Annotated in this window: 40 protein-coding genes and 2 tRNA genes; 21 read left to right on the top strand and 21 right to left on the bottom strand. The window is 64.0% G+C overall.

From position 1 onward, the window contains the following. From N7333_RS15385 to rfbB, 6 genes are all read right to left on the bottom strand, one after another. Nucleotides 1–1,083, bottom strand: a 1,083-nt coding sequence (locus tag N7333_RS15385) for a sigma-54 dependent transcriptional regulator (protein WP_279859055.1), incomplete at its 3' end; no start/stop codon positions are given. Then, nucleotides 1,080–2,894: an ATP-binding protein gene (locus N7333_RS15380; RefSeq protein ID WP_096825303.1), complete on the bottom strand. Its 1,815-nt coding sequence runs from the start codon at nt 2,892–2,894 to the stop codon at nt 1,080–1,082. The genes N7333_RS15380 and N7333_RS15385, both read right to left, overlap by 4 nt. Nucleotides 2,895–2,946: 52 nt before the next feature. Beyond that, complete coding sequence (rfbD, locus tag N7333_RS15375; RefSeq protein WP_129482443.1) at nt 2,947–3,810, bottom strand: dTDP-4-dehydrorhamnose reductase; 864 nt, start codon at nt 3,808–3,810, stop codon at nt 2,947–2,949. After that, nucleotides 3,807–4,355 (bottom strand): dTDP-4-dehydrorhamnose 3,5-epimerase, encoded by a 549-nt coding sequence (gene rfbC, locus N7333_RS15370; RefSeq protein ID WP_004374071.1) that lies wholly within the window; start codon nt 4,353–4,355, stop codon nt 3,807–3,809. Before rfbC ends, rfbD begins: the two co-directional genes overlap by 4 nt. After that, on the bottom strand, nt 4,352–5,224 hold the full coding sequence (gene rfbA / locus N7333_RS15365; RefSeq protein ID WP_129482444.1) for a glucose-1-phosphate thymidylyltransferase RfbA: 873 nt from the start codon (nt 5,222–5,224) through the stop codon (nt 4,352–4,354). Before rfbA ends, rfbC begins: the two co-directional genes overlap by 4 nt. A gap of 156 nt (nt 5,225–5,380) precedes the next feature. Then, on the bottom strand, nt 5,381–6,442 hold the full coding sequence (rfbB, locus tag N7333_RS15360) for a dTDP-glucose 4,6-dehydratase (RefSeq protein ID WP_129482445.1): 1,062 nt from the start codon (nt 6,440–6,442) through the stop codon (nt 5,381–5,383). Between the two features lie 415 nt (nt 6,443–6,857). Here rfbB and N7333_RS15355 point away from each other — a divergent pair, with 415 nt between their 5' ends. From N7333_RS15355 to N7333_RS15300, 12 genes are read left to right on the top strand one after another with little or no spacing between them, the layout of a single operon-like run. Beyond that, the gene (locus tag N7333_RS15355; RefSeq protein WP_096825307.1) at nt 6,858–8,291 is read left to right on the top strand and encodes an undecaprenyl-phosphate glucose phosphotransferase; all 1,434 of its coding nucleotides are present in this window, start codon (nt 6,858–6,860) and stop codon (nt 8,289–8,291) included. Continuing rightward, the gene (locus N7333_RS15350; protein WP_129482446.1) at nt 8,291–9,748 is read left to right on the top strand and encodes a mannose-1-phosphate guanylyltransferase/mannose-6-phosphate isomerase; all 1,458 of its coding nucleotides are present in this window, start codon (nt 8,291–8,293) and stop codon (nt 9,746–9,748) included. The genes N7333_RS15355 and N7333_RS15350 overlap by 1 nt, the downstream gene beginning before the upstream one ends. Continuing rightward, nucleotides 9,748–10,659 (top strand): glycosyltransferase family 2 protein, encoded by a 912-nt coding sequence (locus tag N7333_RS15345; RefSeq protein ID WP_129482447.1) that lies wholly within the window; start codon nt 9,748–9,750, stop codon nt 10,657–10,659. The genes N7333_RS15350 and N7333_RS15345 overlap by 1 nt, the downstream gene beginning before the upstream one ends. A gap of 29 nt (nt 10,660–10,688) precedes the next feature. Further along, on the top strand, nt 10,689–11,456 hold the full coding sequence (locus N7333_RS15340; protein WP_004374045.1) for a polysaccharide biosynthesis/export family protein: 768 nt from the start codon (nt 10,689–10,691) through the stop codon (nt 11,454–11,456). Between the two features lie 20 nt (nt 11,457–11,476). Continuing rightward, nucleotides 11,477–13,471 carry an exopolysaccharide transport family protein gene (locus tag N7333_RS15335; RefSeq protein ID WP_129482448.1) on the top strand — a complete coding sequence of 665 codons (1,995 nt, stop codon included), beginning with the start codon at nt 11,477–11,479 and terminating at the stop codon, nt 13,469–13,471. Further along, nucleotides 13,471–14,661, top strand: coding sequence for a glycosyltransferase (locus N7333_RS15330; protein ID WP_129482449.1), 1,191 nt, complete (start codon nt 13,471–13,473; stop codon nt 14,659–14,661). The genes N7333_RS15335 and N7333_RS15330 overlap by 1 nt, the downstream gene beginning before the upstream one ends. Next, nucleotides 14,651–15,985, top strand: coding sequence for a cellulase family glycosylhydrolase (locus N7333_RS15325; RefSeq protein ID WP_129482450.1), 1,335 nt, complete (start codon nt 14,651–14,653; stop codon nt 15,983–15,985). The genes N7333_RS15330 and N7333_RS15325 overlap by 11 nt, the downstream gene beginning before the upstream one ends. Nucleotides 15,986–15,993: 8 nt before the next feature. Next, on the top strand, nt 15,994–17,211 hold the full coding sequence (locus tag N7333_RS15320) for a glycosyltransferase family 4 protein (protein WP_279859054.1): 1,218 nt from the start codon (nt 15,994–15,996) through the stop codon (nt 17,209–17,211). Beyond that, nucleotides 17,202–18,305, top strand: coding sequence for a glycosyltransferase family 1 protein (locus N7333_RS15315; protein ID WP_129482452.1), 1,104 nt, complete (start codon nt 17,202–17,204; stop codon nt 18,303–18,305). The genes N7333_RS15320 and N7333_RS15315 overlap by 10 nt, the downstream gene beginning before the upstream one ends. Next, nucleotides 18,302–19,744 (top strand): O-antigen ligase family protein, encoded by a 1,443-nt coding sequence (locus N7333_RS15310; RefSeq protein WP_129482453.1) that lies wholly within the window; start codon nt 18,302–18,304, stop codon nt 19,742–19,744. Before N7333_RS15315 ends, N7333_RS15310 begins: the two co-directional genes overlap by 4 nt. Further along, nucleotides 19,741–20,562, top strand: a complete 822-nt coding sequence (locus N7333_RS15305) for an acyltransferase (protein WP_004374030.1) — start codon at nt 19,741–19,743, stop codon at nt 20,560–20,562. The genes N7333_RS15310 and N7333_RS15305 overlap by 4 nt, the downstream gene beginning before the upstream one ends. A gap of 6 nt (nt 20,563–20,568) precedes the next feature. Further along, entirely contained in the window at nt 20,569–21,975 is a 1,407-nt protein-coding gene (locus N7333_RS15300; protein WP_129482454.1) for a lipid II flippase MurJ, read from the top strand. A 2-nt stretch (nt 21,976–21,977) separates the two neighbouring features. On the opposite strand, the gene N7333_RS15295 is transcribed toward N7333_RS15300, so the two are convergent. Together N7333_RS15295 and N7333_RS15290 are read right to left on the bottom strand one after the other, a co-directional pair. Then, a complete protein-coding gene (locus N7333_RS15295) occupies nt 21,978–22,958 on the bottom strand; it encodes an acyltransferase (protein ID WP_129482455.1) in 981 nt (326 codons plus the stop codon). Between the two features lie 12 nt (nt 22,959–22,970). Further along, nucleotides 22,971–24,065 carry an acyltransferase gene (locus N7333_RS15290; RefSeq protein ID WP_129482456.1) on the bottom strand — a complete coding sequence of 365 codons (1,095 nt, stop codon included), beginning with the start codon at nt 24,063–24,065 and terminating at the stop codon, nt 22,971–22,973. A 255-nt stretch (nt 24,066–24,320) separates the two neighbouring features. Here N7333_RS15290 and N7333_RS15285 point away from each other — a divergent pair, with 255 nt between their 5' ends. Beyond that, the gene (locus N7333_RS15285; protein WP_252576698.1) at nt 24,321–24,611 is read left to right on the top strand and encodes a hypothetical protein; all 291 of its coding nucleotides are present in this window, start codon (nt 24,321–24,323) and stop codon (nt 24,609–24,611) included. A 42-nt stretch (nt 24,612–24,653) separates the two neighbouring features. Here the strand turns inward: N7333_RS15285 and N7333_RS15280 are convergent. The 11 genes from N7333_RS15280 to N7333_RS15230 form a co-directional block, all read right to left on the bottom strand. Beyond that, nucleotides 24,654–24,729: transfer RNA gene (locus N7333_RS15280), tRNA-Thr, on the bottom strand. Nucleotides 24,730–24,999: 270 nt separating this feature from the next. Then, entirely contained in the window at nt 25,000–26,238 is a 1,239-nt protein-coding gene (locus tag N7333_RS15275) for a methyltransferase (RefSeq protein WP_129482458.1), read from the bottom strand. 51 nt (nt 26,239–26,289) lie between these two features. Beyond that, the gene (locus N7333_RS15270; protein ID WP_129482602.1) at nt 26,290–26,979 is read right to left on the bottom strand and encodes an ABC transporter permease; all 690 of its coding nucleotides are present in this window, start codon (nt 26,977–26,979) and stop codon (nt 26,290–26,292) included. A gap of 77 nt (nt 26,980–27,056) precedes the next feature. Continuing rightward, the gene (locus N7333_RS15265) at nt 27,057–27,752 is read right to left on the bottom strand and encodes an ABC transporter permease (protein ID WP_012020052.1); all 696 of its coding nucleotides are present in this window, start codon (nt 27,750–27,752) and stop codon (nt 27,057–27,059) included. A gap of 54 nt (nt 27,753–27,806) precedes the next feature. After that, on the bottom strand, nt 27,807–28,559 hold the full coding sequence (locus N7333_RS15260; protein ID WP_004374017.1) for an ABC transporter substrate-binding protein: 753 nt from the start codon (nt 28,557–28,559) through the stop codon (nt 27,807–27,809). A gap of 15 nt (nt 28,560–28,574) precedes the next feature. Then, entirely contained in the window at nt 28,575–29,348 is a 774-nt protein-coding gene (locus N7333_RS15255; protein ID WP_004374016.1) for an ABC transporter ATP-binding protein, read from the bottom strand. Between the two features lie 247 nt (nt 29,349–29,595). Continuing rightward, nucleotides 29,596–29,671 (bottom strand) — tRNA-Phe (locus N7333_RS15250). 176 nt (nt 29,672–29,847) lie between these two features. Further along, nucleotides 29,848–30,120 (bottom strand): oxidative damage protection protein, encoded by a 273-nt coding sequence (locus N7333_RS15245; protein WP_092378458.1) that lies wholly within the window; start codon nt 30,118–30,120, stop codon nt 29,848–29,850. Beyond that, entirely contained in the window at nt 30,117–31,184 is a 1,068-nt protein-coding gene (mutY, locus tag N7333_RS15240) for an A/G-specific adenine glycosylase (protein WP_092378456.1), read from the bottom strand. Before mutY ends, N7333_RS15245 begins: the two co-directional genes overlap by 4 nt. Beyond that, nucleotides 31,181–33,406 carry an AsmA family protein gene (locus N7333_RS15235; RefSeq protein WP_129482459.1) on the bottom strand — a complete coding sequence of 742 codons (2,226 nt, stop codon included), beginning with the start codon at nt 33,404–33,406 and terminating at the stop codon, nt 31,181–31,183. Before N7333_RS15235 ends, mutY begins: the two co-directional genes overlap by 4 nt. Nucleotides 33,407–33,487: 81 nt before the next feature. Beyond that, nucleotides 33,488–34,579 (bottom strand): NAD(P)/FAD-dependent oxidoreductase, encoded by a 1,092-nt coding sequence (locus N7333_RS15230; protein WP_129482460.1) that lies wholly within the window; start codon nt 34,577–34,579, stop codon nt 33,488–33,490. A 171-nt stretch (nt 34,580–34,750) separates the two neighbouring features. Here N7333_RS15230 and hisB point away from each other — a divergent pair, with 171 nt between their 5' ends. The 8 genes from hisB to N7333_RS15190 all read left to right on the top strand — a co-directional run bounded on the left by hisB (nt 34,751) and on the right by N7333_RS15190 (nt 40,534). Further along, the gene (hisB, locus tag N7333_RS15225) at nt 34,751–35,344 is read left to right on the top strand and encodes an imidazoleglycerol-phosphate dehydratase HisB (RefSeq protein ID WP_004374009.1); all 594 of its coding nucleotides are present in this window, start codon (nt 34,751–34,753) and stop codon (nt 35,342–35,344) included. Beyond that, complete coding sequence (gene hisH, locus N7333_RS15220) at nt 35,345–35,983, top strand: imidazole glycerol phosphate synthase subunit HisH (protein WP_100547363.1); 639 nt, start codon at nt 35,345–35,347, stop codon at nt 35,981–35,983. Further along, nucleotides 35,983–36,237 (top strand): DUF2164 domain-containing protein, encoded by a 255-nt coding sequence (locus N7333_RS15215; protein WP_279859053.1) that lies wholly within the window; start codon nt 35,983–35,985, stop codon nt 36,235–36,237. The genes hisH and N7333_RS15215 overlap by 1 nt, the downstream gene beginning before the upstream one ends. A 37-nt stretch (nt 36,238–36,274) precedes the next feature. Then, on the top strand, nt 36,275–37,012 hold the full coding sequence (gene hisA, locus N7333_RS15210; RefSeq protein WP_012020037.1) for a 1-(5-phosphoribosyl)-5-[(5-phosphoribosylamino)methylideneamino]imidazole-4-carboxamide isomerase: 738 nt from the start codon (nt 36,275–36,277) through the stop codon (nt 37,010–37,012). 72 nt (nt 37,013–37,084) lie between these two features. Beyond that, entirely contained in the window at nt 37,085–37,855 is a 771-nt protein-coding gene (gene hisF, locus N7333_RS15205; RefSeq protein WP_004374000.1) for an imidazole glycerol phosphate synthase subunit HisF, read from the top strand. A gap of 212 nt (nt 37,856–38,067) precedes the next feature. After that, complete coding sequence (locus tag N7333_RS15200) at nt 38,068–38,802, top strand: ABC transporter substrate-binding protein (protein ID WP_004373998.1); 735 nt, start codon at nt 38,068–38,070, stop codon at nt 38,800–38,802. Between the two features lie 84 nt (nt 38,803–38,886). Continuing rightward, entirely contained in the window at nt 38,887–39,642 is a 756-nt protein-coding gene (locus N7333_RS15195; RefSeq protein WP_129482462.1) for an ABC transporter substrate-binding protein, read from the top strand. 136 nt (nt 39,643–39,778) lie between these two features. Further along, on the top strand, nt 39,779–40,534 hold the full coding sequence (locus N7333_RS15190) for an ABC transporter substrate-binding protein (protein WP_004373994.1): 756 nt from the start codon (nt 39,779–39,781) through the stop codon (nt 40,532–40,534). A gap of 155 nt (nt 40,535–40,689) precedes the next feature. Here the strand turns inward: N7333_RS15190 and N7333_RS15185 are convergent, their stop codons facing one another. Further along, complete coding sequence (locus N7333_RS15185; RefSeq protein WP_129482463.1) at nt 40,690–42,006, bottom strand: S41 family peptidase; 1,317 nt, start codon at nt 42,004–42,006, stop codon at nt 40,690–40,692. A 46-nt stretch (nt 42,007–42,052) separates the two neighbouring features. Continuing rightward, nucleotides 42,053–42,450, bottom strand: a 398-nt coding sequence (locus tag N7333_RS15180) for a peptidoglycan DD-metalloendopeptidase family protein (RefSeq protein WP_279859052.1), incomplete at its 5' end; no start/stop codon positions are given.

Here is a 42,450-nt window from a genome sequence, read left to right as displayed (position 1 = left end):
CAGCAGCAGGGCACGCTGACCCGGCTGCAGCTCTCGCGGCGGCAGCGCATGGCGGGCGGCGGCGCTTTCGGCGAAGTGCTGGAACAGCAACAGGGCGTCCTCGCCGCGCTCGCGCAGTGGTGGAATGGACAGCGGCGCGACGTTGAGGCGGTAGTAGAGGTCGGCGCGGAAACGCCCGGCATCGGCGGCCTGGCGCAGGTCTTCCTTGGTCGCGGCGATCACGCGGATATCCAGCGGGATCAACTGGTTGCCGCCGAGGCGTTCGACCACGCGCTCCTGCAGCAGGCGCAACAGCTTGACCTGCACGTCCAGGCTCATGCTCTCGATCTCGTCGAGGAACAGGGTGCCGCCATTGGCGAACTCGAACTTGCCGATTCTGCGTTTCTGCGCGCCGGTGAAGGCGCCTGCCTCGTGGCCGAACAGCTCGCTCTCCACCACCGATTCGGCCAGCGCACCGGCGTTGATGGCGACGAAGGGGCCGTCGCGGCGGCTGGACAGATCGTGCAGGGCGCGCGCCACCACCTCCTTGCCGGCACCGGTTTCGCCGAGGATCAGCACATCGGTGGCGATGCCGGCCAGGGCGGCGATCTGCTCGCGCAGGCGCTGCATCGCCGGCGACTGGCCGACCAGACGCCCGGCCAGTTGCTGGCGGTCGTTGAGCGCCATGCGCAGGCTGCGGTTGTCCAGTACCAGGCGGCGCAGTTCCAGGGCGCGGCGCACGCTGTCGAGCAGCGCCTCGTTGGCGAAGGGCTTTTCCAGAAAGTCATAGGCACCGGCGCGCATCGCCTGCACCGCCAGCGGCACATCACCGTGGCCGGTGATCAGCAGCACCGGCAGCTCGGTGTCACGCTCGCGCAGTTGCTGCAGCAGTTGCAGGCCGTCGATGCCGGGCATGCGGATATCGCTGACCACCACGCCCGGCCAGTCAGCCGGAATACGCTGGGCCAGGCCCTGGGCATCGCCCAGGCTGAGCACCTTGAGTCCGGCCAGGTCGAGGGTCTGGCTGAGCGCCTGGCGCAGGTGGGCATCGTCGTCGATCAGCAGAACCTGAATGCGGCTGTCGATGGCGCTGTCGCTGGTCATGGCGAAGGGTCCTCAGAAGGTTGCAGGTTGACGCCGGGGCTGGCCAGGCGCAGGCGCAGGGTGATCAGCGCGCCGCCCGCCGGATGATTGGCCAGCAGCAGCTCGCCGTCCAGGGCGCGGATCAGGCTGTCGCAGATGGCCAGGCCGAGCCCCAGGCCCTGAGCGCTGGTCTTGGTGGTGAAGAAGGGTTCGCGGGCGCGCGCCAGGGATTCGGCCGAGAAGCCCGCGCCATTGTCGCGCAGCAGCAGCTCGAGGTGCTGGTCCTGTTGCTGCACGCTGATCCAGATGCGCCGCGGTGGCGCCCTGTCGCTCAGCGCGTCCAGGGCATTGCCGAGCAGGTTGCCGAGCACCTGGCGCAGGCGCGTTTCGCCGGCCTGGACCCAGAGCGTGGCGTCCGGCAGGTCGCGGATCAGCTCCACATCCATGGCCCGGCGGCGTTTGGCGAGCAGGGCGAGGGCGTCGTCCAGCGCCGGCTGCAGGGCGACTCGCTCCGGGGCGTGCTGGTCACGGCGGGCGAAGGCGCGCAGGTGAGCGATGATCGAGGCCATGCGCTCGGTTAGCTCGCTGATCAGCTTGAGATTGGCGCGGGCGTCGTCGTTGCGCTGGTGGTCGAGCAGGGTGCTGGCATTCTCGGCGTAGCTGCGAATGGCGGCCAGCGGCTGGTTTAGCTCATGACTGATGCTCGCACTCATGGTGCCGAGGGCCGACAGCTTGCCGGCCTGGACCAGTTCGTCCTGGGCGCGCACCAGTTCCTGCTGGGCCTGCTCGCGCTCCAGCACTTCCTGTTTCAGTCGGCTGTTGAGGAGTTCCAAGTCGTGCGTGCGTTCGGCCACGCGCTGCTCCAGTTCGGCCTTGGCGCGGGCATCGAGGGCGATGCGTTCGAGGTAGTGGCGGCGGCGCAGGATCAGCAGGCCGAGCAACAGCAGCAGGGCCAGCAGGGCCGCGGCGCCTACCGCTACGGCGCTGCGTACCGGGCGGTCGAGCAGCACGCGCGGGGCAAGGATGCTCACCGTCCAGCCGGTCTCTTCCAGTGCGCGGCTTTGCGTCAGCCAGGCGTCCGGATCGAGATTCAGGGCTGGCGGGGCCTGGGTCGGGTAAGGCTGGTTGGCGGCGATGGCGGCCTGCTCGACACGATCGAGCGGGCGGCTGGCGTGGAAGCGCCAGTCCGGGCGCGAGGTGAGAATCACCACGCCATTGGTATCGGTGACCAGCAGCTGCTCGGGCGTATTGCCCCAGAGGGTCTCGGTGTGGTCGAGGTCGACCTTGACCACCAGTGCGCCGATGTTCTGTTCCCCTTCGCGCACCGGGTAGGCAAAGTAGTAGCCGCGCTTGCCGGAGGTGGTGCCGAGGCCGAAGAAGCGTCCCAGGCGTCCGGCCAGGGCTTCGCGGAAATAGGGGCGGAAGGCGAAGTTGCCGGCGACGAAGCTGTCGGGTTTGTCCCAGTTGGAGGCGGCCAGGGTCAGGCCACGCGGGTTCATCAGGTAGATCACGTCGGCGCCGGTCTGGCTCTTCACCCGGGCCAGCAGGCGGTTGGCGTTGTCCAGCACGGCGGGGTCTTCCGGAGCCTGCAGGGCGGCGCGCAGACCGGGCAGGTCGCCGAGGATCTGCGGCAGCACCTCGTAGCGGCGCAGCGTGCCGAGCAGGTTGGCGACATACAGGTCCAGCGTCTGCCGATTCTGCTCGATCAGCACCTCACGGTAATAACGCTCGGCCAGGTAATGCACCGGCCACAGCAGCGGAGCGAGCAGCAGCGCCAGCAGCACAAGGCTGCGCCAGCGGAGGCGTCGGGGCGTGGCGGGGATCGAGCTCATGGAAAACTGCGCCGGGATGATCGGCGCATTATGCACGTTCCGCCGGGAGCCTTCAGTTCATGCGTTGCAGGCAGGCGTCCAGTGCCGCGCGCCAGTCCGGCAGGCGAACCTGCCATTCCTGTTCCAGGCGCTCGCCATCCAGGCGCGAATTGAGCGGGCGCTGCGCCGGCGTCGGGTACTCGCTGCTGGGGATGGGGCGCAGCCTGGCGCAGGGCTTGCCGGCCGCACGCAGGCGCTCGGCGATGGCGCTGGCGAAACCGAACCAGCTGGTTTCGCCCTGGCAGGTCAGGTGGTAGGTGCCCCAGTGATGGCGACCCTGCTGCCACTTGTCGATCAGCTCGGCGGTGGCGCTGGCGATACTGCCGGCCCAGGTCGGCGCGCCGATCTGATCGTCCACCACGCTGAGCTCCTCGCGTTCCTGCAGCAGGCGCTGCATGGTCAGCAGGAAGTTGCGCCCGTGCTGCGAGTAGACCCAGCTGGTGCGCAGGATCAGGTGGTCGCAACCGCTGATGCGCAGCGCCTGTTCGCCAGCCGCCTTGCTGGCGCCATAGACACCCAGCGGGTGTGGCGTATCGGCCTCGCGGTAGGGTGTGGCCTTGCTGCCGTCGAAGACGTAGTCGGTGGAGTAGTGGATCAGCGGGATGTCCAGCTCGAAGCAGGCATCGGCCATGACGCCCGGTGCCTCGGCATTGACGGTGAAGGCCAGCTCGCGCTCCTGTTCGGCCTGGTCGACGGCGGTATAGGCCGCTGCATTGATGACCAGTGCCGGGCGCTCGCGCAGGATGGTTTCACGCAGACTGTCCGGGCGCGACAGGTCGAATGCCTGACGGCCAAGGCTGACCAGTTCGTGCTCGCGCAGGGCCAGTTGCAGTTCGCGGGCGACCTGGCCGGTGTGGCCGCTGATTAGGATCTTCATGCGAATGTCTCGGCGTCCTGCAGGCTCAGGCCCTGCTGGTCCTTGGCCGACAGTTGCGGCGTCAGCCCGTCCAGCGGCCAGTCGATGGCCAGGCGCGCATCATCCCAGCGGATGCAGCGCTCATGGGCGGGGGCGTAGTAGTCGGTGGTCTTGTAGAGGAACTCGGCGTACTCGCTGAGCACCAGAAAACCATGGGCGAAACCCTCCGGCACCCATAGTTGGCGCTTGTTCTCGGCCGACAGATGCACGCCGACCCATTTGCCGAAGTTCGGTGAGCTGCGCCGCACATCCACCGCCACGTCATAGACCTCGCCAGCGCTGACCCGCACCAGCTTGCCCTGGGCCTGCTGCAACTGATAGTGCAGGCCGCGCAGCACCCCACGCGCCGAGCGCGAGTGGTTGTCCTGGACGAATTCGCGGTTCACCCCGGTGGCTTCAGCAAAGCGCCGCGCGTTGAAGCTTTCGTAGAAGAAGCCGCGCTCGTCGCCGAATACCTGGGGTTCGAGAATCAGCACTTCCGGTAGTGCAGTTGCGATGACTTTCACAACGACTCCTCCGCCAGTTTGTACAGGTACTGACCGTAGCCGGTCTTGCCCAGTGCCTTGGCGCAGGACAGCAGCTTTTCGCGATCGATCCAGCCCTGTTGATAGGCGATTTCCTCCAGGCAGGCGACCTTTAGCCCCTGACGCTTTTCCACCGTTTGCACGTAGTGCGAGGCTTCGAGCAGGCTGTCGTGGGTACCGGTGTCGAGCCAGGCGAAGCCGCGGCCGAAGCGCTCCACACGCAGGCTCCCGCGCGCCAGGTAGGCATTGTTGACGTCGGTGATTTCCAGTTCGCCGCGGGCGGACGGTTTTACGTCCTTGGCGATCTGCACCACGTCGTTGTCATAGAAGTACAGGCCGGTCACGGCAAAGCTGGATTTGGGATCGGCCGGCTTCTCCTCGATCGACAATGCATTACCGGCGGCATCGAACTCCACTACCCCGAAGCGCTCGGGATCGCTCACCCAGTAACCGAATACCGTGGCGCCGCTCGGCTGGCTGGCGGCGCGTAGCAGCATTTCCGTGAAGTGCTGGCCGTGGAAGATGTTGTCACCGAGGATCAGGCATACCGAGTCGTCGCCGATGAACGACTCGCCGATCAGGAAGGCCTGAGCCAGGCCATCGGGAGAGGGTTGCTCGGCATATTGCAGGTCGATGCCGAACTGGCTGCCATCGCCGAGCATCTTCTGGAAGTTGGGCAGGTCTTGCGGAGTGGAGATGATCAGGATCTCGCGAATGCCGGTCAGCATCAGGACCGACAGCGGGTAATAGATCATCGGTTTGTCGTAGATCGGCAGCAGTTGCTTGGACACGCCGAGGGTGATGGGGTGCAGCCGGGTGCCGGAGCCGCCGGCGAGGATGATGCCTTTCATTATTCCTGCTCCTTGGAGCCTGTTTAGGATCTCGCGAGCTAGAGCCATGCAAGGCAAAAACAGGCGAGGAAGCGGAGTTTACGAGTTGTAAATGAGCATTCTGAGCCTGTTTTTAACGCAGCAGGGCCGACGCGCAGCAGATCATCAACAGGCTCCTTAAAGTGCGCCGAGTCGCTCGCCCTGATAACTGCCATCCTGCACGCGGCGGCACCAGTCGAGATTGTCCAGATACCACTGCACCGTCTTGCGCAGCCCGCTCTCGAAGGTTTCCTGTGGCACCCAGCCCAACTCGCGTTCGATCTTGCCGGCGTCGATGGCATAGCGCAGGTCATGACCTGGGCGGTCCTGCACGTAGGTGATCAGGTCTTCATAGCGCGCCACGCCGGACGGCTTGTGCGGTGCCAGCTCTTCCAGCAGTGCGCAGATGGCGCGCACCACATTGAGATTCTTCTGCTCGTTATGCCCGCCGATATTGTAGGTCTCGCCCACCTCGCCTTCGCAGACCACCTTGAGCAGCGCCCGCGCGTGATCCTCGACATAGAGCCAGTCGCGCACCTGCTGGCCGTTGCCGTACACCGGCAGCGGCTTGCCTGCCAAGGCGCTGAGGATCATCAGCGGGATCAGCTTCTCGGGGAAATGGTACGGACCGTAATTGTTCGAGCAGTTGGTGATCAGCACCGGCAGGCCGTAGGTACGCTGCCAGGCGCGCACCAGATGATCGGAGGCCGCCTTGCTCGCCGAATAGGGCGAGCTGGGCGCATAGGGAGTGGTTTCGGTGAAGAGGTCATCGACACCGTGCAGATCGCCATAGACCTCGTCGGTGGAGATATGGTGGAAGCGGAAGGTCGCCTTGCGTTCGGTGTCAAGCTGCTGCCAGTAAGCGCGGGTGCTTTCCAACAGGGCATAGGTGCCGACGATATTGGTCTGGATAAAGGCCGCTGGGCCATCGATGGACCGGTCGACGTGGGATTCGGCGGCGAGGTGCATGATGGCGTCGGGCTGAAACTCGGCCAGTGTCTGCGTCACCAGTGCGCTGTCGGCGATATCGGCACGGACGAAGCGGTAGCGCGGGCTGTTGGCTACTTCAGCGAGCGACTCCAGGTTGCCGGCATAGGTCAGTTTGTCGAGGTTGAGCACCTCATGCTCGGTGTGACGGATCAGATGACGGATCAGAGCCGAACCGATAAAGCCGGCACCGCCGGTGATCAGGATACGCATGGATGATGCCCTTTACCTATGGAACATGAACGCTAGTCGTCGCGGCGGATAATAAGGCAGTCACTCAAAATAGGGGAGGAAAGCTGCTGTGCCGCTCGTGTCACTTGGTTGCCGGCGCCTACCTGTCGCCTCCTCACTAACCCGATCATAGCGGCGCCGCCAGGCGACCCGAGCGCGTTTTCGGCCATGGGATGTCTGGTCCGAAGACGCTTGGCAGCGGCGCTTATCTGACGCCAATTTTTAACTGCATCCTAATATCGGAAGGATGTTGAAATGCCATCATAAAAGTGGTTAAGTCGCACCATAACAGAAGCGACGGCATTCTGTCGTATCGCGTGCAAAACTCTTTCTGCTGCCTTTTTTCTGTCGCCAGCGGGCGAAGCGTCCTCGGAAGATATGGCGGGGGTAAACCATCATGCGTCAGCTTTTGCACGGTAGCTCATTGCTGGCACGTCCTGGCTTTGTCCAGTATTTCCTGGCGGGAATGCGTCTGGTGCATGGCTTTACCGCCGCGCTGCCGGGCTTGCTGCTGCTGTTGTGGTTATCGGAAGAGCGCGCCCTGACGCAAAGCTACAGCGCCGTTCTGCTGTTCTTCGGAGTGCTGACGGTCCTGATGTTTCAAGCGCTGGACGTCTATTCGGAAGATATCTTCAGCAATCTGTTGCGCTTTCGCGTGATGTTTTTCGCCTGGTCGGCGGCGTTCTGTCTGCTGCTGTTCATGCATCAGGCGCTGGAGATGTTCGGCTTCATGGAAGGGCACCTGCTCGCACTGTGGTTTTTTGTCAGTTTATTGGCATTTGGTGCGGAGCGCCTGCTCGTTCTGTCGTTATTCAGGCGCTGGGTCGGTGCCGGGCAGTTCCTGCAGAGTGCCGTGATTCTCGGTGGTACCGAAAATGGCGTGCGCTTGGCCGAGCACATGTCGCGTCACTGCGACATTCGCTCCGGTCTGATCGGATTCATCGATGATCGTATCGGGCGTATGCCAGACACGCTGGCAGGCTTGCCGCTGCTGGGTGACAGCCGTGACCTGGAGAGTCTGATCCGCCGCGAGCGGGTCACTCAGGTGCTGGTGGCACTGCCCTGGTCGGCCGAGAACCGCATCGGCCAGATCGTGCGCGAGCTGCGCAAGTTGCCAGTCAACGTTTTGCTGGTACCGGACATGCTTGCCTTTCGCCACGCACGCAACCGCATCACCGAGGTGGGCGGGCTGCCCATGTTCAACGTATCGGAGCGTCCGCTGGATGGCTGGTCGCCCCTGATCAAGCGCCTCGAGGATCTGGTGCTGGCGAGCCTGGCGCTGGTACCGGCACTGCCGGTGATGGTGCTGGTGGCATTGGCCATCAAGCTCGACTCGCCCGGCCCGGTCCTGTTCCGGCAGAAACGTTACGGCTACAACAATCGCCTGATCGAAGTGTTCAAGTTCCGCTCGATGTACTGCGACCGCGCCGATGCCAACGCCGAGCGCCAGACCACCCGCGGCGATGATCGTATCACCCGGGTCGGCCGCTTCATTCGCAAGACCAGCCTCGACGAGCTGCCGCAACTGTTCAACGTACTGCTCGGCAGCATGTCCATGGTCGGGCCTCGCCCCCATGCCACGGCGACCAAGGCGGCCGGAATCCTGTTCGAGGAAGCGGTCAAGGAGTACACCGCGCGGCATCGTGTGAAGCCCGGCATCACCGGCTGGGCGCAGATCAATGGCTATCGCGGCGAAACCGATACGCTGGAAAAGATCGAGAAACGTGTCGAGTACGACCTGCAGTACATCGAGAACTGGTCGGTCTGGTTCGACCTGTACATCCTCTTCCGCACCTTGCCTGCGGTCATCTTCACCCGCGAGGCCTACTGATGAGCACGCTGATTCCCTGCATCGTTGCCGGTGGTGCCGGCACCCGTCTGTGGCCGGTATCGCGCGAGGCCATGCCCAAGCCTTTCATGCGTCTGGCCGATGGTCTCAGCCTGCTGCAGAAGACCTTCGAGCGTGTCGCTGGCCTGGATGATGTGGCCAGGATGCTGACGGTGATCAATCGGGAGCTGCTGTTTCGCACCCTGGACGACTACCGGCCGTTGAATCGTCGGCGCCTGGGGCTGGATTTTCTCCTCGAACCGATGGGGCGCAACACGGCACCGGCGATTGCCGCGGCAGCGTTGCACGCCGTTCGTCACTACGGTGAGGAGGCGCAGTTGCTGGTGCTGCCGGCCGATCACCTGATTCGTGATCAGCAGGCTTTCGTTTCCGCGGTGGCGCGCGCGCGCGATCTGGCCGAGGCGGGCTGGCTGGTCACCTTCGGCATCCGCCCCGGCCATGCGGAGACCGGTTATGGCTATATCCAGCAGGGTGAAGCGTTGGAGGCCGGTGGGTATCGCGTAGCCAGTTTCGTCGAGAAGCCCGACCTGCAGACCGCGCAGACGTATCTGGAGGGCGGCGAACATCTGTGGAACGCCGGCATGTTCTGTTTCCGCGCCGACGTGCTGCTGCGCGAACTTCGCGAACATGCGCCGCAGGTCGTCGAGGGCGTGGAAAGATGCCTGGCACTGAGTGGGTCCGTCGAAGGCAAGCAGGGCAAGCAATGTGAGCTGGATGCGCCCAGTTTCGCCGAGGTAACGGATATCTCCATCGACTATGCCCTCATGGAGCGTTCCTCCAGGGTGGCTGTCGTGCCTTGCGACCTGGGCTGGAGCGACATTGGCTCGTGGCAGGCGCTGCGCGAGCTGACGCCGGCGGATGCCAATGGCAATCAGATCATAGGTGAGGCGGTACTGCACAACGTACAGGACTGTTACATCGATTCACCCAAGCGGCTGGTGGGCGCCGTGGGCGTGCGTGACCTGGTGGTGGTGGACACGCCAGACGCCCTGCTAATCGCCGACGCGCGCAGCACCCAGGACGTCAAGTTCATCGCCCAGGAGTTGAAGAAGCGCGGCCACGAGGCCTATCGCCTGCACCGTACGGTGACTCGCCCGTGGGGCACCTACACCGTGCTGGAGGAGGGGGCGCGCTTCAAGATCAAGCGCATCATGGTCCGCCCCGGCGAATCCCTGTCGTTGCAGATGCACCACCATCGCAGCGAGCACTGGGTAGTGGTCAGCGGTATGGCTCGGGTGGTGAACGGCGAGCGCGACTTTTTGCTCAACACCAATGAGTCGACCTTCATTCCCGCTGGGCACAGTCACCGCCTGGTAAATCCTGGGGTGATCGACCTGGTGATGATCGAAGTGCAGAGCGGCGAGTACCTCGGCGAAGATGACATCGTGCGCTTCACCGATATCTATGGCCGTGTGCCGGTGGCCGAGACGCTCAGCTGATGTCCGTTGCCCTGATCATTCCCACGCGCAATGCCGGTGCTCACCTCGAGCGCCTGCTGCCTGCGCTCGCCCGTCAGACCTTGCAGCCCGACGAGTTTCTGGTGGTCGACAGCAGTTCGCGCGACGACAGCGTGGCGCGTCTGCGAGGCGCCGGTGCGCGGGTCGAAGTGATCGAGCCGAGCCAGTTCAATCATGGCGGTACGCGGCGTTGGGCCAGTCAGCAGGTTGCAGCGGATGTGCTGATCTACCTGACCCAGGATGCCATTCCGGCAACGCCGGACACCTTTGCCCGCATTGTCGGCGCCCTGCATGGCGAGCCGGATATCGGCGTCGCCTATGGTCGTCAGCTGCCCCATGCGGATGCCGGTTTGCTGGGCGCGCAGGCGCGTCGTTTCAATTATCCGCCGGTCAGCCGGACCAAGCGCCTTGTCGATGCAGGCGAACTGGGGATCAAGACCTGCTTCAGTTCCGACTCCTTTTCGGTCTACCGACGTGATGCGCTGGAGGCGGTCGGCGGTTTTCCCGAGGACGTGATCGGCAGCGAGGACGCCTATGTGGCGGCGCGCATGCTGCTGTCCGGTTATGCGGTGCGCTATGCGGCGGATGCCGAGGTGCATCACTCGCATGATTACCGTCTGCTAGAAGAGTTCCGTCGCTACTTCGATATCGGTGTGTTCTACGGGCGTGAACGCTGGATTGGCGAGGCGTTCGGCGCGGCCAGCGGGGAGGGCCTTCGCTACGTCAAGGCTGAGCTGCAGGCTGTGCTGGCTGCGGGCGCACTCTGGCGCGTGCCGGAAGTGCTGCTGCGCACCGCGGCGAAACTGCTTGGCTACAGGATTGGACAGGGCGAGCGCTATCTTGATGTTGGCTTGAAACGCCGCCTTAGCATGTTTCCGGGGTACTGGAAGTGAATATTGGGGTCTGCAAGGAAAATTCCCTTATGAAAGCGTTTTTGCTGCTCATCGTGACGCTGGGCCTCACGGCCTGCACCACTCCGGCCCGTATCGGCCTACCCGACTCCGATACGCTCGACGCCGGGCACCACGCCGCGTTGACGCTTGCCGATCTACCGCCGGTGCAGGAGCGCATCCACCCTGGCGATACCTTGCGTATCGTCCGCGACAGCGGGGAAACCCCGACGATCTCAGCCTTTACCGCCAACTCCATCTACGAGCTGACGCTGTATACCGTGCTCAATGACGGCACCTTTTCCTACCCATTCATCGGCAAGGTGCAGGCGGGTGGCAAAACGCCGGAGCAACTGTCGGCCGAGCTCAAGGAGCGGCTGACGCCCTTTTACCGCGAGCCCGGCGTAACCGTGAACATCAACCAGGCGCCCGGCAATACCGTGTTCGTGGGCGGCTCCGTGCGCAACCCTCAATCCTATTCCACCAATGTCGTCACCACGCTGGAGCAGGCGATCGTCGCAGCCGGTGGAGTGGAACCCAACGCCGACAGCCGGCACGTCGCGCTGCTGCGATCCGACCCGGACGGCCGCTATCAGGCCTATTTCGTGGATTACAGCCAACTGCTGCAAGGCGGCGCGCAGGGGCGTCAGGCCGTGGCGTTGCAGCGCGGTGACGTGGTGTTCGTACCCAAGTCCGGCGTGGGCAACCGCATCGAGGGCGTCGACCTCTATCTCAATCAGTTAATCCCGTTCGTGAAATCCATTGGCATCGGTGCCAATTACGATCTCCGCCGCAACTAGTCGCTAGGGAACAGCTTCTCATGATCGAAATTCGTACATTCCGTGATCTGTTGCGCCTGTTCTTTATCTTCTTTCGGGAGTTCAAGCTGGCGGTAATCGCAACCCTGGTGGTGGTTCTCTTGGGCGCTTTTTTGTTGCCCACTTCCTATGAATCCAGCGCGCGCCTGCTGATCAAGCCGGGACGGGAAACCAGCACCCTGCCCATCGAGATGGCCGACCGCCAGGCGATCGTCATGCCCGGAGCCATGAGAGATCCCATTCTCGATGAAGAGCGCATGCTGACCGGCCGACCGATCAGTCGGCAGGTGGCCGAACGCTACCTCGAACAGCTGGCCAACGCGCCGAAACCCGATGGTTTCTTTGCCGCCATCAAGTACGGCGTGGGCCAGGTGGCCAATGGTGCGGTGGAGCTGGTGCGCGGTTTCCTGCAGCTGATCGGCCTGACGGAGAAGCAGACGCCGGTCGATCGTCTGGCCACCAAGCTGGAGAAGAAGTTCAGCGTGACGCACGCCAGTGGCTCTTCGGTGATGGAGATCAGCTTTCGCTGGAGCGATCCGGTCGTGGCGCAGGCGGTGGTGCAGAGCTGGGTCGAGCTGTACATGCAGGAGCGTACTCGAGCCCTGGGCCGCAAGAGCCTGTATGACTTCTATCTGACCCAGAGCCAGGCCAGCGAGAAGGAGATTCTCGGCTACAAGCAGCAACTGGCCGACAAGCTCAACGAGCTGGGGGCGGTGAGCATCGACGAGCACCTGCAGGACCTGGCCGAACGCATCAACCAGCTGCGCAGCGACCGCTTCTACACATCGCGCCTGATCTCCTCCACCGAGGGCAGCCTCGCCACCCTCGCCCAGCAGATCCAGGGGCTGCCAAAGGAAGTCAGTACGGTTCGCGAGCTGTCGCTCAACCCCGTGCACCAGAACCTGATGCGCATGCTCAACGACAAGCGTGCCGAGCGTCAGGACCTGCTTCGCACCTTCACCGAGAATGCGCCGCCGGTGAAGAGCATCGACGAGAACATTCTCTACCTGGAGCAGATGGTCAAGGCCGAGGCCGCGACCGTGCAGGCTTCGCAGAACCTCGCCCCGAACCCCATCGCCGAGCGTCTGCGCAGCAATCTCATGGATCAACAGGCCGACCTCGCCCGTCTCAAGGCGCAGCTGCTGCGCCAGGACGGTCATCTGGAAAAGCTCGAGCAGGACCGCGCCAGGGCTCTGGCGGCCGAACCGGAGCTGGCGCGCTTGCAGCGCGTACTGACGGCTGCAGAGCGAAACTTCGCGCTCTACAACGAGAGCCTGGAAAAAGCCCGCATCGATCGGGAACTGGACGACAGCCGCATCAGCAACATCGCCATCATCGAGCATGCGACGCTCAACCCGAGTCGGGTTTTCCCCAAGAGCCTGTTGATGATTTTCCTGGCGTTGCCGCTGAGCGTGCTGGTCGGCTTGCTGGTGCTCTATCTCTGCTACCTGCTCGATCAGCGTATTCATGATGGGGGGCGCATCGAAGAGCGCTTCTCCGTTCCGTTGTGGACCACCCTGCCCGAGATAGAGGAAGGCAAGCCGGGGCAGAACACCGCCTTCCTTGCGGCCTTGTATCGTTTGTATGGTCAGTTGCCGCTGGAGCGTATCGAGCAGCAGGGGCTGACCTTTGGCCTGACGTCCGCTCGCCGCGGCGAAGGCGTCAGCTTCATCGTCGAGCATCTGGCCAAGCTGCTGGCCGAGCGCGGGCTGAAGGTGCGCGTCGACGGTGAGCAGCCATGCCAGGCTGGCGAGGTCGTGCTGCTCGATGCCTCCGGCCTGCTGTCCAACCCGCAAGCCTTCGTGCAGTTGCGCCACGCCGACCTGATTGCCCTGGTGGTGGAAGCGCAGAAGAGCACGGTTCCGACCGTCGAGCATGCGCTGGGTGTGCTCTCCACGGCGTTTGGAAAGGTCGATGGCGTGATCATCAATCGCCGCCGCTTCGAAGTGCCGACGCGGGTGCTGCAACTGATCGCCACAGCCAGAGGCGCCGTTTGATGCGCATCGCCCTGCTTGCACCGCTGCCGCCCGAGCAGACCGGCATAGCCGACTATGCCGCGCATCTCAAGCAGGCGCTGGAGGCCAAGGGGGTCGAGGTGATGACGCCCCTGGCAGGCTGTGGCAACGAGCCGCGAGATGCCGAGGCACGTATCGCGGCCTTCGATTGGCAGGGTATCGACCTGGCGCACGGTGAGCTGGGTGGCGGGCGCCTGGCCGAGTTTCATGCCTTGCGCACGCTGCGTCAGTTGCGGCCGGAGCTGCCCTTGAGCGCGACGGTGCATGATCCCGAGCGCCTGGTGTGGCGACGTGCACAGCTACCCTGGCCGCTGTCTCTAGTGCAGGGCATGCCATCGCCGCTGCCGCAGATGGCGACGGTGATGGCGGATCCGCTGTGCCTGAGCGAAGAGCGCAAGCTGGCGCAAAGCATCGATCGTCTGGTGACGCTGACCCAGACCGGGGCCGGCTACCTGCGCCGTCGCATGCGCTTGCCGACAGAGCAGGTGCGGGTCATCGCCCATGGCAATCAACGTATCGCTGAGGTACCGCTGCCGCCCACAGAGCCCCTGCGTCTGCTCTACTTCGGTTTCATCTACCGCGGCAAGGGCATCGAGGATCTGCTCGACGCCCTGGTGTTGCTGCTGCGCCGCCAGCCCTCCCTGCGTGGGCAGCTGCGCCTGACGCTGGCGGGCGGCAGCGAGCCGGAGACCGCCTTTGCGCCCGGAGGCTCCTATCTCGATGAGCTGCGTCGGCGCATTCGGGGTGAGGGGCTGGATGAGTTGATCGAGTGGGACCTCGACGTGCCGGCGGCCGCCATACCGGCCTTGATTCAGCGTCATCACGTCATGGTTCTGCCCTATCGTGAGTCGAGGAAGCTGCGTCTTCTCGGCTCCATGCGCGGGACCAGCGGCGCCCTGTCGTGGGCGGTGGCCTGTGGGCGCGGGGTGATCACCTCGGATGCGCGATCCTTCGCCGAAGAAGTAGCCAGCGGCAATGGCGCGATGTATCCGCAGGGTCGGGCCGACGCCCTGGCCGAGCAGCTGGCGCGCCTTCTGGCCGAGCCGGGTTTGGCCGCGCAGTGGGCCGAGCGCGCCCGGCTGATAGCCGCCGAGCGGGCCTGGGACATCACCGCCGAACGCTTCGTCCGGCACTTTGAAACCCTGCGCGAGGTGATGCCGCATGTGGCGTAGAACTGTTTTCCTGCTCCCCGCGGTACTCGTGCTTGGCGTCGTCCTTCTGACCCTGCCCTGGAGCCGCCAGGCCGAGGCCGAGGTGACCACGCTGAAGGCGCCGGGGCCGCTGGTATGGCGCGACTTCCTTGGCGTCAACGCGCAGTTCCACTTCTTCGAGCCCGCCATCTATCAGGCGCAGATGCAGCAGTTGAACGAGCTGGGCCTGGAGTGGGTGCGAATCGCCATGCACTGGGCGTACCTGGAGCCGCAGCGCGGGCAGTTCAACCTGACCGCCTTCGACCCCATGGTCGAGGCCATGCAGAAGCATCAGTTGAAACCGGTTGGCTTTCTGGTCGGGTCGGCGCCTTTCGCCACCACCGCTCCGGCCGATTCCCCCTATCAGGATTCCTTCCCGCCCAAGGACAATGCCCTGTACGGCGAGAGCCTGGTGCGCTTGGCCAAGCACTACGATGCCTTCGAGGCCTGGCAGGTCTGGAACGAGCCGAACATATTCCCTTTCTGGCGGCCCAAGGAAGACCCGCAGGCTTACGCCAAACTGCTGTTCCAGAGCGCCGATGCCCTGCGCGCCCATGTCCCCGGCAAGACCGTGGTGGCGGGGGGCATGGCCTACTACAGCAACATGCCCTCGCATGGCGGCGCGCTGATGCTGCAATCCCTGCTGCAGATGGGGGTGGCGCAGAAGAAGCTGGTGATGGCCTACCACCCCTATACCGAACTGCCCGAGGGCGCCTCGCCCAAGCAGCAGGACTATCTGCAGCACTCCAACTTCATCAACAGCGCCCTGCGGGCCCACGGAATCGAGCAGATCTGGGCGACCGAGTGGGGCTGGTCCAGTTACAGCGGGCCCAAGGAAATGCAGGCCATCATCGGCGTCGACGGGCAGGCGGACTATACGTTGCGCCGACTGGCGCTGATGAGCGCGCAGGATTTCGACCGCATCTTCCTGTTCAATCTCAGCGATCTCGATAGCCGCGCCGGCCCGCGTGACCAGGGCTATGGCCTGCTGGATCTGCAGGCGCGACCCAAGCCGGTGTACAACGCCCTGGCCAACCTGCTCAAGGTCACCGGTCCGCGCCTGGAGCCGAGCGACGCCCCGCGTTTCGAGCAGGCGCCAAATGACCTGTACAACGTCACCTGGACTCGCCAGGACGGCAGCCACGTGTGGATGTTCTGGAGTGCCAGCGGCAAGCAGCTCCGCCTTCCGGCGGTGCAGCGCGCCACCCTGCACGATCCGCTCACCGGAGAACAGCGCGAGCTGCAAGGTGGCGAGGGGGTGGTGGTGCCGCTCAAGTCCAGTCTGCAACTGCTGGTCTGGCGTTAGGAGCGAGCATGCGCATCCTCTGGATACTGCCTTACTCGCCCTGGCCGACCAGCAGTGGCGGCAAGACGCGTCAATATCAGCTGATCCGCAGTCTGGCGCAGGCCGGTCATCGCATCACGCTGCTGGTGCAGAGCAAGACGCCGCTCGGTGATCAGGAGCGCGAGGCGCTGTCGCCCTGGCTGGAGCGCCTTGTCGTGCTGCCGCGCCGCCCGCTGCGCAGCCCGGTTACGCTGCTGGCTGCCCTGTTCGCGCCCTATCCGCTGTTGGTCAGCATCAATGGCCTGGCGCCCCGTTTGCAGGCGGTGTTCAGCGACTTGCTGCAGGAGCGCTGGGATGTCATTCAGATCGAGCACAGCTACAGCTTTCAGCCATACGAACGTCTGCTGCGGCAGTCGGGCCAGCCATTCATCCTGACTGAGCACAACGTAGAGTCGGAGCTTGGTGCCGCTACCTACGACCGTTTTCCGTCGTGGCTGAGATGGTTCGTGCGTCTGGACCAATGGCGCTACCGCAGGTGGGAGCGCCGCGTGCTTGCGCAGGCGCAACAGGTGGTCAGCGTGACCGAGGCCGATGCGCAAGTGCTGTCAGCGCTGTCACGCCACCCGAGCCAGGTGGTGGTCAATGGTGTCGACTGTAGCCACTACGCCTCGGTCAGCCCGGACTACCACTCCCGGCGCTTGCTCTTCATCGGCAACTACGAGTACCCGCCCAACGTGGATGCCGTTGAATGGGCGCTCGACGCGGTAATGCCGCTGCTTTGGCAGCAATGCCCCGACGTCCGCTTCGTGATCGCGGGATTCGCCATGCCCGCACATTGGCCTGAGCGCTGGAACGATCCGCGGATCGAGTGGCATGGTTTCGTCCCCGATCTGCGAGAGTTGCAGCGCAGCGTCAGCATCTTCTTTGCGCCCCTGCGGCAGGGCGGCGGTTCCAAGCTCAAGGTCCTCGAGGCGATGGCCGCGGCTTTGCCCGTGGTGACCACGGCGCAGGGGGTGTCCGGCCTGGCGGTAAGCGACGGCGTGCATTACCGCAGGGGCGAGGATCCGCATGGCCTGAGCGCCGCGCTGGTCTCACTATTGCACGCACCGAGCGAGGCGCAGGCCGTCGGCGAGGCCGGACGCGGCTATGTCGTCGCCGAGCACGACTGGTCCAAGGCGGCCCGCCAGCTGGAACAGGTCTACACCACCATCAAGCAGGAAAAGGACGGCATAGCGGCATGCGTGTAGCACTGGATTACCGCCCGGCGATCAGCTTTCCCCATAGCGGCATAGGTCGTCAGACATTGGCGCTCGAGGGCGCCATCGCGGCGCTGCCCGGCGTGGAACTGCAGTTGTTCTCCACCGCTCCGGCCGAGCATCCGCTGCGCCAGCGGGCCCGCTGCCCCGATTGGCCGAGCCCTTTGCAAGGGGTGCACCGGTTGCCCTTGCGCCTGCGCTTCGAGGCGGGGTTCCTGCCGCGCGCGCTGCGCGAGCAGCGCATCGACGTGCATGTGAGCAACTTCAACATGGGCTTGCCGTTGCCGCCGCGACCGCCTGGTGTGCGCTATGTGTTGCAACTGCACGACCTGTTTCAGCTGACCCATCGTAACCGTCATGCCACATCGCTCAGGGCCATGGTCTATGGCGTGAGCGATCGCCTGTCGATCGGCTATTCCGTACGGGTCGCGGACCGCATCTGGACGCCTTCGCAGTTCACTGCCGACGAGGTGGCGCGCTATTTCCCCGCTGTGCGCGACAAGGTCCGCGTTCTGCCGAACCTGGTTTCCGATCTGGCGGACTCGGTGGAGTCCATCGACGCTCTCGGTCTGCCGCCGCGGTACTGGTTGGCGGTAGGCATTCGAGAGCCGCGCAAGAACATTCCCTGGTTCATCGAGGCCTGGCAGGCGGCCCGCCGGCAATGCGCGGCCGTGCCCGAGCTGGTGCTGGTAGGCGCGCGCGAGGAGCTCCCCCAGGAGCAGCGACAAGTGGCCGGGCTGCATGTCGTGCACGGCTTGAGTGATGCGCAGCTGCGGGCTCTGTACCAGCGTGCCGAACGCCTCTGGCAGCCGGCATATGCCGAGGGCTTTGGTCTGCCCGTGGTGGAGGCGCTTGGCCAGGGCACACCGGTGGCCGTTGCGCGCGGGTCGGCGCTGGACGAAGTCGCCCCCCCCGAGGCGCCGCGTTTTGATCCGCGCGATGGTGCGGCCCTGAGTCGTCTGATGGAAACCCTGGCGCAGGAGGCAAAGGGTGCCGGGATCGCATCGAAGGAGTGGGCTGCACGTTTTGCTGAAGCACCCTATCGGGCAAACGTGGCGCGGCTGTTGGAGGAGCTGAGGTCATGAGCATGCCGCTTGGCGTCCCTCTGGCATTGCTCTGTGGCGGCCTTTTCGGTGCGCTGCTCTGGGTACTGCCGGCCAGCAAACTGCTGGTGCTGCTGGCCGGCGCCGCGCTGGGGCTGACCATTCTGCGGCGGCCGCTACTGGGCTTGCTGCTGTTCGCGGTGGTGGGCACCTTTTTGCCATATTCGACGGTCAGCCTAGGCATTCGCACCACGGTGTCCGAGGCACTGCTGATGCTGGTCTGGGTCGGCATCTGGTTCCAGACCCTGCTGGGTGGCCTGCCGCGTGCCCCCGAGTCCCCCGGGCTTCCAGAGCGACTGGCCGTGGCCCTGGCCGTGTATAGCCTGTTTCCGTTGGTCATCGGGCAGGTCATGGTGGACGCCGAAGGCAATGGGCCGATCAACTGGATACGCTGGCTGTTCAACCTGTCCGCGCTGTTTCTGGTGGGGCGGCTGTTGGCCGAACGGAAGGCTCGAGAGCAGGTGGTCATAGCGCTCTTGCTGGGCACCCTGTTCATGCTCTTGCTGTCGATCCCGACCTTCCTGCGTGAGCGCTCGGCGACCAGCATGACGCCCATCCTGGCGGCCCTTGGTTACGGTTCGCTGGAGGTTCTCGGTGACAGCCTGATGGCCCTCGCACCGAGAATGGGCTCGCCCTGGATGCATCCCAACGCCACGGGCGGGGCGCTGGCTCTCCTGCTTCCGCTGGCGCTCTGTTACGGCCTGGCTCGTCGTGGCTGGCCGCGAGCGCTCGGCTTGGCCGTCACCCTGCTCGGCAGCATGGGGTTGCTGCTCACCGGATCGCGAGGCGCCTTGCTGAGTCTGGTGCTGATACTGGTCTGGATGGCGGGGCGGCGCGTGCCCTATGCCGGTCGTCTGCTGTTGATCGGCAGCTTCCTGGGCGTGTTGCTGACCTTGGCGTACCCGCCGTTGCAGGAGCGTCTGCTGACCATGTTCCTGACCAGCAACGAGAGCACCTCGGTGCGATTCGACGAATACGCCAACTTCCCTGCTGCCATGGCGGCTTACCCCTTCGGTGTGGGGTTCAAGGTCGATCCCCCGGTCCCGGGCAGCGGTCTATGGGGCATCTCCAATCTCTGGCTCAACTACATCTACAAGATCGGCCTGCCCGGCATGCTGCTATTCATCGCGGTGACCTGGAGCTGGTGGCGGGTCGTCCGGCCGCGCTCCAGAGTCATCCCGCTGACCGCCGACAACGCCATTTGGCTGGGTACGCTGGGCGGCCTGCTGGCGGCGCTGTTGAGCGGTTTGTTCGACCACTATTTCAGTTTCACCATGGTGCTGGTCGCACTGTTCTGGTTGTTCATGGGGCTCAATCTGCATGAAGCCCGGCGCTTGTACGGGGCCGAGGCGCGGGGGGCTGACGTGGATGAGGCAGGGCCGAATCAGGATTCCCCGGATAAGCAATGGAGGCGGCGATGAAACATCGCATGTACCACTCGAACAATCTGCGCCAGGCCCTGCCCGCGTATGCCCAGCGCCTGGGTTGTAGCGTCGAGGAGCTGGAAAGCGCCTACGACTGGATGCTGCAGAACGACGTCTGCTTCGAGCGCCAGATCAAGGATGACATGCTTTGCTCGATTTCCTACGTGAACATCGAGTCGCGTATCGAGCATCCTCTGGCAAGGCGTTTCTACGCCATGCTGGGCAAAGAACTGCAGGGTGCGCTGGTGCCGCTCTACGGGCTCAACTGGCCAACGTTGCGTGATCGCATGCTGCGTACCTGGGAGCAGATCTACAACATCTTCATCTGCAAGATTCCCAGCCACACTCTGCGTTTGTTCTGGCTGCGTCTGGGTGGCGCGAAGATCGGCAAGGGCTCGAGTGTCTGGCGCAATACGGAAGTGCTGGGGATGGACAGCCTGGTCATAGGTGAAGACAGCGTGGTGGGTTGGCACTGTCTGCTGGATGCACGGGGCGGCCTGACCATTGGCGATCATGTGACCATCGCATCCTACGTTCTGCTGATTGCCGGCGGGCACGATCTGGAGGCCCCCGAGTTCTGGGCCGTCGGTGGGCCGGTGAAGATCGGCAACTATGCCTGGATCTGCAGTCGGGCACTGCTTTCCTTCGGCGCGGACATTGGCGAAGGGGCGGTGGTTACCGGCCAGGCGGTGGTCGCCAAGCGGGTCGAGCCCTACAAGATCGTGGGCGGAAGCCCCGCCAAACCCATGGGCGAGCGTTGTCGCAATCTCAATTACAAGGTGGGGGGCAAGGGCCTCTTCACCCTGCTGCACTGACGCTTCGTGCTCGGCTCGACGCTCTGGTTGACCCTGGCCACCCTGCTCGGCCTGGTGGCAGGCTTTGCCCGTGAGTGGTTGCTGGTGGCGGCATGGGGTGTCGGCTCGCGCAGTGACGCGTTCATCGTCGCTCTGTTTCTGCCCGAGGCTCTGCGCATGGCCTTCGCGGCCGGTCTGCTCAGCGCAGCGGCTTTGCCATTGTTTCAACAGCGTGATGCCGAGCAGCGCGAAGCCTGGCTCTGCAGCCTGTTACCCAGGACAGTGCTGGTGGGCTTGGTGCTGGCGTTGTTGATGAGTGTCGGTGCGCCGCTCTGGGTGGCGGTGGTCGGACCGGGGCTGTCAGGCGAGGCTGCGGCAACGGCACGCGAGAGTCTGATGCTGCTTGCCTGGAGCGCCCCGGGAATCCTTCTGCACGCCCTGCTTTGTGTGCCGCTGCAGGCGCAGTCGCGCTTCGTCCTGGCCGGCCTTGGCTCGCTGACCTTCAACCTTCCGCCGGTGCTGTATCTGCTGGCATGGGGGGCTGACAGCAGCGCAGCTGGGTTGGCGATGGCCTGCCTGGTTGGCAGCCTGTGCATGCCGCTGCTGCTGTTGCGGTCAACCTGGAGCCTGGGTTGGCGCCCGTGGAAGCTGGGGCGGGGCTCCGGCGCAGGACGTGAGCTGCTGGCGCGCATGGCGCCGCTGTTCGGCAGCAATCTGGCCAGCCATGGCCTGGCCTTGCTGGAGCGGATGGTCGCGTCGCTGCTTGGCGAAGGCGCCGTTACCTGGCTGAATCTGGCGCGCAAGCTGATCAATCTGCCGCTGGTCGCTCTGATGAGCCTCAACCAGGTCATGCTCGGCCTGATGAGCGGACGCCAGGGCGAAGAGCGATTGGCTTTGCTGCGTCGTGGTCTGGCCTGCACCACCTTGCTCAGCTTGCCTGCCGTCGTCGGGCTGATCGGCGGGGCTGCTGTGCTGGTGGCCTTGCTGATGCCGTCGCAGGCTCACGATTCCGCCTTGGTCGAACTGGTTGCGTGGTTCGCCGTTCCGCTGTTGTTCAGCGCCTGGAATGCCTTGTTTGCGCGCTACGCCTACGCAGGTGGCGACACCGTACTGCCGCTGCGCTGTGAGCTCAGCGGAAGCCTGCTCAACGCCTGTCTGCTCGGTGTCCTTCCTTTCTATCTGGGTCTGCCGGGCATTTCCCTGGCTGCCTGTGCTGGCGTGACGCTGACAGGTTTGCTGCTGCTACGGCGGCAGGGACTGTGGAGCATCCTTGCCTGGCGTAGTCAGGCAAGCGTCGCGCTGCTCGCAATGGCCCTGGCTGCCTACCTGCTGCCACTGGGCAGCGGGCATCTGGCGCAGCTGTTCAGCAGCGCAGCCGCGGCGCTGATTCTGATGCTGCTTCTGGCGGCGAAGTTGAAGCCCTGGCGGGAATAGTCTCAGAGAACGAAGCGCAATCGGCGGCTGGTCAATATCAGCAGCGCCGAGGCAGGTAGCGTAAGCGCCAATACCATCCAGGCGGTCGACGTGCTCTCCTCGAATCCGATGCCAATCAGCAGAATCAGCAGCAGCGGATGTAGGTAGTAGATCGCCGCAGACAGCTTGGCGGGGATCAAGCTGTGTCCTTCGATCACGTGGCGCAAAGGCAGCAGAAACAGTGCTGGCGCTGCGATGAGAATCGACAACATGCAATCGAAGTTCAGCTTGCGTAGCGAGTCCTGTTGCAACTGATAGTGCAGTGTTGCCTCTGCCAGTACCAGCGCGCAACCAAACAGAAAGAGTGTCAGGGTTTGGCCAGTGGTTATCTTTTCCTGAAGCCGGTTGCGGGCAATCAAAAATCCGAGAGTCATCAAGGGAAAGGCGACAAATAGGAAGTTTCGCCCTACATAATCGTTGTTGTTGATGTGCTGAAGTAAAGGAACGGGAATTTCATAATAAGCGCGCATGTATTGAAGGACCGCTCCGGTGCAGTAGAGCAGGAGGGTGAGGCATAGAAGCGTGCGGTTACTCTGGTGGCGAAGAAGGTAGATCATGACGCCACCGCCAATCATGGCGATGACGTACCACAAATGGAAAAAGCCGATTACCCAATGTTTGATGAGCGCTATGGCGCCTCTTAAACCCTCGAATGTTGCCGGCGTTACATAGAATGGGGCGTAAAGAATCATCCAGAAAACATAGAGAGTGACGGCTCGGCGCAGCCACAACTTGATGCTGTGCGGATCGCGCTGCAGGCTGTGGTACAGGTAATAGCCGCTTATAAGAAAAAAGACCGGCACGGTAATTCTGAAGATGCCACTGTTCAACTGGTAGCCCAGTAGTGTGCCGTTGCCACCGAGAAAGCCGCAATGTACCGCCAGTACCATGCAGGAAAGTGCAACTTTCAGGGCGTCCAGCCCGCCATTGATAACCTTGGCCATACTCGACTTTCCTTAGCGCGGGGCGGAGTCCAGAAGCGTTGGAGCCCTCTGCCTGAACCAGCGATTTCCATACTGATTCAGCAAGTTAACCAAGGGTTTTTCCAATGTTTTATAAGCCAGCCAGCCATAGCTGAGTGCGGCGCCGAACATGAGCGAAACGAACAGGACGTTATCCAGCAGAGTGCTCGGGTCAGGCCCATACCACTGCCAGATCTTTCCGATTACGCCCAGCACCAGTATGTGTGAAAGATAGACGGTGTAAGACATGTCACCTATTGCGCTGAGCGTGGCCGGGGGCGTCCAGTGTTGGCGCTGCTCCAAGAGCGCCAGAGCAAGCAGTAGCAAAGCGAAGCTGCCGCCGCACAGCAGCATGCGCAGTACGCCCTCGGGGCCGGATACTTGTGCGCTGAAGAACCAGGGCAGCGCGATCATCGCCAGTACGGCAAGCAGGCACAGGGGGGGCAGAGGTATACGGTGGGCATGGCGGCTGAAAAAAATCAGCCCTGCCGCGCTACCCAGAATGAACTCAAGGGCGTAGGGGTGCAGCACTATTTTCATCAAGGGAGAGAAGGCTTCGAGATCGGCCGATACGTTGAATATGATCAGCCCCAGCGCCCAGCTCGCCAGCAGGGTGGGTAGCCATTTTTCACGGCACAAGAGAAGGGCGCTGAATACGAGGTAGAACCAGAGTTCGAATATCAGCGACCAGGCGACCATGACCAGTTGAACTTGTTCATTGGGAACAAGGAAAAACGACAGCCAGATATTTGAGCTGCCATGTGATGAATTGACCAGGTGTGGTTGCAACAGTAATACGGAAAGAGTAAGTAGAAAATAGATCCAGTAGTTAGGGTAAATGCGCGCAATGCGATGAAAGAGAAAGCGGCCAAGTTCTCTCGGCTGCTGAAAGCGGTTGCGGGTTACCAGAACCATGACGAAGCCGCTGATGACAAAAAACAGATCGACTCCAAGTTGTAGCCAGAGCGCCTCGTACGCGAGCAGTGTGGCTCCAGCGCTGTATTTGCCTTCCACCGCAATCATATGAAAGAGCAGAACCGCTAGTACGGCTATTCCGCGCAGAGCTTGAAGTGAATGCAGTTTTCCCATTGCCGGCTGTTTCTCGTGGGTTCGCTGTAATATTGGCGCCGGCATGCTGGCGGGGTGATATAAGCAGCATGAATCTTCAGCCGGATCATTTCATCGCGGGATGACGAACTGTCCATGGGGAGGCTGGTCAGCTGGCGATGATGGCAGCATGCCTTTATGGGTGGTTCAATGCAAGGGGATGGTTAATGCCAGAGGTCTGGGATAATGTCTGCGTTTCTTGAAAGTGCCGCTGATCCACGGAGGTGGCAAGTGCGAATGTTTATCTCTGCCCTGACAGCCATTGTTGCTAGTTCGGCTGCGGGTGTCGGCGCGGTGGAACGAATTCCCGTCAACATAAAAAGCGTCGAGAGAAACCATTACCAAACCATTGAAGAAAGCATGCATATCCATACCCGCTATTGCGACGAGATCGCCTACGCGGACAGCGCGCTGCTGGTTTTTGAACCCTATGGCTTGGAGAACAAGTTGGTGTTCCGTTCGGGGGTGACCTGCGAGGTGACCCAGGTCTATGACCGCGATGCCTACTACACCCGTACGGGGCGGTGACGCAGAAAAGAAAAAGCCCCGCGTGAGCGGGGCTTTGAAAGATGGTGCCGGCACCAGGAGTCGAACCCGGGACCTACTGATTACAAGTCAGTTGCTCTACCAGCTGAGCTATACCGGCACGGAAGGGCCGCCATTATATCCATTCATCGGCCTGAGTAAAGCGGGCCGTGTCAGACGTTTCTCCCAGGCTTGGCTATCAGCAGTCGTGGGCTTATGCACAAAGAGAAGGCGAGCCGGATAGCCCCGCCCTGTTTTGGGGCTACTCCTCACAAGAAGGCGCAACTTGTTGTTTTTCAAGGCCTTAGGCGGTTGGTTGAAAAATAATCAGTTGTCGGCGAGGTAATCGGGCAGGGCGTCTGAGGCACTTGCCCAAAAAACATCAACAGAGTTATCCACAGCTTCTGTGGGCAACCTCGTCGCGCTCTGCGAGCAGCAACAGGTTGCGCGGGCTGAGCCGGTAATCGCAGAAGGTTCCCAGCCGGATCTCATAGCCTCGTTCGTGCAGATACAGCGCACGGTCGAGCAGCAGCCAGATCTCCAGGGGGCGACGGAACAGGTTGCGCAGCAGTTCGAGGTTGCGCACTGCAGCCAGCCGTTGCCAACCGCTTGCCTCCAGCGCCGCCCAGTCCTGATCGCCGGGCGGCGGCACTTCGCGCAGTGCCGCCAGGTCTCGGCAGAACGCGGCAAAGGGCTTGCTGAACCAGTCGCTGCTCAGCGAGGGCGTTGGCAGGTACTGATCGATGCCGCGCAGGCGGCGCTGCAGCAGATCGAAGGCCAGGCGCCAGGCCATCGACTGGTCGCGTTGGCGGCGCACTCGGGCGCCGGCGGTGACGGTTTCGCTCAGTGGCAGGCCCAGATCATCGCGTGACAGTATCAGGCGTGATGCCTTGGCGGCGTCCGACAGCGGCTGGTAATGCATGCCGGCGATACGGTTGTAGCAACAGGGTGCGACCGCCAGCTGCTCGCAGCCCTTGCGGCTGGCAAGCTGCAGCAGCCGCACGTGCAGCTCGCCACAGGCGTGCAGGGCTACCGGCGTGTGCTCCGCGAGCAGGCGTTCGCTGCAGTCCGGCGCGAGCACGTCCTGCTGCAGGTGCGCTGCGTTCAGTCGCAGTCGTGCGCTCATCGCTTGGCCCGATTCGACCAGGGCCGGGTCGTATTCCAGGCAGGTCAGTTGCTGACCGCCGTGGCTCAGCCAGCGTCCCAGATGGCCCTTGCCCGAGCACCAGTCGAGCCAGTGGCGAGGTGCCTGGGTGAATTGCAGGTGATTGGCGAAGGCCTGAATCTGCTCCAGCTTGCGTCCTGGCACATCGACGGCGAAGGCGCTCGGACGCTCGTCGAGCGCGGTTATCGGCAGCTCGCCAACGGTACCGAGTGCCCGTGCCTGTTCGGCCAGTTGGCGAAAGGGCGCGGGGGCGTCCAGTTCCCAGGGACTGCCATGGCTGGCCTCGGCCTGCTCCAGCGTGCGGCCACGCAACCAGCGGGCAAGCGCCGGCAGCTCGCTTTCCCAGGGCAATTGCAGGTGATGGAAGGGTCGTGGACGCCACAGCGTCTGGTGTTCAAGCAGAAACGCATCCAGAAGCTGAAAGCGCGCGAGCAGGTCGTTGCTGGTGAGTATCGGCTCGGACATCTGTCTGCTTCCGGTTTGAGCCGGGCCGCCAATTCTGGCGGCCCGCTTGCATCAACGGCCCTGGCAGGCGTCGACGCGCAGCCAGCGTTCCAGCAGGCGGAAGGCACGCACCAGAACGAAGGCGATGGCCAGGTAGAACAGGCCGGCGGCGAAGAAGATTTCCACCGGCAGGTAGGTGCGCGCGATGATGGTACGTGCCATGCCGGTCAGCTCCAGCAGCGTCACGGTGCTGGCCAGGGCGCTGGCCTTGAGCATCAGGATCACTTCGTTGCTGTAGGCCGGCAGACCGATGCGCGCGGCGCGCGGCAGGATGATGTAGAGCATCGCCTGCGCGCGCGACATGCCTAGGGCACGCGCCGCTTCCACCTCGCCGGGCGGCACGGCCTGGATGGCGCCGCGCAGGATCTCGGCGATGTAGGCGGCGGTATGCAGGGTCATGGTGATGATCGCGCACCAGTACGGGTCGCGCAGATAGGGCCACAGCGGCCCCTGGCGCACGGCATCGAACTGCGCCAGGCCGTAGTAGACCAGAAACAGCTGCACCAGCAGCGGCGTACCGCGGAAGAAGAAGATGTAGCCATACGGCAGGGCGCGCACGTACCAGTGCCGGGAGGCGCGGGCGATGCCCATGGGCAGGGCGAGGATCAGGCCGGCAACGACGGCGATGGTCACCAGCTCCAGGGTCAGCAGCGCGCCCTGGGACAGGCGCGGCAGCCATTTGATGATCACCGCCCAGTTCAGGCTCGAGAGGCTCGTCCAGAGCGCCAGTGCGATGAGCAGGCCCGCTGCGAGCCAGGCGATGATGGCGGCGTTCTTTCTCATGACGCGCTCCGGACGAAGCCGCGGCTGGCGCGCTTCTCGAGAAAATGCAGGCCGATCATGGCGAGGATGGTCAGGCCCAGATAGATGAAGGCTGCAACCATATAGAAGGTGAAGGGCTCCTTGCTCGCGGTCACCGCGATTTGCGAGCGGCGCATGATCTCTTCCAGACCGATCACCGAGACCAGCGCGGTGTCCTTCATCAGGATCATGAACAGGTTGCCCAGGCCGGGCAGGGCGATGCGCCACATCTGCGGCAGGATCAGCTTCCAGAGGATGCGGCCCTTGGACATGCCCAGGGCCATGCCGGCTTCGCGATGGCCCTTGGGGATGGCCAGGATGGCGCCGCGAAACACCTCGGTGGCGTAGGCGCCGAAGCACAGGCCGAGGGCGATGGTGCCCGCGGCGAAGGCGGAGAGCTCGAGGCTGGCGACGCCGAGCAGGTCGGCCAGGCTGCGCATCAGGCCGACCGTGCCGAAATAGATCAGCAGCACCCAGAGCAGTTCGGGCACGCCGCGCACGATGGTGGAATAGCTGCCGCCGAGCCACTGCAGCGGCTTGTACGGCGAAGTCTTGGCCAGCGCGCCGAGCAGACCGAGCACCAGACCCACCGCCAGCGCGGAAAGCGCCAGTTTGATGGTCATCAGGGTGCCGGCCGCCAGGGCGGGGCCGAATCCGTGGAGTTCGAAGATCATCGGAGGGCTCGGGCGACTGCGCCGCCGAGTGGGCGGCGCAATGCCTTCAGGTCATCAGTAGATGCTGAACGGGAAGTACTTGTCGTTGATCTGCTTGTAGGTGCCGTCTTCGATGATGGCCTGCAGAGCGGTGTTCAGCTTCTCGCGCAGCGGGTCGCCCTTGCGTACGGCGATGCCGATCTTGTCGTTGTCGAATACCGGGTCGCCCTTGAACTCGAAGTTCTTGCCGGCGTCGCTCTTGAGCCATTCCCAGTTGACAAAGGTGTCGGCCAGCACGCCGTCGAGACGGCCGGAGGCCAGATCGAGGTAGGCGTTTTCCTGGGTGTCGTACAGCTTGATGTCGACCACCTTGCCCAGGTTGTCTTCCAGCCAGGTGCCGGCGATGGTGGCGCGCTGCGCACCGATCACCTTGCCCTTGAGGCTGGCTTCATCGGTCTTGAATTCGGCCGACTTCGGCGCGATGAACTGCAGCTTGTTGGTGTAGTAGGGCTCGGTGAAATCGACCGCGGCCTGACGCTCTTCGGTGATCGACATGGAGGCGATCAGGAAGTCGAACTTCTTGGCGTTGAGGGCGGGGATGATGCCGTCCCAGTCGGAGGTGACCACTTCGCATTCGGCCTGCATCTTGGCGCACAGCGCCTGGCCGATTTCCACGTCGAAGCCGGTGACCTTGCCGCTGGCGTCGATCAGGTTGAAGGGCGGGTAGGCGCCTTCGGTGCCGAGTTTGAGTTTGTCGGCGGCGACAGCGCTGGTGCCGAAAGCCAGGGTAGCGGCCGCGGCCAGCAGGATCTTCTTATAGTTCTGCATGCATGTTGCTCCGTGTTAGCGATTGCTGGACATGAATTGTTTACAGCGTGCCGATTGCGGGTTGTCAAACACCTGGGCGGGTGGCCCCTGTTCCTCGACCAGGCCCTGGTGGAGGAACACCACCTCGCTGGACACCTGGCGGGCAAAACTCATTTCATGGGTGACCAGCAGCATGGTGCGACCTTCATCGGCAAGCGCGCGGATCACGTTAAGCACTTCTTGTACCATCTCCGGGTCCAGCGCCGAGGTGGGCTCGTCGAACAGGATCACCTTCGGCTGCATGGCCAGGGTACGGGCGATGGCCGCACGCTGCTGCTGGCCGCCGGACAGCTGGTTGGGGTAGACGTGACGCTTGTCGGCGATGCCGACCTTGGCCAGCAGCGCTTCGGCCACCTCGATGGCTTCGGCCTTGCTCTGGCCGAGCACGCGGCGCGGCGCCTCGATGATGTTGTCGAGCACGCTCATGTGCGGCCACAGATTGAAATTCTGGAAGACGAAGCCGATTTCGCTGCGCAGGCGGTTGATCTGCTTGTTGTCGGCGGCGACCAGGTCGCCGTTCTTCGCGGCCCTGAGCTTGAGCTCCTCGCCGGCGACGAAGATCTGCCCCTGATGCGGGTTTTCCAGCAGGTTGATGCAGCGCAGGAAGGTGGACTTGCCGGAGCCGGAAGAGCCGAGAATGGAGATGACGTCGCCGTCTTTGGCCGTCAGGGAAATGCCCTTGAGCACTTCGAGGTCGCCGTAGCGTTTGTGCAGGTTGCGGATTTCCAGCGCGGGCGTCGCCTCGGCCATGGGGTGTGATCCTCTTCTTCTTCGAAAGCGCTCCGGCGTGCTGCGGGCCGTCCTGGCTGGCGGCCAAGCTAGCATAGCGTTTCCGTGACCGCCAAGCCGTTTGCCGGGCGATAGAGGGTCTCTGGGTCGCGGGTGTCGCCTGGCTGCAGTTGCTTGTCGCGCAGGCGAAATAATGGCACGGACAAATTGCCGGAGGCGGAAAGCAAAAAGCCCCAGCGCATGGCTGAGGCTCTTCGTTTGCTATTCATGGTGCCCAGGGACGGAATCGAACCGCCGACACGGGGATTTTCAATCCCCTGCTCTACCAACTGAGCTACCTGGGCCAACGGGGCGCTATTAGACGGATTTGAGGGATCAGTGTCAAGCGCGGGTTTGAAAAATATTTAATTATTTCGGGCGCTTAGGTTCGTGAGGGGGAGGGTGCGCCGTGCGCACTGCTATCGAGAGCCGACGGCTGGTGCGCATGGCGCACCCTACTTGAAGCCGTGCACCCTACCTCTTACTCGCTCGGCGGCACGTAGCCTTCGGCCTGGGCGTATTCCTCGCCGGAGAGGAACTTGTCCATCTCGGTCTGCAGGAACTTGCGGTCCTCGGCGTTCATCATGTTCAGGCGACGCTCGTTGATCAGCATGGTCTGGTGCTTCTGCCACTCGTCCCAGGCCTGCCTGGAAACGTTGGCGAAGATGTCCTCGCCTTTCGGGCCGGGGTAGGGCGCGCGATCCAGGCCGGGCAGTTCCTGTTTGTATTTGCGGCACAGCACGGTGCGGGTCATGTCGGTTCTCCAGCGGTAATGGCTTGCGCCGCGCGTTTGAGCAGCTTCTTCACCGGGGCGGCGAGGCCCAGGCGCGGCGGGGTGGCGAGGTTATACCAGAGCCAGTCGCCCGCGGCCACGCGGCTCGGCTGCTCGGTCACCCGCACCAGCCAGGGTTCGATGGCCAGCTGGAAGTGGCTGAAGGTGTGGGTCAGGCCTTCCAGCTCTTGGCGCTCGCCAAGCTCGAGCTGTTGCTGCTGACCGAGGTCGGCGAGCTGCTCGAGGTCGTCCAGTTCCGGCAGGCTCCACAGCCCACCCCACAGCCCGGTGGAGGGGCGGCGATAGAGCAGGATGTCGCCGGCGGCGTTGACCAGCAGCGGCATCAGGGTGCGCTTCTGCGGCAGCGTCTTGCGCGGCTTGGACACCGGGTAGCGGATTTCCAGGCCGAGCAGGTGCGCCTGGCAGCCGCTGCGCACCGGGCACAGCAGGCAGGTGGGTTTGCTGCGGGTGCAGAGGGTGGCGCCGAGGTCCATCATCGCCTGGGTGTAGTGGCCGACCCGTTCGTGCGGCGTGAGGCGCTCGGCGATGTCCCACAGCTGCTTGGCCACCTTCGGTTCGCCGGGATAGCCCTCTTGCGCCACGTAGCGTGCCAGCACGCGCTTGACGTTGCCGTCGAGGATCGGCGCACGTACGCCCATGCTCAGGCTGGCGATGGCGCCGGCGGTGGAGCGGCCGATGCCGGGCAGCTCGGCCAGCGCCTCGACGCTGCGGGGGAACTCGCCGCCGTGCTCGCGCATGATGATTTGCGCGGTCTTCTGCAGGTTGCGCGCGCGGGTGTAGTAGCCCAGGCCGGTCCACAGGTGCAGCACTTCATCCTCGGGCGCTTCGGCCAGGTCCTTCACGGTCGGCAATGCAGCCATAAAACGGTCGAAGTAGCCGAGCACGGTGCTGACCTGGGTCTGCTGCAGCATGATTTCCGAAACCCAGACACGATACGGGGTGATGTTCTGCTGCCAGGGCAGATCCTTGCGCCCGTGCTGGTCGTACCAGGCCAGCACGGCGCTGTTGAACTGCTCCGGACTCATCGATTGAACAGGCCCTTGAGTGCGTCTTTCAGATCCGGGCTGACCTTGTCGCCGAGCTTCTCTTCCAGCTTCTCGGTCAGCTTGTTGCCGGCCAGGCGTGCGGCGATCTTGCCGAGACCGTCCTGATCCAGGCGGCAGGCCTTGGCGCCCAGCTCCAGCGGACCGCGGCAGCGCAGCGGCCATTCGATGCCGACGTAGCGCTCGTTGACCTGGCAGGCCGGGTCCGGCATCTCGCGCTGGTCGCCCTGCAGGGTGATGCCGACCTTGTAGTCGAGACCGAGCACGCGCAGGTCGAGATCGCCATTGCCGCTGACCGCCAGGCCCGGCACCTGGGCCTTGAGGTCCGGGTTGTGGGCAACGCCGTCGCGCACGCTGAGGCTGCCCTTGAGCTCGCGGAAGGGGGTGTCCTTGCCGCTCGGCGGGTTGCTCAGCGCCTTGCGATTGAGGGTGGCGATGCCGCGGCACAGCTGCTGCTCGAGGTTGGCGTCGACCAGCACGCCGTCGTTGAGGACGAAGCTGGCGTTGCCGTTGAGCGCCTCGACCCAGGCTTTCTGGCTGTTGCCGCGGGTGTTGAACTTGGCATCCAGGTCGAGCTGGCCCTTGATCGGCGAGGGTTGGTCGTCCTTCTTCAGCAGCGGCTCCAGCGGCATGCGGCTGAAGCGCTGTTCCAGGCTCAGCATCGGCTCGGCCTGACGCACATCGATGCGCCCGCCGCTGACGAAGCTGCCGCCCTGCAGCTTGCCGCGCAGCTCTTCCACCGTGATCAGGCCGCCGCGGCCGTTGGCCTTGAGGTTGATGTCGCTGAACTGGTGCTTTTCATAGCTGAGCTGGCCCAGGTTCAGTGCCAGTTGCAGATCGAGCTTGCGCAGCTGATCCACCGGCAGCACTTTCTCGCTGCTCCAGGCCTGCTGGGTCGGGGCATTGGGCAGCGGGGTGGTGCCGTCCTTGCCGGCGCCGGCGATGCTTTCCTTGACCTCGGCCTTGCGTGCGGCTCCGGCACTGTCCTGGGCTTTCGGCGGCAGATAGCGGTTCAGGTCGAGCTTGTCGCCCTTGAGGTCGGCGCGCAGCGCCTGCCTGGCGAAGTCGGTCACGCCCAGCTTGCCGGTGAAGGTGCTGCCGTCGAGCTTGAGGTTGAGCTCCTCGAGCATCATGCCCTTGCTCGAGCCGTTCAGGCGGCTGGCCAGTTCGAACTGGCTGAGGCTGTTGGCGGCCTGCATGGGCGGCAGTTCGACGCCGACGCCTTCGAGGAATTCGCGCAGGTTGAGCGGGGCGATGGACAGGCCGCCGGAAAGCTTGGCGTCCTTGTCCAGTTCGCGCGCCTTGATCTCGCCGAGCGCGCGCAGCTGGTTGGCGGAAAGCTTGAGGCCGTTCCATTCGGCGATATTCGCGGCCAGGTCGACCAGCAGCTGGCCCTGGGCAGAGAAGTTCAGGGTCTTGCCCTTGAGCGGCTCACCGGAGGCTTCGCCGGCCAGCTTGAGGTCTTCGAACTGGTAGCGCTTGAGCACGCGGTCGAAGCGCAACTGGCCTTCGACCTCGCTGCGCGCGCGCAGCACCGGTTGGTTGGTGCCGAAGAAGGCGCTGAACTTGACCGGAATGCTGGCGCCTTCGCGGATGGCGCCGGTTTTCAGCTCGATGTTCTCCAGGGTGAATTGCTGGCCCTTCTGCGCGTCGCTGTAGTCGATGCGCGAGTTGCTCAGGGTCAGGCTGTCGATATCCAGCTTGACCGGCTGGCCGGCCGGCTTTTCGCTCGGCTGGCTCGGCGGCGCATCGTCACTCGGTGCGGGTTCGCTGGGCGCGGGTTGCGTGGCGCTGGCCTGGGCCGGGCGGCCGACGCCTTCCCAGTTGCCGCGGCCCTTGTCGTCGCGCTGCAGGTTGAGGTTGAGGCCGTCGACGCGGATGTCGCTCATCTGCACTTCCTTGCGCAGCAGCGGCATCACGCGCACCGACAGGCCGATCATGCGCAGGTCGGCGAAGGGCTTGTCCGGGGTGTCGGCACTGGCCAGGGTGGCGTCGGTCAGTTCCAGGCCCAGCCAGGGGAACAGGCTCCAGCCGATATCGCCCCTGAGCTGCAGCTCGAGGTTGGCCTTGTCGCGGGCGATCTGGCGGATCTCGTCCTTGTAGTCGTTGGGGTCGAACAGATGAGTCAGAGCGAACAGCAGCGCCACTACGATCAGCAGCAAGCCGAGAAGGAAGAGGCCCAGGATCTTGCCGAGCGCTTTCATGGACGAGTCCTTGTTTCGATAACGAAAATTGCGGGCGGCCGAGGGGGGCGCGACCGTCTCTGATGGGCGCCGAGTATAGCCTTACAGAGCCCTGGCGACCCGCTCGGCGATGGCCAGACTGGCGGTGAGTCCTGGCGATTCGATGCCGAACAGGTTGACCAGGCCGGGCAGGCGGTGATCGGCAGGGGTTTGGATCAGGAAGTCGGCAGCCGGTTCCCCGGGCCCGCTGAGCTTGGCGCGCACGCCGGCATAGCCGGGTTGCAGGCGGGTCGCATCGAGTGCCGGGAAGTAGCGGGCGATGGCGGCGGCGAAGGGCGCGCGCAGCTTATCGTCGACCTGGTAGTCGAGGGTTTCCAGCCAGCGCACGTCCGGGCCGAAGCGCAGTTGCCCGGCCAGATCGAGCGTGGCATGGATGCCCAGGCCGGCCGTATTGGCCTCCGGCATCGGATAGATCAGTCGGGAGAACGGCGAACGCCCGCTGTAGCTGAAGTAGCGACCCTGGCACAGATGTAGCGGCGGCAGCGGCAGGCCTTCGATGGTGCTGGCCAGTCCCTGGGCGAAGGGGCCGCCGGCATTGACCACCCGTTGTGCGCGCAGGGAGAAGGCCTCGCCCGCACTGTGGCCGCTGGCGATCCAAGTGTCGCCGTCGCGCTGCAGGCGTTCGACGCGGCTGTGCAGCACCAGTTGTGCGCCGCGGCTCTCCGCCACCGCCAGCAGCGACTGCAGATGGGCATGGCTGTCGATGATGCCGGTGCTCGGCGAGAGCAGGGCGCGTACGCCGCGCAGGGCCGGTTCGAGCTCATGCAGGCGTGGCTGGTCGATCTGCTGCAGATCCGTTACGCCGCAGGCCTCGGCGTTGCCGGCCAGCGCCTCGAGCTTGCCGATTTCGCTCTCCTGCACCGCCACCAGTAGCTTGCCGATCCGCCGATGCGCCACGCCGTGCTGGTTGCACCAGGCGTACAGGCGTTCGCGGCCCTCCAGGCACAGCTCGGCCTTGAGCGAGCCGGGCGGGTAATAGAGGCCGGCGTGAATGACTTCGGAGTTGCGGCTGGAGGTGTGACTGCCGATCAACCCTTCCGCCTCCAGAATCAGCGTATCGGGTTTGCCCAGGCGGGCGGCGCAGGCCAGGCCGAGGACGCCGGCGCCAATGATCAGGGTATCGACTTCGTGCATGGCTCTATCGGTGTGTTTGCTGGTTGGCGGGAGCATAGCAAGAGCCACGTTGCGCTCTCGGGAAAGGGTATGTCGGTCTGCGCGCTTCATCCGACCATCGCCGGTAGCCGTTGCGGCCCCGGCGCGCCTATAATGCTGGCCTTTTTCCGTTGGCAATTCGTGGAGCTGGTGATGGCCGAACGTACGGCATTCGTCGAGCGCAACACCTTGGAGACCCAGGTCAAGGTCTCGATCAACCTGGATGGCACCGGCAAGGCCAAATTCGACATTGGCGTGCCGTTTCTCGAGCATATGCTCGACCAGATCGCCCGTCATGGCCTGATCGACCTCGATATCGAGTGCAAGGGCGATCTGCATATCGACGACCACCACACCGTCGAGGACGTCGGCATCACCCTCGGCCAGGCCTTCGCCAAGGCCGTCGGCGACAAGAAGGGCATGACCCGCTACGGCCATTCCTACGTACCGCTGGACGAAGCGCTGTCGCGCGTGGTGATCGACTTCTCCGGTCGCCCCGGCCTGCAGATGCATGTGCCGTTCACCCGCGCCGTGGTCGGCAACTTCGACGTCGACCTGTTCCAGGAATTCTTCCAGGGCTTCGTCAACCACGCGCTGGTGTCGCTGCACATCGACAACCTGCGCGGGCACAACACCCACCACCAGATCGAGACCGTGTTCAAGGCCTTCGGCCGTGCGCTGCGCATGGCGGTGGAACTGGACCCGCGCATGGCCGGGCAGATGCCGTCGACCAAGGGCTGTCTGTAAATGCAGACGGTAGCCGTAATCGACTATGGCATGGGCAACCTGCACTCGGTGGCCAAGGCGCTGGAACACGTCGGCGCCGGCCGCGTGCTGGTGACGTCCGACGCCAAGGTGATCCGCGAGGCCGACCGCGTGGTGTTCCCCGGCGTCGGCGCGATCCGCGACTGCATGGCCGAGATCAGGCGTCTGGGCTTCGACGAGCTGGTGCGTGAAGTCAGCGCCGACCGTCCGTTCCTCGGCATCTGCGTCGGCATGCAGGCGCTGCTCGAGCGCAGCGAGGAGAACGACGGCGTCGACTGCATCGGCCTGTTCCCCGGCCAGGTACGCTTCTTCGGCAAGGACCTGAACGAGGACGGCGAGCGCCTCAAGGTGCCGCACATGGGCTGGAACGAGGTCAGTCAGGCGGTCAAGCACCCGCTGTGGCACGACATCCCGGACAATGCGCGCTTCTACTTCGTGCACAGCTATTACATCGAGGCCGGCAAGCCGCAGCAGGTGGTCGGTCGCGGCCACTACGGCAAGGACTTCGCCGCGGCATTGGCCGAGGGCTCGCGCTTCGCCGTGCAGTTCCACCCGGAGAAGAGCCACACCCACGGCCTGCAGCTTCTGCAGAACTTCGCCGCCTGGGATGGCCGCTGGTAATGGCCCGCAGCAAGGTTCCCGGTCTCGCGCTCGAGCCTGCCCAGGAGCAGGCCGCGCGGCTGATGCTGAAGCGCTTTCTCGATGAGCGTTTCGAGCTGCAACTGGGCACCTTCGAAGTGCAGGAAATCCTCGACCAGATCACCCGCGAGCTGGCGCCGCACTACTACAACAAGGCGATTCTCGACGTGCAGGCGCACCTGAAGGACAGGTTCGAAAGCATCGAGAGCGACCTCTGGGCGCTCGAGAAGAGCTGAGCGTCTTACCGAATTCAAACTTGAGCAGGTTCAACCGATGCTGATTATCCCCGCTATCGATCTGAAGGACGGCGCCTGCGTGCGTCTGCGTCAGGGCCGCATGGAAGACTCCACGGTATTTTCCGATGACCCGGTGAGCATGGCCGCCAAGTGGGTCGAGGGTGGCTGCCGTCGTCTGCATCTGGTCGACCTGAACGGCGCCTTCGAAGGTCAGCCGGTCAACGGTGAAGTGGTCACCGCCATCGCCAAGCGCTACCCGAACCTGCCGATCCAGATAGGCGGCGGCATCCGTACCCTGGAGACCATCGAGCACTACGTGCGCGCCGGTGTCAGCTACGTGATCATCGGCACCAAGGCGGTGAAAGAGCCGGAGTTCGTCACCGAGGCGTGCAAGGCCTTCCCCGGCAAGGTCATCGTCGGCCTGGACGCCAAGGACGGTTTCGTCGCCACCGACGGCTGGGCGGAAGTCTCAAGCGTGCAGGCCACCGATCTGGCCAAGCGCTTCGAAGCCGATGGGGTGTCTGCCATCGTTTATACCGACATCGCCAAAGACGGCATGATGCAGGGCTGCAACGTCGAAGCAACCGCTGCGCTGGCTGCCGCCAGCAAGATTCCGGTGATCGCCTCCGGCGGCATCCACAACCTCGGCGATATCGAGAAGCTGCTGCTGGCGCGTTCGCCGGGCATCATCGGCGCCATCACCGGCCGCGCCATCTACGAAGGCACCCTGGATGTGGCCGAGGCCCAGGCCTTCTGCGACAGCTTCAAGGGTTAATGGGTAGGGTGCGCGGCGCGCACCGCTGACGGTTTATCGGTGCGCGCGGCGCACCCTACGAGAGAAGTCGACATGGCACTGGCCAAACGCATCATTCCTTGCCTCGACGTGGACAACGGCCGCGTGGTCAAGGGCGTCAAGTTCGAGAACATCCGCGATGCCGGTGACCCGGTGGAGATCGCTCGCCGCTACGATGAGCAGGGCGCCGACGAGATCACCTTCCTCGACATCACCGCCAGCGTCGACGGTCGTGACACCACCCTGCACACCGTCGAGCGCATGGCCAGCCAGGTGTTCATCCCGCTCACCGTCGGTGGCGGCGTACGTACCGTGCAGGACATTCGCAACCTGCTCAATGCCGGCGCCGACAAGGTATCGATCAACACCGCCGCGGTGTTCAACCCCGAGTTCGTCGGCGAGGCTGCCGCGCGTTTCGGCTCGCAGTGCATCGTCGTAGCCATCGACGCCAAGCGCGTGTCTGCACCTGGCGAGCCGGGCCGCTGGGAAATCTTCACCCACGGCGGACGCAAGCCGACCGGCCTGGATGCCGTGGAGTGGGCGCGCAAGATGGAAGGCCTCGGCGCCGGCGAGATCCTGCTCACCAGCATGGATCAGGACGGGGTGAAGAGCGGCTACGACCTGGGCGTGACCCGCGCCATCAGCGAGGCCGTGCGCGTGCCGGTGATCGCCTCCGGCGGCGTCGGCAACCTGCAGCACCTGGCCGACGGCATCCTCGAAGGCAAGGCCGATGCCGTGCTGGCCGCGAGCATCTTCCACTTCGGCGAGTACACCGTGCCGGAAGCCAAGGCTTATCTGGCCAGCCGTGGCATCGTGGTGCGTTAGAGGGCTGCCTGTTCGGACCGCGGCCGTGGTCCGCAGCGGCGCTCGAGCGAGCGCCGAGCCGGCCTGCTCGCCATCCTCAGTAACAAAAGCTGCGGGCGAGTCGACGGCAAAGTGCCAGCGATCCGGCTAACATTGCCCATCATTCCCAAAACTTATAGCCCTGCATTTCGCAGACGGCTATTGCCTGCCGATCTTTCCGACACGGAGTCCCCATGTTCCTCATTCGATTCTTGACCGTCCTGGCCCTGTCGTGTGGCCTCAGCCTGGCGCGCGCCGAGCCGCTGGTGCTGCTCACGGAGAATCTGCCCCCCTTCAACATGTCGATATCCGGCACCAACTACGCCCGCGACGATGGTGTGACCGGCATCAGCTCCGACATCTTGCGTGCGGTGTGCGAGCGCGCCGAGATGGAGTGTCAGCAGATCCTGCGTTTCCCCTGGCAGCGCGTGTATCAGCAGACGCTGGACGATGTCGGTTACGGCCTGTTCTCCACCGCACGCACGGCGGAGCGCGAGGGCCTGTTCAAATGGGTCGGGCCCATCGCCAGGAACGAATGGGTGCTGTTCGCCAAGGGCGACAGCCCGATCCAGCTGGCCAGCATCGAGGACGCGCGCCGTTACCGGATCGGTGGCTACAAGGGCGACGCCAAGACCCAGTTCCTCCTGGACAGAGGCCTGGAGGTGCAGACCGCGCTGCGTGACACCGAGAACGTCCGCAAGCTGGAGCGTGGGCAGATCGACCTGTGGGTAACCTCCAATCAGGCTGGTCGTTTCGTGGCGCGTCAGGAAGGCATGGAGAACCTCAGGGTCGTGCAGCACCTGCATACGGCCGAACTCTATCTGGCCCTCAACCTGCAAACGCCCGATGAGGTGGTGCAGAAGTTGCAGGCTGCGCTGGATGCATTGCGTGCCGAGGGTGCGCTGAAGAACATCGAAGCGCGTTACTGAGGCACACTGCCAGTAATCGCTGGGCCGGGGAGGGCTCGGCGGTTATGCTGATGGCGTCTGCTACACCTAGAAAGAGAAAATGCCATGTTCAAACGCCTGCTACTCGCGCTAGGCGGCACCCTTGTGGTGCTGACCGGTGCTGCGCGCGCCGAAGTGGATCCGAACTACAGCGTGGTCCTGCTGACCGAGAACTTCCCGCCGTACAACATGGCGATCAATGGCAAGAACTTCGCCCAGGAAGACAGCATCGACGGCATCGCCGTGGACATCGTCAAGGAGATGTTCAAGCGTGCCGGGGTCAAGTACAACCTGACGCTGCGTTTTCCCTGGGATCGCATCTACAAGCTGGCGCTGGAGAAACCGGGCTACGGAGTCTTCGTTACGGCTCGTCTGCCGGAGCGTGAGCAGCTGTTCAAGTGGGTCGGCCCGATCGGGCCGGATGACTGGGTGCTGCTGGCCAAGGGCGACAATCCCATCAACCTCGCCAGCCTGGACGAGGCCAAGCAATACCGCATCGGCGCCTACAAGGGCGATGCCATCTCCGAATACCTGACCGAGAAGGGCGTCGAGCACAGCGCCTCGTTGCGTGACCAGGAAAACGCCAGGAAGCTGGTGGCCGGCCAGATCGACCTCTGGGCCACCGGTGATCCCGCGGGTCGCTACCTGGCCAAGCAGGAGGGCATTTCCGGCCTGCGCACGGTGCTGCGTTTCGACAGCGCCGAGCTGTACCTGGCGCTGAACAGGGACGTGCCCGACGAGATTGTCGCCAGACTGCAGGCAGCCCTCGACCAGATGCGCAGCGAAGGCTTCGTCGACGATATTCTCAACAGCTACTTGTAAGCACCGAATATGCGGCCGGCCATGAGCCGGCCGCTTGCCAAGGAATGGCAGAGTCTGCGAGCCCGGCGACCCGGCCTCGGGGGCCATGCACGGATGTCGCTAGCCATAACCACAAATCACGCGAGCGGAACGTCTTATGCTGAATACTCTGAAGAAAAGCCTGTTTGTCGCCCTGTTTCTCGCCACCGGCTTCGCCCACGCGCAGCTGCCGGCGGATTACAAGGTGGTGCTGCTGACCGAGAATTTCCCGCCCTTCAACATGGCGGTGGACGACAAGAACTTCGCCCGCGACGACGGCATCGACGGCATCAGCGCCGACATCGTGCGCGAGATGTTCAAGCGTGCCGGCATCGACTACACCCTGACCCTGCGCTTTCCCTGGGATCGCCTGTACCGCCTGACCCTGGACAAGCCCAACTACGGCCTGTTCTCCACCACCTACACGCCCGAGCGTCAGCCGCTGTTCAAGTGGGTCGGCCCGCTGGCCAAGACCGGTTGGGTGCTGCTTGCGGCGCCGGGCAACGACATCAAGGTGTCGAGCCTGCAGGACGCCGCCCAGTACCGCATCGGCGCCTACAAGAACGATGCGGTCAGCCAGCATCTGGAAAGCCAGGGCCTGCAGCCGATCAATGCCCTGCGTGATCAGGAGAACGTGAAGAAGCTGGTGCGCGGGCAGATCGACCTGTGGGCCACCACCGACCCGGTCGGCCGTTACCTGGCCAAGCAGGAAGAGGTCAGCGGCCTCAATACCGTACTGCGCTTCAACGATGCCGAGCTGTATCTGGCGCTGAACAAGGACACTCCGGACGAGGTCGTCGAGCGTCTGCAGAAGGCGCTGAACGAGATGCGTGCCGAAGGCTATATCGACGATATCACCGAGAATTACCTGTAATTCTGGTCGGTGCGCACGGCCCAGGGGCCTGCGCACCCTAGGCCGGAGCAGCCTCATAGCCGGTGCGCATGGCGCACCCTACGGGGTTTGCGAGCGCCCTAAGCCAAGAAAAAGCCCGGACAGTTGCCCGGGCTTTTTCGTTGCGCCATACGGCCTCAGTTGCCGCGGGTGACGCTCAGGCCCTTGAGCAGGTTGAGCGCCTGGCTCAGCTGGTAGTCGTCGTCCTGCGGGCGTTCGGCGCGAGCGGCCTGCGCGGCCTTGCTCGGGCGATCGGCGCCGCCGTTGCCGTTGCCCAGGTGACGTTGCAGATCGGCTTCCTTGACGCCCTCGATATCCTGTTCGCGAGTCACCTTGGCGCGCGCCACTTCGATGTCGGGGACGATGCCCTGGGCCTGGATCGAGCGGCCGTTGGGGGTGAAGTACAGCGCAGTGGTCAGCTTCAGGGCGCGGTCGTTGTTCAGCGGCAGCACGGTCTGCACCGAGCCCTTGCCGAAACTGTCGGTGCCCATCAGCACCGCGCGCTTGTGGTCCTGCAGGGCGCCGGCGACGATTTCCGAAGCCGAGGCGCTGCCGCCATTGATCAGCACCACCAGCGGCACGCCCTCGCTGGCGTCGGCCGGGTCGGCATTGAAGCGCAGCTCGGAGTTGGCCAGGCGGCCCTCGGTGTAGACGATCAGGCCGCTCTTGAGGAAGTGATCGGTGACTTCCACCGCCGCCTGCAGCACGCCGCCGGGGTTGTTGCGCAGATCCATCACCAGGCCGCGCAGCTTCTTGTTGCCGTTCTCCTGGCGCAGCTTGGTCAGCGCCTTGCCGACTTCCTCGCCGGTGTTGACCTGGAACTGCGAGATGCGCAGGTAGCCGTAGCCGTCCTCGAGCATCTGGCTCTTGACGCTGCGTACCTTGATCACCGCGCGGGTCAGGGTCAGGTCGAACGGGCGGCCGCCGTCGCGTACCAGGGTCAGCTCGATCTTGCTGCCGGCCTTGCCGCGCATCTTGTCCACGGCCTCCATCATCGACAGGCCCTTGGTCGGCTGGCCGTCGATCTTGACGATCAGGTCGCCGGGCTGGATGCCGGCCTTGGACGCCGGGGTGTCATCGATCGGCGAGACCACCTTGACGAAGCCATCCTCCATGCCGACCTCGATGCCCAGCCCGCCGAACTCGCCGCTGGTGCTCTCCTGCAGCTCGAGGAAGGCCTCCGGCTCCAGGTAGGCCGAATGCGGGTCGAGGTTGCTGAGCATGCCCTTGATGGCATTCTCCAGCAGGGTCTTGTCGCTGACCGGCTCGACATAGGCGGCCTTGATGCGGTCCATCACCTCGGCGAAGGTGCGCAGATCATCCAGCGGCAGCGGTGCCTTGCCGCTCGCCGCCGCTGCCGGCGCGGGGGCAGGCTCGGCCGCGTGCAGGGCTGGAACGCCGAGCAGCAGCCCGAGGGCCAGGGCCAGGCAGGTGGGGCGGAAGCGATAAGACATGAAGACAACTCCTAGGTAAATGAAGCGCCACCAGGCTGCAGCCTGATTATCCCTGCGCGCGGCACCACTGTGCCGGATCACTCGGGCGACCGTTCTGGCGAATGGCGAAGTACAGCGCCGAGCTGTCCTGACCGCCGCTACTGCCGACGGTGGCAATGGGTTCCCCTGCCTTGACCAGGTCGCCCGCATTCTTCAGCAGGCTCTGGTTGTGGCCATACAGGCTCAGGTAACCGTTGCCATGATCGAGAATGACCAACAGACCGGCGCCACGCAACCAGTCGGCGAAGACCACGCGCCCACCATGCACGGCGCGCACCTGGCTGCCGGCGGGGGCGCCGATCAGGACGCCATCCCATTTAGTACGAGCGTCGCCGCCGCGCGGGGTTCCGTAGCGTGCTACCAATCGGCCATCGACCGGCCACGGCAGCTTGCCGCGGGCACTGG

It is taken from the genome of Pseudomonas sp. GD04158 (genome assembly GCF_029834875.1).
In the GTDB taxonomy this organism is placed as follows: Bacteria; Pseudomonadota; Gammaproteobacteria; order Pseudomonadales; family Pseudomonadaceae; genus Aquipseudomonas; species Aquipseudomonas hydrolytica.
Note: the sequence above shows the minus strand (reverse complement) of the source record. Positions and strands in the feature narration are given on the sequence as shown.

Bases quoted from the DNA above. Each gene is read 5' to 3' on its own strand.
- N7333_RS15310 (WP_129482453.1), top strand. From the start codon at position 18,302: ATGAGCATGCCGCTTGGCGTCCCTCTGGCATTGCTCTGTGGCGGCCTT.
- rfbB (WP_129482445.1), bottom strand. From the start codon at position 6,442: ATGCGTATCCTGATCACCGGCGGTGCCGGCTTTATCGGTTCGGCTCTG.
- N7333_RS15380 (WP_096825303.1), bottom strand. From the start codon at position 2,894: ATGAGCTCGATCCCCGCCACGCCCCGACGCCTCCGCTGGCGCAGCCTT.
- N7333_RS15265 (WP_012020052.1), bottom strand. From the start codon at position 27,752: ATGATCTTCGAACTCCACGGATTCGGCCCCGCCCTGGCGGCCGGCACC.
- mutY (WP_092378456.1), bottom strand. From the start codon at position 31,184: ATGAGTCCGGAGCAGTTCAACAGCGCCGTGCTGGCCTGGTACGACCAG.
- N7333_RS15320 (WP_279859054.1), top strand. From the start codon at position 15,994: ATGCGCATCCTCTGGATACTGCCTTACTCGCCCTGGCCGACCAGCAGT.
- N7333_RS15200 (WP_004373998.1), top strand. From the start codon at position 38,068: ATGTTCCTCATTCGATTCTTGACCGTCCTGGCCCTGTCGTGTGGCCTC.
- N7333_RS15195 (WP_129482462.1), top strand. From the start codon at position 38,887: ATGTTCAAACGCCTGCTACTCGCGCTAGGCGGCACCCTTGTGGTGCTG.
- N7333_RS15330 (WP_129482449.1), top strand. From the start codon at position 13,471: ATGCGCATCGCCCTGCTTGCACCGCTGCCGCCCGAGCAGACCGGCATA.
- N7333_RS15230 (WP_129482460.1), bottom strand. From the start codon at position 34,579: ATGCACGAAGTCGATACCCTGATCATTGGCGCCGGCGTCCTCGGCCTG.
- N7333_RS15335 (WP_129482448.1), top strand. From the start codon at position 11,477: ATGATCGAAATTCGTACATTCCGTGATCTGTTGCGCCTGTTCTTTATC.
- N7333_RS15355 (WP_096825307.1), top strand. From the start codon at position 6,858: ATGCGTCAGCTTTTGCACGGTAGCTCATTGCTGGCACGTCCTGGCTTT.
- N7333_RS15245 (WP_092378458.1), bottom strand. From the start codon at position 30,120: ATGACCCGCACCGTGCTGTGCCGCAAATACAAACAGGAACTGCCCGGC.
- rfbA (WP_129482444.1), bottom strand. From the start codon at position 5,224: ATGAAAGGCATCATCCTCGCCGGCGGCTCCGGCACCCGGCTGCACCCC.
- N7333_RS15345 (WP_129482447.1), top strand. From the start codon at position 9,748: ATGTCCGTTGCCCTGATCATTCCCACGCGCAATGCCGGTGCTCACCTC.
- hisB (WP_004374009.1), top strand. From the start codon at position 34,751: ATGGCCGAACGTACGGCATTCGTCGAGCGCAACACCTTGGAGACCCAG.
- N7333_RS15255 (WP_004374016.1), bottom strand. From the start codon at position 29,348: ATGGCCGAGGCGACGCCCGCGCTGGAAATCCGCAACCTGCACAAACGC.
- hisF (WP_004374000.1), top strand. From the start codon at position 37,085: ATGGCACTGGCCAAACGCATCATTCCTTGCCTCGACGTGGACAACGGC.
- N7333_RS15235 (WP_129482459.1), bottom strand. From the start codon at position 33,406: ATGAAAGCGCTCGGCAAGATCCTGGGCCTCTTCCTTCTCGGCTTGCTG.
- rfbD (WP_129482443.1), bottom strand. From the start codon at position 3,810: ATGAAGATCCTAATCAGCGGCCACACCGGCCAGGTCGCCCGCGAACTG.
- hisA (WP_012020037.1), top strand. From the start codon at position 36,275: ATGCTGATTATCCCCGCTATCGATCTGAAGGACGGCGCCTGCGTGCGT.
- N7333_RS15275 (WP_129482458.1), bottom strand. From the start codon at position 26,238: ATGTCCGAGCCGATACTCACCAGCAACGACCTGCTCGCGCGCTTTCAG.
- N7333_RS15185 (WP_129482463.1), bottom strand. From the start codon at position 42,006: ATGTCTTATCGCTTCCGCCCCACCTGCCTGGCCCTGGCCCTCGGGCTG.
- N7333_RS15295 (WP_129482455.1), bottom strand. From the start codon at position 22,958: ATGGCCAAGGTTATCAATGGCGGGCTGGACGCCCTGAAAGTTGCACTT.
- N7333_RS15260 (WP_004374017.1), bottom strand. From the start codon at position 28,559: ATGCAGAACTATAAGAAGATCCTGCTGGCCGCGGCCGCTACCCTGGCT.
- N7333_RS15215 (WP_279859053.1), top strand. From the start codon at position 35,983: ATGGCCCGCAGCAAGGTTCCCGGTCTCGCGCTCGAGCCTGCCCAGGAG.
- N7333_RS15350 (WP_129482446.1), top strand. From the start codon at position 8,291: ATGAGCACGCTGATTCCCTGCATCGTTGCCGGTGGTGCCGGCACCCGT.
- N7333_RS15340 (WP_004374045.1), top strand. From the start codon at position 10,689: ATGAAAGCGTTTTTGCTGCTCATCGTGACGCTGGGCCTCACGGCCTGC.
- N7333_RS15315 (WP_129482452.1), top strand. From the start codon at position 17,202: ATGCGTGTAGCACTGGATTACCGCCCGGCGATCAGCTTTCCCCATAGC.
- N7333_RS15285 (WP_252576698.1), top strand. From the start codon at position 24,321: ATGTTTATCTCTGCCCTGACAGCCATTGTTGCTAGTTCGGCTGCGGGT.
- N7333_RS15305 (WP_004374030.1), top strand. From the start codon at position 19,741: ATGAAACATCGCATGTACCACTCGAACAATCTGCGCCAGGCCCTGCCC.
- hisH (WP_100547363.1), top strand. From the start codon at position 35,345: ATGCAGACGGTAGCCGTAATCGACTATGGCATGGGCAACCTGCACTCG.
- N7333_RS15325 (WP_129482450.1), top strand. From the start codon at position 14,651: ATGTGGCGTAGAACTGTTTTCCTGCTCCCCGCGGTACTCGTGCTTGGC.
- N7333_RS15190 (WP_004373994.1), top strand. From the start codon at position 39,779: ATGCTGAATACTCTGAAGAAAAGCCTGTTTGTCGCCCTGTTTCTCGCC.
- N7333_RS15290 (WP_129482456.1), bottom strand. From the start codon at position 24,065: ATGGGAAAACTGCATTCACTTCAAGCTCTGCGCGGAATAGCCGTACTA.